At 43.9% G+C, this 57,671-nt stretch carries 32 protein-coding genes, 2 tRNA genes and 3 rRNA genes (2 of these 37 cut by a window edge); 27 read left to right on the forward strand and 10 right to left on the reverse strand.

Annotated features, from left to right (window positions below):
* On the reverse strand, positions 1 to 489 hold the 5' portion of the coding sequence (locus U5K35_RS09270) for a DUF1670 domain-containing protein (RefSeq protein ID WP_322571178.1). Its footprint begins 336 nt before the window's first position; only the first 489 of its 825 coding nucleotides appear in the window; it begins with the start codon at positions 487 to 489; its stop codon lies off the left edge, out of view.
* 628 nt (positions 490 to 1,117) lie between these two features.
* On the opposite strand from U5K35_RS09270, the gene U5K35_RS09275 reads away from it, so the two are divergent.
* Together U5K35_RS09275 and alr are read left to right on the forward strand one after the other, a co-directional pair.
* Positions 1,118 to 1,834: a hypothetical protein gene (locus U5K35_RS09275; protein ID WP_322571179.1), complete on the forward strand. Its 717-nt coding sequence runs from the start codon at positions 1,118 to 1,120 to the stop codon at positions 1,832 to 1,834.
* Positions 1,835 to 2,026: 192 nt separating this feature from the next.
* Positions 2,027 to 3,208, forward strand: coding sequence for an alanine racemase (gene alr, locus U5K35_RS09280; RefSeq protein WP_322571180.1), 1,182 nt, complete (start codon positions 2,027 to 2,029; stop codon positions 3,206 to 3,208).
* A 992-nt stretch (positions 3,209 to 4,200) separates the two neighbouring features.
* Here the strand turns inward: alr and U5K35_RS09285 are convergent.
* On the reverse strand, positions 4,201 to 5,358 hold the full coding sequence (locus U5K35_RS09285; RefSeq protein ID WP_322571181.1) for an IS4 family transposase: 1,158 nt from the start codon (positions 5,356 to 5,358) through the stop codon (positions 4,201 to 4,203).
* A gap of 1,861 nt (positions 5,359 to 7,219) precedes the next feature.
* Here U5K35_RS09285 and U5K35_RS09290 point away from each other — a divergent pair.
* From U5K35_RS09290 to U5K35_RS09320, 7 genes are all read left to right on the forward strand, one after another.
* Positions 7,220 to 10,081 carry a SusC/RagA family TonB-linked outer membrane protein gene (locus U5K35_RS09290; protein WP_322571182.1) on the forward strand — a complete coding sequence of 954 codons (2,862 nt, stop codon included), beginning with the start codon at positions 7,220 to 7,222 and terminating at the stop codon, positions 10,079 to 10,081.
* 129 nt (positions 10,082 to 10,210) lie between these two features.
* On the forward strand, positions 10,211 to 10,528 hold the full coding sequence (locus tag U5K35_RS09295; RefSeq protein WP_322571183.1) for a hypothetical protein: 318 nt from the start codon (positions 10,211 to 10,213) through the stop codon (positions 10,526 to 10,528).
* 18 nt (positions 10,529 to 10,546) lie between these two features.
* The gene (locus tag U5K35_RS09300) at positions 10,547 to 12,040 is read left to right on the forward strand and encodes a SusD/RagB family nutrient-binding outer membrane lipoprotein (protein WP_322571184.1); all 1,494 of its coding nucleotides are present in this window, start codon (positions 10,547 to 10,549) and stop codon (positions 12,038 to 12,040) included.
* Between the two features lie 2,135 nt (positions 12,041 to 14,175).
* Positions 14,176 to 16,326, forward strand: coding sequence for a SusC/RagA family TonB-linked outer membrane protein (locus tag U5K35_RS09305; RefSeq protein ID WP_322571185.1), 2,151 nt, complete (start codon positions 14,176 to 14,178; stop codon positions 16,324 to 16,326).
* Positions 16,298 to 17,146: a hypothetical protein gene (locus U5K35_RS09310; protein WP_322571186.1), complete on the forward strand. Its 849-nt coding sequence runs from the start codon at positions 16,298 to 16,300 to the stop codon at positions 17,144 to 17,146. The genes U5K35_RS09305 and U5K35_RS09310 overlap by 29 nt, the downstream gene beginning before the upstream one ends.
* A gap of 11 nt (positions 17,147 to 17,157) precedes the next feature.
* Complete coding sequence (locus U5K35_RS09315; protein ID WP_322571187.1) at positions 17,158 to 18,579, forward strand: RagB/SusD family nutrient uptake outer membrane protein; 1,422 nt, start codon at positions 17,158 to 17,160, stop codon at positions 18,577 to 18,579.
* Position 18,580: 1 nt separating this feature from the next.
* A complete protein-coding gene (locus tag U5K35_RS09320; protein ID WP_322571188.1) occupies positions 18,581 to 19,390 on the forward strand; it encodes a hypothetical protein in 810 nt (269 codons plus the stop codon).
* A 2,556-nt stretch (positions 19,391 to 21,946) separates the two neighbouring features.
* On the opposite strand, the gene U5K35_RS09325 is transcribed toward U5K35_RS09320, so the two are convergent.
* Both U5K35_RS09325 and U5K35_RS09330 read right to left on the reverse strand, forming a co-directional pair.
* Positions 21,947 to 23,269, reverse strand: a complete 1,323-nt coding sequence (locus U5K35_RS09325) for an AarF/ABC1/UbiB kinase family protein (protein WP_322571189.1) — start codon at positions 23,267 to 23,269, stop codon at positions 21,947 to 21,949.
* The gene (locus U5K35_RS09330; RefSeq protein WP_322571190.1) at positions 23,262 to 23,972 is read right to left on the reverse strand and encodes a hypothetical protein; all 711 of its coding nucleotides are present in this window, start codon (positions 23,970 to 23,972) and stop codon (positions 23,262 to 23,264) included. The genes U5K35_RS09325 and U5K35_RS09330 overlap by 8 nt, the downstream gene beginning before the upstream one ends.
* A gap of 308 nt (positions 23,973 to 24,280) precedes the next feature.
* Here U5K35_RS09330 and U5K35_RS09335 point away from each other — a divergent pair, with 308 nt between their 5' ends.
* The 9 genes from U5K35_RS09335 (at position 24,281) to U5K35_RS09375 (ending at position 34,393) form a co-directional block, all read left to right on the forward strand.
* A complete protein-coding gene (locus U5K35_RS09335) occupies positions 24,281 to 25,057 on the forward strand; it encodes a queuosine precursor transporter (protein ID WP_322571191.1) in 777 nt (258 codons plus the stop codon).
* A 539-nt stretch (positions 25,058 to 25,596) separates the two neighbouring features.
* Positions 25,597 to 27,140, forward strand: a 16S ribosomal RNA gene (locus tag U5K35_RS09340).
* A gap of 155 nt (positions 27,141 to 27,295) precedes the next feature.
* Positions 27,296 to 27,369: transfer RNA gene (locus U5K35_RS09345), tRNA-Ile, on the forward strand.
* 89 nt (positions 27,370 to 27,458) lie between these two features.
* Positions 27,459 to 27,532: transfer RNA gene (locus tag U5K35_RS09350), tRNA-Ala, on the forward strand.
* Positions 27,533 to 27,958: 426 nt separating this feature from the next.
* Positions 27,959 to 30,864, forward strand: a 23S ribosomal RNA gene (locus U5K35_RS09355).
* Positions 30,865 to 30,981: 117 nt separating this feature from the next.
* A 5S ribosomal RNA gene (rrf, locus tag U5K35_RS09360) occupies positions 30,982 to 31,090 on the forward strand.
* Together the 16S, 23S and 5S rRNA genes with 2 tRNA genes alongside form the textbook arrangement of a ribosomal RNA operon.
* 155 nt (positions 31,091 to 31,245) lie before the next feature.
* Positions 31,246 to 32,772, forward strand: coding sequence for an acyl-CoA dehydrogenase family protein (locus tag U5K35_RS09365; protein WP_322571192.1), 1,527 nt, complete (start codon positions 31,246 to 31,248; stop codon positions 32,770 to 32,772).
* 24 nt (positions 32,773 to 32,796) lie between these two features.
* Positions 32,797 to 33,507 (forward strand): NAD-dependent deacylase, encoded by a 711-nt coding sequence (locus U5K35_RS09370; protein ID WP_322571193.1) that lies wholly within the window; start codon positions 32,797 to 32,799, stop codon positions 33,505 to 33,507.
* The gene (locus U5K35_RS09375; RefSeq protein ID WP_322571194.1) at positions 33,500 to 34,393 is read left to right on the forward strand and encodes an SGNH/GDSL hydrolase family protein; all 894 of its coding nucleotides are present in this window, start codon (positions 33,500 to 33,502) and stop codon (positions 34,391 to 34,393) included. Before U5K35_RS09370 ends, U5K35_RS09375 begins: the two co-directional genes overlap by 8 nt.
* Positions 34,394 to 34,558: 165 nt before the next feature.
* On the opposite strand, the gene U5K35_RS09380 is transcribed toward U5K35_RS09375, so the two are convergent.
* Positions 34,559 to 35,218 (reverse strand): hypothetical protein, encoded by a 660-nt coding sequence (locus tag U5K35_RS09380; RefSeq protein WP_322571195.1) that lies wholly within the window; start codon positions 35,216 to 35,218, stop codon positions 34,559 to 34,561.
* Between the two features lie 74 nt (positions 35,219 to 35,292).
* On the reverse strand, positions 35,293 to 35,988 hold the full coding sequence (locus tag U5K35_RS09385; protein WP_322571196.1) for an SDR family oxidoreductase: 696 nt from the start codon (positions 35,986 to 35,988) through the stop codon (positions 35,293 to 35,295).
* Between the two features lie 360 nt (positions 35,989 to 36,348).
* Here U5K35_RS09385 and hisC point away from each other — a divergent pair, with 360 nt between their 5' ends.
* The 4 genes from hisC to U5K35_RS09405 all read left to right on the forward strand — a co-directional run bounded on the left by hisC (position 36,349) and on the right by U5K35_RS09405 (position 42,172).
* Positions 36,349 to 37,452 carry a histidinol-phosphate transaminase gene (hisC, locus tag U5K35_RS09390; protein WP_322571197.1) on the forward strand — a complete coding sequence of 368 codons (1,104 nt, stop codon included), beginning with the start codon at positions 36,349 to 36,351 and terminating at the stop codon, positions 37,450 to 37,452.
* A gap of 14 nt (positions 37,453 to 37,466) precedes the next feature.
* Positions 37,467 to 39,536 (forward strand): alpha-ketoacid dehydrogenase subunit alpha/beta, encoded by a 2,070-nt coding sequence (locus tag U5K35_RS09395; protein ID WP_322571198.1) that lies wholly within the window; start codon positions 37,467 to 37,469, stop codon positions 39,534 to 39,536.
* Between the two features lie 781 nt (positions 39,537 to 40,317).
* On the forward strand, positions 40,318 to 40,707 hold the full coding sequence (locus U5K35_RS09400) for a hypothetical protein (RefSeq protein WP_322571199.1): 390 nt from the start codon (positions 40,318 to 40,320) through the stop codon (positions 40,705 to 40,707).
* Positions 40,685 to 42,172 (forward strand): sensor histidine kinase, encoded by a 1,488-nt coding sequence (locus U5K35_RS09405; protein WP_322571200.1) that lies wholly within the window; start codon positions 40,685 to 40,687, stop codon positions 42,170 to 42,172. Before U5K35_RS09400 ends, U5K35_RS09405 begins: the two co-directional genes overlap by 23 nt.
* Positions 42,173 to 42,515: 343 nt before the next feature.
* On the opposite strand, the gene U5K35_RS09410 is transcribed toward U5K35_RS09405, so the two are convergent.
* Positions 42,516 to 44,075 carry a glycerol-3-phosphate dehydrogenase/oxidase gene (locus tag U5K35_RS09410; protein WP_322571201.1) on the reverse strand — a complete coding sequence of 520 codons (1,560 nt, stop codon included), beginning with the start codon at positions 44,073 to 44,075 and terminating at the stop codon, positions 42,516 to 42,518.
* 268 nt (positions 44,076 to 44,343) lie between these two features.
* On the opposite strand from U5K35_RS09410, the gene U5K35_RS09415 reads away from it, so the two are divergent.
* Both U5K35_RS09415 and U5K35_RS09420 read left to right on the forward strand, forming a co-directional pair.
* Positions 44,344 to 47,295 carry a SusC/RagA family TonB-linked outer membrane protein gene (locus U5K35_RS09415; protein WP_322571202.1) on the forward strand — a complete coding sequence of 984 codons (2,952 nt, stop codon included), beginning with the start codon at positions 44,344 to 44,346 and terminating at the stop codon, positions 47,293 to 47,295.
* Between the two features lie 11 nt (positions 47,296 to 47,306).
* On the forward strand, positions 47,307 to 48,680 hold the full coding sequence (locus U5K35_RS09420) for a RagB/SusD family nutrient uptake outer membrane protein (RefSeq protein ID WP_322571203.1): 1,374 nt from the start codon (positions 47,307 to 47,309) through the stop codon (positions 48,678 to 48,680).
* 84 nt (positions 48,681 to 48,764) lie between these two features.
* On the opposite strand, the gene U5K35_RS09425 is transcribed toward U5K35_RS09420, so the two are convergent.
* Both U5K35_RS09425 and U5K35_RS09430 read right to left on the reverse strand, forming a co-directional pair.
* Complete coding sequence (locus tag U5K35_RS09425; protein WP_322571204.1) at positions 48,765 to 50,654, reverse strand: CocE/NonD family hydrolase; 1,890 nt, start codon at positions 50,652 to 50,654, stop codon at positions 48,765 to 48,767.
* 171 nt (positions 50,655 to 50,825) lie between these two features.
* A complete protein-coding gene (locus tag U5K35_RS09430; protein ID WP_322571205.1) occupies positions 50,826 to 51,095 on the reverse strand; it encodes a hypothetical protein in 270 nt (89 codons plus the stop codon).
* 290 nt (positions 51,096 to 51,385) lie between these two features.
* Between U5K35_RS09430 and U5K35_RS09435 the strand changes: the two genes are divergently transcribed.
* Positions 51,386 to 51,625 carry a hypothetical protein gene (locus U5K35_RS09435; protein ID WP_322571206.1) on the forward strand — a complete coding sequence of 80 codons (240 nt, stop codon included), beginning with the start codon at positions 51,386 to 51,388 and terminating at the stop codon, positions 51,623 to 51,625.
* Between the two features lie 128 nt (positions 51,626 to 51,753).
* Here U5K35_RS09435 and U5K35_RS09440 read toward each other — a convergent pair whose 3' ends face one another.
* Complete coding sequence (locus U5K35_RS09440; RefSeq protein ID WP_322571207.1) at positions 51,754 to 54,999, reverse strand: amidohydrolase family protein; 3,246 nt, start codon at positions 54,997 to 54,999, stop codon at positions 51,754 to 51,756.
* 306 nt (positions 55,000 to 55,305) lie between these two features.
* On the opposite strand from U5K35_RS09440, the gene U5K35_RS09445 reads away from it, so the two are divergent.
* Positions 55,306 to 56,628 carry a tetratricopeptide repeat protein gene (locus U5K35_RS09445; protein WP_322571208.1) on the forward strand — a complete coding sequence of 441 codons (1,323 nt, stop codon included), beginning with the start codon at positions 55,306 to 55,308 and terminating at the stop codon, positions 56,626 to 56,628.
* A 266-nt stretch (positions 56,629 to 56,894) separates the two neighbouring features.
* A protein-coding gene (locus tag U5K35_RS09450; protein ID WP_322571209.1) for a carboxypeptidase-like regulatory domain-containing protein crosses the window boundary here: on the forward strand, positions 56,895 to 57,671 show its 5' portion. The gene runs 279 nt beyond the window's last position; only the first 777 of its 1,056 coding nucleotides appear in the window; the start codon lies at positions 56,895 to 56,897; the stop codon falls past the right edge of the window.

Raw genomic sequence — 57,671 nt, forward strand, 5'->3', positions numbered from 1 at the left:
GGTCGAACGTAGGGGCAAAATCACTCCTTGGGATTTGAGTGTGGCCAGGTCTCGAACCAAGGTGCGTTGCCCACAATTGAGCAACCGATAGGCAATATCTTCCAGGGTAAGCAACCCTCCCTGCTGATAGGCCTGATGTGCCATGCGTTGTAGGCGATGCTGTCGTAGGGCACTTATCCCCATATTTTTACGGATCTGAAGGTCTTCTGTTCCCCCATCAAGGGTCAACCGGACCAATATCATGGAGGAGTCGGCAATGGATGTCTTCGGAGAATTTTCAATGCCCAGGCATAGGAATTTTACCTGTCCCACCCCAATGGATTCGTCTACATCCAAATAGGGATGATAAATTTTATGGACGGTCTCCAGGATGGCTTTTGCTTCAAAGGGTGAGCAATTCAATCCCGCGATTAATGCCTGAGTAAGTTGTTGCTGCAGGTTTTTCTTGGAAAGCCGATCCCACAGATGGGCTGTTGTATTGTTAATCATAATTCCTCCAAAGGTTAGAGACTGAGAAATGGCGCAGCAAAGTCTCCTTCAGTCGGACTCCGCCCTTCTTATGGGGACTATCTGCTGGTAGGTTAAATCTAGGATATAACATTATTATGCCAAATGGCACAACTAAAGGCACGACTCACAATATTGTGGGTTTACATTAATCATCGTGGATAAATTATCCCCGTGCCCCATCCCTACGGCATTCTGGAGTTTATTCGCTTCTCATACACCACAGGTTGAAACCTGTGGCTATAATGTTGGTCACGGCTACGCCGTTTTGGATCTTGCCAAATGTCATAGAGTTTTGAAGCACCGAATTTTACAATGTTAATTTGGACTCAGGTATTAATCTTGGATTATCATACTTGTATTGAAACCGACAAGTGTCGTAGACACGCTATACATCATAGCCTCACAATTCATTGTGAGGATTAAAGACGTCCACCCGCCCAATCCTAAGTACCGTAGGTACGAACCACATAAAGCCCTAATTTAAAAACTCATACGAATAAATGATTTATCAACGTTTCATTTACAGAATTCAAAATTGTTCTTTACTATTACTACCTCTATATAATTCCGGTACGCAAATAAATTCGTCAAAGACAAAAATAGCACTATGAAATCAACATTTACCTCTTTTATCGCACTATTCACTCTCTTGCTGTTATTTATAAGTCCAGAGAGCGCCCTATCTCAGGTACAGGACGAGGCTAATATCTCCTCATCCGAGATGAGAAATCTTTTGAATTCAAATCAGATTCCGCTGCACCGCGCTACAAATGTGGAAGGTTCTCCCTATATGTTCGATGAGTTTTACGAGGGAGTGGTCGCTTTGAACAACGGTCACACCACACAACCGCTGCAAATCCGATACAATACGCACACACAAAGTGTCGATTTTATGAGTGGAAATCTGGCTTTTAATGTAGAAGGAGAGAATATCGAGTCTTTTCATTTTACGGCAAACGGCAGAGAGTATAAATTTATGAAAGGATATGACGCCAGCAGATTATCGGAGGAAGACTTTGTTGAAGTTGTGGTTGATGGCGAAGTGAAATTTTTAGCACGTCATCATACAGCATTTTTTGAAGATGCGGCCAGTTACGGTTCCGCTACAAAAAATAACATCTATCGTTCAGACGTAACTTATTATATAAAGGTGGGGGACAAAAGCCCTGAAAGATTACGAAGCCTGAACAAGCGAAGGGTTATGAATAACCTGGAGCGCTTCGAGGATGAGCTCGAACAATATGCTGACCAAAATAATATCGATTTTTCTGAAAAAGAGGACGTAGCAAAGTTGGTTCGGTACTGCAACTCACTGGTCGAATAGTTTTTTAGAAAAAAATATAGGTCAGGCTTTTCAAAGAATTATTAATTAAACGCCTGACCTCTTCATTTATATTTTCATCTTCTACTTGATATCCTCGAAGGCCTTTCTTATTCATTATAATATCAAGTTTACAGGACCACGTACTCAATACCATCTACTCCATTTGTCAATATCTGATTAGAACCATACTGCATGAAAAAGAAAATTTCTGAATCTCTACAGCCCTCCTACATCGAATTGAGCCGATCTGCTTTAGAAGAAAACTTTAGCTTTTTAAAAGACCGGGCAAAGAATGGAGTCCGGATCTCTTCGGTAATCAAAGGTAACGCCTATGGTCACGGTATATCCGCTTTCATACCATTGGCGGAATCGTGCGGTATTGATCACTTTTCCGTTTTTAGCGCAGATGAAGCCGCCGGGGTACTCAAGTTCAGGTCGAATATGAATACGGATGTGATGATTATGGGGATGATTCGTGACAGCGAACTGGAGTGGGCTGTAAAAAATGGCATCGAGTTTTATCTCTTTGAAATGGAGCGATTAAACAGAGCGATCGAGGTGGGAGGTAAGCTTAAGATGAAAGCGAAGGTCCATCTTCAAATAGAGAGCGGTATGCATCGCACCGGATTTGAACGCAAAGATTGGGATGAAGTTTTCCGGAAAATTAAAAATCACCCCGATGAGATTGAGCTGAAAGGGATTTGTACTCATTATGCCGGTGCCGAAAGTGTAGCCAACTTTTTTCGGATTCAGAATCAGAACAAAACGTTTAAAGAGGCATTGGAATCAGCCGGAGAAGTATTTGAAACGATACCCTCCATTCACGCTTCCAGTTCGGCTGCTTTTTTGACGATGCCCGATAAACAGTACGATATGGTTCGAATTGGTATTGCCCAGTACGGTTTCTGGCCCAGCCGGGAGACTTACATGCATCATGCCAAAGCGAATGAGTTTGATGAAGACCACGATCCGTTGCGCAGGGTAATGACCTGGAAAAGTGAGGTAATGAGTACAAAATGGGTGAAGGCAGGCGATTTTATCGGATATGGAAATGTATATATGGCGGGCCGGGACATGCGAATCGCCACCGTGCCGATTGGTTATACTCATGGGTTTGGAAGAAATCTGACCAATTCCGGCTATGTATTAATAAGAGGAGAGAGAGCAAATGTTTCGGGATTGGTAAACATGAATATGATTACGGTTGATATTACCGATATTCCCGGGGTTGAAAAAGGGGATGAGGTGGTTTTGATTGGTCATCAGGGTGGTGATGAGATCACCGTGGCCTCTTTCGGTGAGATGACCAACAATCTGAACTATGAGATCCTGACGCGACTTCCGGCTTCAATTCCCAGGATTGTTGTTGATTGATGGGTAGTCGCGGGGATAAATCCCGCGCTCGTATGTTCAACCCATGAATGGGTTGTTGTTTTTGGAGAGATTAAGAAAAAGTCCAAAAAGGGGGCTTAATATTTAATATTTGGTGAGACTAAAAGGCCCGTGCCTGACGGCACTTTGAATGGGGTCGTATATTCTTTAATCCTCACAATGAATTGTGAGGTTACAATATGTTGCCGTGTCTCCGACACTTGAATTCGATGAGTAGTTTAGGATATCTATAAATCCTGATACTTAATGATCCGCCAAATTTAAAGTTAAACCTGTTGACAAACCTGAACGGCGTAGCCGTGACTAACATCATAGCCACAGGTTTCAACCTGTGGTGAATGAAATTAAATGTAGTCGAAAATGCCGTAGGCATGGCGCACAGGGATTCATTTGTCTGCGATTTTTAATATAAATCCAGAATAATGTGGTCCGTGTCTAAGACACTCTGCTTATCGGTCAGGCATTGTATACTACCCTACAATGAATTATAGGGTTATGATGTGTTATCGTGTCTACGACACTTGGCTGACTGATGTAAACCTAACCTACTGCAACATTACCAAAAGCTATTTTCAATCTAGGATTTGTGAGACTTAACAATTTTCTGCTGTCAGACCAATGGCGTAGCCATGGCCAAACATTATAGCCACAGGTTTCAACCTGTGGTAGTTGAAAAGTGTCCCACAGTTGAATGCCGTAGGCATGGTGCACAGTTGTGACCGTAAAAAAACATGACGGATTTGAACGCGGCAAGAAATGTGTCGTGCCTACGGCACTTGGAAAAAAGGTCTTATGCTTTAATTCCCACAATGAATTGTGGGGTTACAATATGCATCGTGTCTACGACACTTGATTTTGAATTAGGTCTAAATTCAATTTACTGATTGAAGAGTTTTCGGAATTGAAAATGAGCCGGGAGAATGTCTTTTCAATCATACATATAAAATTGATAAGGGCATATCAGTAGTGTCCGGTTAAAAGTCGAAGAGCCCCAATTGGTTACGATCAAGGGTCTCTAACTGTGTGAGTGATTGTTCGGAAAATAGCTGTTTAAGCGTCATACGCTCCAATATAGCTACACTCAGAACTTGCATCATCGTGTGTAAAGTAACGTTAAAATGGTTGGTTTTATGGCAAATTATCATGATCAAATAGGTACAGATAGCGGTCCATATCTGTGTTTTGACAGCATTGATGCTTTGCCCGTAGAACGCTTTGATTCGCAGGTTCTGTTTGATCCATTTGAAGAACAACTCTATCTGCCAGCGGCTTTTGTAATAGTCGGCAATCTGTTGGGCATCGCATTTGGTTATGTTGGTCAACAGAACTATATCCTGATTGTTCTCCTTGTCAATCAAGCGAACACGTCGCAGGGATTCCGGGTAACGATGCTTGGTCTTATTGCCTGTCAACCGGATGATTTGATCACATTGCAACCCGTCCGAGAAGTCGACCGACGAGGAGGATTTTCGATAATACTGCAGATTCTTTCTGGCCCGGATGACAAAGCGACCGCCCTGGCTGTGAAGGTGATGCAGCCGCTCGAAGTCCAGGTATCCCCGATCCATAATGTAGATGCTTCCTGCGAGAATCGGGATCATATCCAGGATATTTACATCGTGCATTTTGCCATCGGAAATATGGATAAAAGTGGGGATAGCGCCCTGCAGGTCCATCATTGTGTGAAGTTTAATGGCGGCTTTGTGTTCCCTGAACTCTGCCCACTGGAACAGCGACAGGCACAGGTCGATGGTCGAGGAGTCCAGGATTCGAATCGATTCGGTCACTTCATCTTTGCCATACAGTTTTTGTGCATGAGCGATCAATACCATAGCCAATTCCTGATATATTTCCCATGGTCGAGAAGCATTGGCATCCGAGAGTGTACTCAGTGGCACGCTTTGTTTGATGCCCATGTGATAACGACGAGTTCCGAGTGCGTTAAGGGTAGAGGTCAGATCCCGAAGGCTGTTACGAAAAGTGAGTTGCCCAAAGCACATACACAGGAATTGATCCCAGCATTTGAATTGCCGTACACGGTAATCTCCTTTGTGGTAGTTAACGATTTTTTGAAATTCGTATTTGGGAACAATATCCATAAGTTGAGAAAAAATAATCCGGCCAGTGTTCATGAAAATGTATATGATTAAGACAATTGAACTGAGTGAACACTGGCAAACTACAAGTTCAAATCGATAAAAATTTTAACAGTACTTAACTCATTGAACAGTAGATTGGTTAAAAGGATTTATAAATTGCTTAACCGGACACTACTGAGGGCATATAACTCAAATGGCGTAGCCATGATCAAATATTATAACCACAGGTTTCAACCTGTGGTAGATGAAATCAAATGTAGTCCAAAATGCCGTAGGCATGGCGCACAGGGATTCATTCGTCTACGATTTTTAATATAAATCCAAAACAGTGTGGTCCGTGCCATTTGGCTTTATCATCGGGACGACCCACAAAATAAGTCCTGAGAACGACCGCCTCTACTTAATCTGGGCTCCAAACCAATCCCACTAATCGGCGGGTGATGAATGTTGCCTGGCATACCCCAGGTTTCGCTTCGCCTGTCCCGATGTATTTGGTCGGGAGGGCTATTAATATTTTGCCCTTTCAGGGCTGGTTACATTAAATAACTGAATTTCATACACTCCCCCTCTTTGTGAACGGAGAGAACAGAGAGGGGGATTAGGGGGTGAGTTCAGTAAATGGCGTAGCCATGCTCAAATATTATAACTACAGTTGAATGCCGTAGGCATGGCGCACAGGGATTCATTTGTCTGCGATTTTTATATGAATCCTGAACAATGTGGTCCGTGTCTACGACACTGGATTAAAGTCAGATAAAAATCAATTTCCATCTTGAAGAATTTTTTTGGAAACCGAAAACGATCAGGCAGAACATTTCTATAATATGTAGAATTAATTTCGATGAAGAATCCAAACGGCGTAGCCGTGGCCAACATCATAGCCACAGGTTTCAACCTGTGGTATATAGATACGAAAGAAATCAAGAATGCCGTAGGCATGGTCCACGGTTGTGACCGTAAAAAACATAGTGATTAGGGCCGCAGCAAGATATGTGTCGTGCCCTAATGCACTTTATTTTATCTGTCTTTATCCTCTTTTCAATCCTCACAATGAATTGTGAGGCTATGATGTAAAACGTGTCTAACGACACTGGATTGGAGTCAGTTTTAAATTCAATTTACTGCTCGAAGAGATTTTCGAAATCGAAAAACGAGCGAAGAGCATACCTTAATTAGTCTGGTATTAGTTACAACGAAAAACCCATACGGCATAGTCGTGACCAACATTATAGCCACAGGTTTCAACCTGTGGTGTATAGATACGAAAGAAATCCAGAATGCCATAAGCATGGTCCATGGTTGTGACCCTCAACTCGAAAACAAATCACATAGTTACTTCAAACACAATTGTATCAGCCTAAACATTAACCGCAGATTTTAGATATCTGCTTAAATTCGATATGTCGCGGGCAGGATTTACATCATTATCCAGATTGGATCAAAACGAAGAATCAATCAACATGAGAACAATAATTTCGAAGAAAAACCTTCGGTCATTGCATATAAATAAACGATTCCGGTTTTACACTATTTAATACTTGTAAACACACAAGCATCGTAAGAAAACCTCGATTAATTTTAGTCTCTTTTTATCTAAAGCATCTAACCTCTTGATATACAGTATATAAAGGGTAAAATCGTAAGTTATTAAAATTGATATTTTCATTTGATATGTAAAATATCTTTGTTAAAATCCTTATGGTTGTTGGGAAGGCCTATAAAATGGGTCTAAATGGCAGTTTTTGATATAGATAATTTGGCTTAACGTGTAAGCAAGCCTTTTATACATCTTTCTCAAACTTCATTTGATCAAAGCGGTAAGTCTGATCTTACCATAAAAAAGCTCTCCCAATAACCCGGTCAATCAAAACAATAATTAAATATGAGGTCTAGTATGCTTAAAAAGCTACTTCTAAGCTCAATGATGTATCTTGCTGCTGTCTCTTTTGCGTTCGCGCAGTCGAGTACGGTTACAGGTACAGTTACAGATGCAGAATCAGGTGAACCCATTCCACAAGTGAATGTGTTTATCGAGGAACTGCAAACAGGTGATGCAACTGATTTCGACGGTCAGTACAGCATTGATGGCGTACAACACGGTACGTATACATTCCGAATTAGTTCTGTAGGTTACAGAACTCTCGAACGGGAAGTAACCGTGAACGCAAATAACACCAATTTCGACTTTCAGATGAGCCCGGATGTTCGTCTGCTGGAAGACGTTGTGGTAACTGCTTTCGGTGTGAGCCGTGAACAGAGATCACTTGGTTATGCCGTGCAGGATGTGAGCGCTGAAAAACTGGCAGTTGTTCAACAAGATAATATTGTTGGCGCTCTTGCAGGTAAAGTTGCAGGTGTTCAGGTAACCGGAAGTACAAACTTTGGCGGTTCTGAAAGAATTCGAATTCGTGGTGCGAACGGACTTTCTGATGGACAGCCTCTTTTTGTTGTCGACGGAACACCAATTTCTAATCAGTCGTTTGTTGCTAATCAAGGAGGTTCTACTACAGGACGTGACCTTGGTAACCTTGCATCTGACATCAACCTACAGAATGTAGAGAGTGTTTCGGTATTGAAAGGTGCCGCTGCTGCTGCGCTGTACGGTAACCGTGCAGCTGATGGTGTAATTTTGATTACAACCAAGAATGCATCCATGGGTGAGAACGTACCGCTTCAGGTTGATTTTACTCACAATACAACCTTCGAAGACGTTTATATCCTTCCGGATTATCAGAATCAATATGCAGGTGGTTACACTCAAAACTTTATTGAGTACACCGATCCGCGTGACGGACAGACCTACAACGGTTTGAACTACGCTGCGGATGAGAGCTGGGGTCCGAGAATGGATGGACAGATGTATCGCCCATGGTGGTCATGGTACGATCACGACTTTACAGGTGACGGACAGAATGATTACGGAACTCAGGTTCCGCTAACGCCTCAGGAAGGCAATGTTCGTGACTTCTTCGACACCGGTGTGAGAATGTCGAACAGTCTCTCAATTACAGGTGGTTCTTCAAACGCCTCCTTCCGAGCGGGACTGACCAATACAACGAACAGCGGTGTTGTTCCAAATTCACAGCTAAACAGAACTTCATTAAGTTTTAACGGTGCGTTGAGCCACTCTGATAAATTCACTTCCAGAATTGCGTTTAACTATGTGAATACGGCAACGGAAGGACGTCCTGCTACCGGTTATTCTGCCGTTCAGGGGAACTCTATTCAGTCTTTCAACCAGTGGTTCCAGCGTCAGTTGGATATGGATAAGCTTCGACAGTATCGTACAGATGATGGTACATTGATGTCTTGGAATATCCGTTCTGCTACAGATACTCGCCCACTTTACTGGGATAGTCCGTTTTTCAGTATTAACGAAAATATGCAGAATGATGACCGGGATCGTCTCTACGGTAACTACCAGTTATCATATAACGTGAATGAAAACATTGAACTACAGGGTAAACTTCACCTGGATACGTACAGCTTTAATGTAGAAGACCGGATTGCGACAGGCGGACTGGAGCAGGATTGGTACTACACTGCACAGCGTTCTCGCCGTGAAGTGAACTACGAAGCAGGATTACGTTACCAGGAAGACTTCCAGGATATCTCGCTCAGCGGTTATTTTGGCGGTAACATTCTTACCCAGGATTACAGCTCTCTGCAGCAGCAGACTGAAGGTGGACTTTCCGTTCCAAACTTCTTCAATATTGATGCTTCCATTGACCGTCCAACGGTTTCTAACTACAATGAGCAGAAAGAAGTAAGAAGTTTATTCGGAACGGCTACAATCGGTTTCCGAGATCTGGTTTATTTGGATCTTACCGGACGTAACGACTGGTCTTCAGCACTTCCTGCTGATAACAACTCCTTCTTCTACTATGGAGTATCAGGTAGTTTGGTATTTACCGAGTTTGACATGTTCGAAAATCAGAACATCCTGAGCTTCGGTAAACTTCGTGCCTCTGTTGCGCAGGTAGGAAATGACCTGGATCCGTTCCGTGTATTCCAGACATTCGACAGTGCTACTCCTTACGGTAGTCAGCCAGCACAAGAGATTCCGACAACCCTGTCAAATCCTGATCTTGAGCCGGCCATTTCTTCCGACTATGAGTTTGGTGTGGACTTGAGATTCCTGGACGGACGATTGAGAACCGATGTGAACTACTACAACTCGGTTCGTGAAAACGAAATCCTTTCCCTGGAAGTACCGGGATCAAGCGGTTACAACTTCTCTCTCGTAAATGCGGGTGAATTTGAAACAACCGGTTGGGAAGTTACAGTAGGATCTACTCCGGTTCAAACAGCTGACTTCAGTGTTGATGTTGATGTTAACTGGTCAACCAGCAAGTCTGTTGTGAATGAACTTGCTGATGGTATTACAACCCGACTTCTTGAGTCAGCTTCATTTGGTATTCAGCTTTTCGCTGTTGAAGGTGAAGAGTGGGGACAAGCCATCACTACTGCATCTTATGGTGGATATACATTGGACGAGCAGGGTAGACGAGTTGTTAATTCAAACGGTACATATGCTTTAACAACGAATAAGCCTTTGGGTAATATTCTTCCTGACTGGAATGGTGGATTTAACCTGGGAGTAAGTTACAAAGACTTCTCTATGGGTGCATTTATTGATTTCCAGAAGGGCGGTAAATTCTACTCTATTTCACGAATGTTTGGTACCTACTCAGGTCTGACTGAGAATACGGTTGGAAACAACGCTCTTGGAAATCCAATGCGAGATCCACTGTAGTTAAATGGAAATACCACATAATAGGTAACTGCAGGAGATGAACTTTCTTACTCGTCTACCTTTAGATCAGGCAGCTCATCGAACTCAGGTGGTGTACTGGTAGATGGTGTAGACACAAACGGAAATGAAGTGGCTTACTTGCGTAATGCTGCTAACTGGGGTATTGATCAGTTCTTCAACAAGGAAGCGTGGTTAGAAGATGCGAGCTATATCAAGCTTCGTGAACTTCGATTCACTTACAATCTTCCAGTAAGTCTGCTTGAAAGCACTCCTATTAGCAGAGCGGCTGTCTCTCTCGACTTGAGAAATCCGTGGCTTATCTACTCCAACACAAGCGGTGTAGATCCATCTGCCATCCAAAACAACGGAAACGGTTTTGGTTTCTGGGAAGGTGGCGGACTGCCGGGCACACGCTCAATCGGATTTAATGTTAATCTTAACTTTTAATCCGAGGGAGATTCTAATATGAATATTTTAAAATTCAATGTTATGACACCGATTAAGAAAGTATTGTTAGTTTCATTACTAACGGTGTTGCTTGTAAGCTGCGATGATTTTGGAAATCTGAATGATGACCCAAATAATCCATCTCAGGTTCGTACTGAGCTGCTGCTTACAGACGCACAACGAAGCATGAGTGATGTGGTGAGTGCCGTAACCGGAACACTGCTTGTACAGTATATTGGCGAGACCCAGTATACGGATGCGCAGGAGTACCGGAATATGAGCGCCAGCTTTAACGGCTGGTATACCGGTCCGCTGCAAAACCTGCAGACCATCATTGATCTGAACTCTAACGAGGAAACAGCACCTGATGTATTGTCAGGCGGTAGTAATGCCAACCAGATTGCGGTTGCCAGAATCCTGAAAGCATACTTTTATCAGATGATGACAGATCGCTGGGGAATGATTCCTTACAGCGAGGCCCTTCAGGGACGTGCTAATTTCTCGCCTGCTTATGATGAACAGGCAGATATTTATGCAGACATCATTACTGAACTGAATGAAGCAGTTGCTCAAATGGACGGCGGCACACCGGTTCGTGGCGATATCCTGTTTGAAGGAGACATGGGGCAGTGGGCACTCTTTGCAAACAGCCTGAGAGCACGCGCGGCTCTTCGGATAGCAGAACGTGCCGGTGATGTGAGTGTAGATCCTGCAGCTGAATTTGCAGATGCAGTATCAGACGGATTGATCACTGAAGATGTGATGTATCCATACCTGGCTGATGCAAATAACCAGAATCCATGGTACGCTCGTTTCCAAACCCGAACAGACTATGCGATACAGGAAACAATCGCAGAGTACATGAAGGGATTGGAAGATTACCGTATCCTGGTTTATGCACTTCCCGCACCTAACTACTCAAACAATGACGGAACTGTCACGTTTGATGAAATTCGTGGAATGCCGTTCCTAGAGGATGCCGGTAACCTGACGAATGATGAGATCTCATTCCCGGGTTCCGCAATTGGTGCCGGTGGCCCCTCTGTTGGAGAACAGGGTGCACCGCTTCCAATCATCACGGTTGCTGAAATGAACTTCGCCATGGCTGAGGCTGTGGAGAGAAACTGGATCACCGGAGTAGCTGCTGACTTATACTACGACGGAATCGAAGCTTCATGGAATCAGTGGGGTGTGTATGATGATGTGAATTTTGCAGACTACATTGCGCAAGCTGAAGTTGCATATGATCCTTTAGTTTGGGATGAAAAAATCGGTAACCAGAAATGGATTGCACTCTTCCCACTCGGATACGAAGGTTGGTCAGAATGGAGACGTTTGGGATATCCTGAACTGGAGCCGAATCCGTTTGCAGTAGGAACTGATCCAGAAATACCGGTCAGATTCTCATATCCTACATCAGAGGTTACGATTAACGGGGACAATTATGATGCTGCAGTAGCGGCTCAAGGCCCTGATACACCGTACACCAGAGTCTGGTGGGATGTAGACTAAGGATTAGTCTTTTATTCCGGACCTGTCAGGTTTCCAAAACCTGACAGGTCTTGATTTAAGGCCAAAAAATTGAAAAGCCGCCCCGATTAAGTTCGGGGCGGCTTTTTTTATTGTGTTTGTCCGGAGAAGAGAGGGTGGTTTTCTGAGTTTTTTTAGATCAGTTGATGAGATCGAACCCTGTGAGCCGTGCCTACGGCACTTGGGAAAAAGGGTCGTATGCTTTAATCCCCACAATGAATTGTGGGGTTACAATATGCATCGTGTCTACGACACTTGATTTTGAATTAGGTCTAAATTCAATTTACTGCTTGAAGAGTTTTTCGGAATTGAAAACAAGCCGGGAGAATGTCTTTTCAATCATACATATAAAATTGATAAGGGCATATAACTCAAATGGCGTAGCCATGATCAAATATTATAACCACAGGTTTCAACCTGTGGTGTATGAAATACGAAAAAGGTTAGAATGCCGTAGGCATGGTTCATGGGATTATTCGGTCCACGATTTTAATATAAATCCAAAACATGTGGTCCGTGCCTACGGCACTCTGCTGATCGGACAGGCATCGTATCTCACCCTACAATGAATTGTAGGGCTATGATGTGTTATCGTGTCTACGACACTTGGCTGTCTGATATAATCCTAACCCACTGAAACTTTGCAAAAATCTATTTCCAATCTGCAACTTCTGTGACCTAACAATATTCTGCTACCATACCAATGGCGTAGCCATGACCAACATTATAGCCACAGGTTTCAACCTGTGGTATTATAGATATGAAAGAAATCCGGAATGCCGTAGGCATGGTGCACATTTGTGACCATAAAAAACATGATGGATTTGACCGCGGCAAGAAATGTGTCGTGCCTACGGCACTTGGAAAAAAGGGACGTATGCTTTAATCCCCACAATGAATTGTGGGGTTACAATATGCATCGTGTCTAACGACACTTGAATACTCGACAAAATTCAAAATCTTTATGATAGTATTTAAAATCAGTTTATACAGATGGGGATAAGATTCATCCAAATTCTGTAGTAAATCCAAATGGCGTAGCCATGCCCAAATATTATAACCACAGGTTTCAACCTGTGGTGTATGAAATACGAAAAAGGTTAGAATGCCGTAGGCATGGTTCATGGGATTATTCGGTCCACGATTTTAATATAAATTCAAAACATGTGGTCCGATCCATCGGGACGACCCACAAAATAAGTCCTGAGAACGACTGCCTCTACTTAATCTGGGCTCCAAACCAATCCCACTAATCGGCGGGTGATGAATGTTGCCTGGCATACCCCAGGTTTCGCTTCGCCTGTCCCGATGTATTTGGTCGGGAGGGCTATTAATATTTTGCCCCTTCAGGGCTGGTTACATTAAATAACTAAAATTCTTACACTCCCCCTCTTTGTGAACGGAGAGAACAGAGAGGGGGATTAGGGGGTGAGTTCAGCAAATGGCGTAGCCATGACCAACATTATAGCCACAGGTTTCAACCTGTGGTAGATGAAATACGAAAAGTAAACAGAATGCCGTAGGCATGGTACACAGCTTACTCTTTCTCTTCCCCATTTTTTATTTGCCACATAGATCAAAAAAAGAGAAAGGCTTTTAAAATAAAAGGATCAAATTGGAACGGGGCGTGCATAAAATCTTGACTTATCTAATTAATCCATACCAACCCTTATAACTCAATTCCTGTCCTGGAGTCTTAAAAGCGAATAAATATCATATTTAATCCTAGAAATGAAGCTAAACCGTACCATTCATTCGTATAAGATTACATTTTGCAGATAAGTAGATTTTAATTGATCTCTTTTAACATTTTTAAAAAAGGATAAGTTTTACCAGGAATCACCACATATAACTGACTGGCAGCCTTTTTGAATGGATTTCATTATCTGAAATCCATTTCTATGTAAAAAAACTGTTAACAAAATTTTGAAATTGTAATATCTTCGGTTAGATTCATAATGCTAAACAAAACTATTCTATCAGCTCAGAGATCTGTCATTACCATTCATCTTCTATACAATGCATAATGATCCTTTCAAAAGTTGATCGAATAGGTTTTAATTAACTAAAACAAACACTTATAGAGGTCATCTATGATGAAAAGGATACTATTTTCCTTGTCAGCATTCCTTTTTGTGATTAGTGCCGGAGCTTTTACAAGCACTGCATTTGCACAAAACGGGACTTTGACAGGAACAGTCACCGACCAGAGAACAGGTGAAAGCCTGCCCGGTGTAAACATTCTTGTACAGGAACTCGAAAGAGGTGCAGCTACCGATTTAGACGGTAACTATACTATTGAAAACCTTCCGTACGGAACTTATAATCTTCGCGTAACTTTTGTCGGTTACCGGACATTAAATACAGAAGTTGAAATCAACTCTCCCGAACAAACCCTTAATATGCAGCTTCGCGAAGATCTGGTTGGTTTGGAAGAGGTCGTTGTAACAGGTTATACCGATCAAAGTAGAGATCGAATTACCGGTTCAATTACAACAGTTTCTACTCGATCTATCGAAAATATTCCGGTTGCTACCTTCGAGCAGCGCCTGCAAGGTAGAACTCCGGGTGTATTTATCACCAGTGGTTCCGGACAGCCGGGTACCGCATCAACGATTCGTATTCGTGGTACCGGTTCAATTACAGGTGGAAACACTCCACTCTTTGTGATGGACGGTGTGCCGATTAACGCAAACGATTTTGCTTCCATCAACTCGAATGATATTGAGAGCATCTCCATCCTTAAGGATGCAAGTGCTACTGCTCAGTACGGTTCGCGTGGATCAAACGGTGTCATTGTTGTGACTACCAAAAGAGGTAAAGCCGGAGATACACAAGTGCAATATACAGGCCAAATGGGTGCTTCCGTTTCGGGAAATCCACCATTTGCCATGATGAATACTGAGCAAAAGCTTCGTTTTGAAGAGATTCTTCAAACAGGACCGGGTTGGGCTACATCTGAGGACAATCCAAATGGAGACCCTTCAGGTCGTGCAGATCTGCTTTCCAGAGACAGAGATTGGGCGGATACATTTTTCAGAACAGGTACAACCCGGACTCATGACTTGAGCGTTTCCGGCGGTACAGAAAAAGCACGTTACTATGTTTCAGGTAGTATCTTTAACCAAGAGGGTATCGGTCTTAGATCCGAGCTTGAAAGATATTCACTAAGAATTAACACCGATATTAACGCCACAGAGCGGTTTGAGCTCGGCTTTAATGGACAAGGTTCTTACAGTGAGTCTTCATTTATAGAATCGGAAGGCGGAGTTTTTCTATCCAACCCTTTTGCGGCCGCATATCTGGCCAATCCTTATGAAAGACTTTATGATGAAGACGGTAACATAGCGGCTGGAACCGGAAAGACCGGCGCCAATGCTTTCGATCGTCTTGATAAGGATAAGAGCGATAGAAATGAGATTAAGGTAGTCGGTTCTACATACGCTCGTTTCATTCTGGACAAAATTATTTTTACCCAGGAATTTTCTATGGACTTCAGAGAGAGATACTTCAATCGCTGGATTAATCCAAACTCTTTTGCAGGACAGTCTGTAGGTAGTGGTAACTCCGGGCTTCTTTCTCGAGACACAAACCGACTGACTACATCTACGTTTAACACCAACGTACGCTATCGCGATGTCTTTGTAGAAGATCATCAGGTTGATGTTTACGTTGCTAACGAGTATATACACGAATACTTCCAGAGTTTCGGGTATACCGGTTACGGGCTAAATCCTAAATTGGGAGCTACACCGGCAAGTATTACACCCGGTAGTGAAGATAATCCGGAGCTGATTCAGAATACTCGCGGTGGGTTCACTGAAAACAAACTGTGGTCTATCTTCGGTACCGTCGATTACTCCTTTGGCAATAAGTATAACGCCAAAGTTACAGTTCGCCGTGACGGATCATCCCGCTTTGGTTTAGGTAACCAATATGCATGGTTGTGGTCTTTCGGTACATCATGGGTGGCTACCAATGAAGACTTTTTGTCTGACATTGACTACTTATCCAATCTGATTATTCGAGCTAGTTACGGTAAAACGGGTAACCAGGCCGGAATTGGTGACTATCAGCGAGTGGCAACATTTGGGACAGGATCTTTTGCGGGCGAAACCACCATTTTCCCGAACTCACCGGGTAACGACAACCTGCAATGGGAGACTGCCTATAAATTCAATATTGGTGCAGACTTCAGCCTATTTGAAGAGAGATTGAACGGTACCATTGATTTCTATAATGAAACTAACCGAAGATCTGTTCATTGACCAGCAGCTGTCCCGAACATCCGGATTTACAAGTCTTGAAATCAATGCCGGTTCGATGAGAAACCGAGGTATTGAGATCGCCCTGAACGGTGATGTGATCAGAACCCGTGAAATGGTGCTGAACCTGAATGCTAACTACACATTCAATAAGAATGAGATTGTAGATTTAGGTCAGGTTGATGAGTTTGAACTGGGTACATCCATTATACGTGAAGGATTGCCTTTTGGCACCCACTATATTGTGGAATGGGCAGGAGTTGATCCCGCAACAGGGGCACCTCTGTATGTAGATCTAGACGGTAACGTAACACCAGAATATTCAGATGATTTTGCGAAAGCAGATTTTGGAACCTGGCTACCACCTGTAACCGGTGGTTTTGGACTGGATTTCTCTTGGAGAAACCTGTCCGTGCGTTCACAGTTTAACTACTCTTATGGAAACAAGATCTTTAATAATCAGCTCTTCTTCCAGGAAAACCACGGATTTGCAGGATTCAACCAGCGAAGAGTAATGTTGGATATCTGGCAGGAACCTGGGGATATCACGGAAATTCAGTCTAATCAGTTCGCTCGAGAATTTACTTCTAAAGACATTGAAGATGGTTCTTATGTACGGTTTAGAAACCTGATGGTTTCTTACACGTTACCGGGAAGATACTTCAACAATGAAGTGAGAAATGTAAGGCTATTTGTTCAGGGACAGAATCTCTATACATGGACTGCATTTACAGGATTTGATCCTGAAGAGGGTAACAACATTGCGCAGTACTCCTATCCGTTGCCCAGAATATTTACTGCCGGTATAGATATTAACTTTTAATCATTGATAGCATGAAGAAATTAATTTTATTAACCATAGCAGCTTTTGGGTTTGCTCTCCTCTTCACCTCTTGTGATGATGAGCTGGCGACATCGCCTATAGACTCAATTGACGCCAATGCAGCCTTCCAATCGGTAGGCGACTTAGTAGACGGAGCAAACGGAGCGTATGCCGCCGTTTCAGGTGCGAATATTTATTCCATCAACGCACTGATGACGGATGAACTGCGACGAGCTTCAACCAATACCGGACAGGGTATGCAGATATTTAACCACAATATCATACCCAGCGATGGCACCATTGGTGGAGCCTGGGCTAATGCTTACGGTGCAATTGACCGAGCAAACCGAGTACTTGCAGCTGCTGAAAACATTGAAGCTGAAACTGCCGCAGAGGTAGAACTTAAAGACCAGGTAGTAGGTGAAATGCTTGCGCTGAGAGCGTACCAGCACTTCGAGCTCTACCGTATTTTTGTGGACTATCAGGAAGCCGGCAGCGGCCTTGCGGTTCCTTACATGACTGAATCCGTAATTGGCCAGCCTGCACGAGATACCAAAGCTGACTTCTTTACGCAGCTATTGGCAGATATCTCAGAAGCAGAAACTCTGCTTACTCCACTGGGTTATTTTTCAAACCTTCGGTTGAATATTCACGCCGTTCAGGGTTTAAGAGCCAGAGTGGCCCTTTACCAGGAAGACTGGCCAACCGCGATCGATTATGCAACTAGAGTGATTGACGCTGTGCCGCTAACTCCACGAAGTGAATACCAAAATCTCTGGGACGACAGTCTTCAAGGAGAAGTTGTATTTAAACTGAGGAGAACCGGACCAAGCCAGGAACTGACGGAAAGATCAGGAAATGATGACATTTTCTTCTATCTGTCGAACGAATTGTCTCAACTCTATAACGAGACGGATGATATCCGATTCCTGTCTTGGTACGACCGAGAAGCAGCTGATCAGGTTAGAGTGTTTAAGTACAATCAGTTCTCTGAACCGTTCGAAAGTCCGAATGTTAGTCAGAAGAATCAGGCGGATATCAAGATGATACGTACATCTGAAATGTATCTGATCCGTGCTGAAGCGTATGCTCAACCTGGAGCACAGCAAGATTTGGGTGCAGCTGCCGATGATATCAATGATTTGCGGGCAGAGCGGTTTACAACTACTGTTCCTGCGTCATACACAAACTCGCAAGATGCTATTGATGACATATATAGAGAACGTAGATTAGAATTAGCTCTTGAAGGACATAGATTTTATGACCTGAGAAGAGCCGAGCTGCCTATCGATCGGATTCCTGCTGACATTGATGGAGCAACCAATACATCAACTGCGTTTGTTCCAGCCGATGATCGTATGATCATGCATTATCCGATACCTCAGGCAGAGATTTTTGCGAACGATAATATGGTTCAAAACCCAGGGTACTAAAATGAATACACTTAAATCAACTAAACTATTGGTAGCTATCTTTATGATAGCTGCCATCTTTGCAGGGTGTGATACACTCGATTTTGAAGAGCCTGATAAAACATATCAAGGTGATGTTCTTGTAAAATTTAACAGCACCGAAGCAACACTGTTTGCAGAAGAGGATGAGGATGTACAAACCGTAGGTGTTTCGGCACTGCGTCCGGTATCTGAATCCAGAACATACTCTTTTACTGTGGTTGATTCTTTAACAACAGCGGAAGAAGGAGTAGACTATCTTCTTGATAGTAATACATTTACTATTGAAGCAAATGAAGTATTAGGTTCGATTCCAATAACTCTTATAAAGGAGAATCTAAATGATTCACCAACTTTGCATTTGCAGATTACAGCAAATGAAGCTGCATCCTATAATACATCAATGGATGTAACTTTAAGCCCATTTTTCCCTTTTGAAAGAGATAACTTTCTTGGAGATTGGCAGTTGGTTTATCCATGGTTTTATGGTCCGGATCCGGTAGCATTAACAGCAATTGAGGGAAGTGCAGACAACTCCATTATTGTTGTTGGAATGATTGATGGAACGGATATAGAAATCTTTCTGGATGATTCTGATAAGGCTAATTTTACGTCTGAAATACCTACTACAGCCGCAGCATGGCAACATCCTGCTGGGCCGGTATCTGTAGAAGCTTCAGGCTCGTTTTATGCTGAAGTTGGTGCTGAAAGAATACAGATGTCTATGGCACACGTTATTCCAGGTGTTGGAAACTTTGGTGCAGCTACACCTTTTACACTTTCCAGGCCTTAATAATTAAATCACGTAAGTTTCAAAGCCATCCCGGTTCTCCGGGATGGCTTTTTTTATGACTTGTAATATAGGGATGGATATAGTTTATCTTTTAAATGCGTAATCACTCTGTTTGGTACGTGCCTGCTCTTCCTGCAATGAATTTTAGGGCTATGATTTATAGCGTGTCTGACGACACTGGCTTGATTAATCCAGAGTGGCGTGGTCTAAAGTTAATATTGGCATCTATATTAACACAGGAATACTATAGATGCTAAAACACTGTGATCTATCTGGCTACCAACGCAAACGGCGTAGCCGTGACCAAACATCATAGCCACAGGTTTCAACCTGTGGTGTATGAAATACGTACAACATTCAGAATGCCGTAGGCATGATCCACAATTGTGACGATAAAAATTATGACGGTGATGAAAGGGGCAAGATGTGGCGTGCCTACGGCACTTTATCTATACCTATCCTCTCTAAATCCCTCACAATGAATTGTGAGGTTACAATATGAATCGTGTCTAGCGACACTGGATTGGGCTCACAGATACGAATTCACCCTATTACTTGATGAAATTTCAAAGTCGAAAACAGAAGGGAAGTAAGCGTCTATAACACCATCAAATTGATACGATGAATAACCCAAACGGCGTAGCCGTGACCAAATATTATAGCCACAGGTTTCAACCTGTGGTAGTTGAAATACGTAAAAAGTCAGAATGCCGTAGGCATGGCACACAGAAATCGTTCACCCATTTGATAATGTGATTTCATATGTAAATCCAAGAAGTGTGGTTCGTGCCTGACGGCACTTGTGATAGAGCTGCGTGTGCCTATCAACCTCACAATGAATTGTGAGGCTATGATGTATAGCGTGTCTACGACACTTGAATTATCTGCTTAATAAACCTTCTTATCGATTTTTTTATGTACGTCATTTTGTTAAGACTGAGATTTTAACCTGTCTGACTACCAACCCAAATGGCGTAGCCATGCCCAAACATGATAGCCACAGGTTTCAACCTGTGGTGTATGAAATACGTACGAAATTCAGAATGCCGTAGGCATGATCCACAATTGTGACGATAAAAATTATGACGGTCATGAAAGCGGCAAGATGAGTCGTGCCTACGGCACTTTATCTATACCTATCCTCTCTAAATCCCTCACAATGAATTGTGAGGTTACAATATAATTCGTGTCTAGCGACACTGGATTGGGCTCACAGATACGAATTCACCCTATTGCTTGATGAATTTTCAAAGTCGAAAACAGAAGGGAAGTAAGCGTCTATAACACCATCAAATTGATACGATGAATAACCCAAACGGCGTAGCCGTGGCTAAACATTATAGCCACAGGTTTCAACCTGTGGTAGTTGAAATGCATAAAAAGTCAGAATGCCGTAGGCATGGCACACATGTATGGTTTATCTGAGATTTTAATGTAAATCAATAGCCGTTGGGCCGTGCCTGACGGCACTTGTGATAGAACTGAGTGTGGTTATTATCCTCACAATGAATTGTGAGGCTATGATGTATAGCGTGTCTAACGACACTTGAAAATTATTGACTTAGTAAACCTGTAGATCGTTTTTCTGAAACTATTTCGGGTTGTTTAGACTGAGATTTAATTCCAGCCGGCTACCAACCTCAATGGCGTAGCCATGTCCAAATATGGTAACCACAGGTTTCAACCTGTGTTAGTTGAAAGGCATAAAAAGATAGAATGCAATATGCATGATCTAAAATTGTGACCGTAAAGAAAACATGATGGAGTTGACCGCGGCAAGATGTGCCGTGCCTAGGGCACTTTATCTATACCTATCCTCTCTAAATTCCTCACAATGAATTGTGAGGTTACAATATGAATCGTGTCTAGCGACACTGGGTTGGTCACAGATACGAATTCACCCTATTACTTGATGAAATTTCAAAGTTGAAAACAGAAGGGAAGTAAGCGTCTATAACACCATCAAATTGATACGATGAATAACCCAAACGGCGTAGCCGTGACCAAATATTATAACCACAGGTTTCAACCTGTGGAGTATGAAATACATATGAAAATAAGAATGCCGTAGGCATGGCACACGTGTAAAGATTATCTGTGTTTTTTAATGTAAATCAAGACCCGTTGGGCCGTGCCTGACGGCACTTTGATAGAGCTGCGTATGCCTCTCAAATCCTCACAATGAATTGTGAGGCTATGATGTAATATCGTGTCTAGCGACACTTGGACATTATTCGATCTAGAGATAGCGTGTGTCTATAAGTTTTATCTGACATCTATTTCAGACAGTAATACTGTAGATGCTAAAACACTGTGATCTATAGCATCATCAAAAACGGCGTAGCCGTGACCAACATAATAGCCACAGGTTTCAACCTGTGGTGTTTGAAATACGTGCGTAATTCAAGAATGCCGTAGGCATGGCACATGTTAAACACTCACCCATTTGATAATGTGATTTTAACAAGTAGATTGACATATTACTGGCATGAACCTCATGACATTTAGAGATGTGCAGTGGTGTAGCCCAATCAACTCATCTCTTCATATTTACATTTACCTCTCTTCGATTTGAGCTAATACACTCTCCACAATTTCCCTCGATTCTTTCGTCTCAATTTTTGCACCCAGCTTCATCAAAAAGTGATACAGTCCAAGATGCACGCGCGTACTGTAGATGAAATGCTTGTTGCCTCTCGGTTCATTGGTGATCGGTGCATTTTTCGTGTACTGCCTGATCAGATTGCGATACTCCGGATCTCCAAAATCAAAGGAATCCTCGAGGTAGGGCAGGGCGAAGGTAAATCCGTAATTAAGGGCAAAATCATAGAACTGTTTTTCTCGGGGCTGAGTCTTTGGGTCTCCTTTTAAAACTCCGAGCTTGTTATACAGATCTAAGATGGCCTCTTCATCACGGTTGAGATGTGTGGGAAGAAGCATCAGATATTTGTAGAAAAAATCCTCGGGAAATGTTTTCACACAGCCGTAATCAATCACTCCGAGCTTGCCGTCGGTGGTTAAAAGAAAATTACCCGGGTGTGTATCGGCATGAAACTCAAGAACCCCATCCAAAACATCCTCTATCTGATTGTGAAAGAAATCCCACATCAACTGGCCATATCTGTTCTTCTCTTCATCTGATGGATCAGATTTTAAAAACTCATTCAGATGCTGGCCTTCCAGGTAGGTCATAGTCAAAACCCGTTCGGTTGAGTACTCCTCAATCCAGCGGGGAGTGACTACCGATTCAGATTCAAACCGCTCATGAAACCGCTCCATCGATTCTCCTTCATGGATATAATCTGTCTCCATAATCAGCGTCTGCTTCACCTCGTCGATATACTCTTCAATGGTGGCGCTATCAGAAGCAATTCGCTTGAGCAGCGTTTTTGCCAGTGCAATATCGGATGAGATGGTATCCCGCACTCCCGGATACTGAATTTTAACGGCCACTTCTGTGCCATCCTTCAGTGTTGCTCGATGAACCTGACCTATTGAGGCTGCTGCCATCGCTTGAGAATCAAACGATTTAAACAGCTGTTCCGGATAGCTGCCCAGCTCTTTTTTGATAATGCTTCGGACCAGAGAGCGGTTGATGGGAGGGACGCTGTATTGGGCTTTTGTCATCACCTCGGCAAACTCATCCGGAAGAAACCCCTGATCAATGCTAAACGACTGTGCAATTTTAAGAGCCGTTCCTCTCAGCTTTGAAAACTCACTGAATACCTCTTCCGCGGTCTGCTTGTGCAGTGCTTTTTTATCACCGTTGCCTGATGCAATCGACTTGAGGTAGTGCTTGGCGTAGTTTGTGCCAACTTTAAAACCCGTTTTTGCAAATATTTTACCACGGTCAAACTTCGAAGATGGAAAATCATTCATGTTTCTTTTCCTCTCTGGTTTGATCTGATTTGCAAAGAGAAGGAAATTTGAAATCATCATCAGTGATGCACTTGTTAAGCGATGAATTCATCCATAGAAATTTTCCAAGATCAAATCCCTTGTCGATAATTCTGGTATAAAATATCTCCTCAATGAGTGAGCTCCATTTATCGGCCAGGGCCATGCTGTTCTCTCGCATCCGGCTTGAATCGTTTGACCAGAAAGCAATGAGACCGTGGAACTGCAACAAAATGGATTTCCAAAGCAGCTCATTTTGAATGATGAAAGCGGATCGGGTTATCTTAGGATCGTTGCTGAAAATCGTTTTCAACTCCTCTTTGAACAATCTTCTGAACGCATTTCTTCGTTTATCCCAAACCACTTTCTCCTTGTAGGTATTGAGAATAAATTCCCGATGCTCCTCGAACGAATCGAGCAGTGTAAGAAAAAGGTGATTGAGTCTTTCACTCAGCGTGAATTCACTGTAGTCCTCAAGGCTCTTTACAGACTCCTTATATAGAATAATTCTGGACTCATAAAAATAGTCCAGAATGGATCTGCGATTTGGGAAGAGTTCAAAAATATCCTTGGCACTCATATCCAGAGTTTCCGCAAGTGACTGTATTGTAAACCTGGAATTGCTGAGATACCGGCCGGTAGCGGCTTCGGATATCTTAATTTTTAAAAGCGTCTCTTTATCCATTATGATAAAATCTTATTTAACGTATTTTTGATGTAAAGTTTTTTATGCTCGAATCTCTATTGTCATAGATTGTAGGGCTGTGAATATTGCCACGGCACATCTTTTGACGCGAAGCGAAACACGGAATAAAAGCTCCGATTTTTCCGTGTTTCCGTGGCAAAAAAACACAATAGCTTGATGTGTAGTATTGTGGGTTTAGAGTAATTTCACACTCTTTTGTTGGAGATCGTAATGTCTTTCATATTGAACGCACATGATCTATTTAAAGTTTTACCCTCATAACATCTACACTGCTCATAAAGGTTCAGATGAAGATTAAATCTTTACGAAAATCAAATGGACACCGGCGGGACGCGCTGTTTCTTTCTCTTGTAGCCATATTTCTCACTTCTCTGGTGCTGGGAAATATCGTTGGAACCACAAAATTTGTAACACTATTCACACTGGATATGCCCGGTTGGCTTCAGTCAATTACGCCGTCATTGGTGAGAGATGGGAGCATCTATGTGATGAGTGTTCCTGTTGGGTTGCTGGCTTATCCGTTCACATTTTTGGCAACCGATTTGATATCCGAGCTGTTTGGAAGAAAGAGGGCACAGACGGTGGTTTGGATCGGGTTCTTTATGAATCTGTTTATGCTGTTGATTATGAGTGTCGGCCACTGGTTTCCCGATACCTATGGTGTGAGTGGCGGATTGAATCTCTTTGAAGGCGTGTACGATTTTGTCATCGCCAACACCGTTTCGAGCATGATTGCCTACCTGATTGCGCAGAGCGTGGATGTACGTATCTTTCACTACTTGAAGCGATTAACGAACGGTAAATATCTATGGCTCCGGAATAATGGATCCACAATGTTCAGTCAACTCATAGACAGCACCACGATATTGACAATACTTTTCCTGTCCGGTAATCTCGGCGAAAATGTGACAACCATAGGCGCTCTCTTTATTCTCATAATAAACTCATATCTATTCAAGTTCTTCTTCGCTCTGTTTGATACCCCGCTGGCATATCTGGGAGTTTGGTTATTTCAGGATTACGAAGAAGACCCCGAAGGAAGTCGGCTGTATAGTACACAGTAAATAAATGATTCAGATTGGATTTGGGGTTCATCTAACAATTTAATCACCTTTAACTGCGAACTGCGAACTGCGAACTGCGAACTGCGAACTGCGAACTGCGAACTGCGAACTGCGAACTGCGAACTGCGAACTGCGAACTGCGAACTGCGAACTGCGACAAAAGCGCTTTTTCAGGAACCCCATTAGATGTGGAAAAATTGATGAAAAAACTTCAAGAAAAGAGTTGACTTGGATACGTTTTACCTCCTATATTGGTAGTCCTTTCGAGAAAACGAAATGCTCAAAAAAACGCAGCCAATCTGCAATTAATTGCGTGTTTAACTCGGGAGGATGTTCCTTAAAAACTTTCTGAAATTTTCTGATATTCTCCTTGACTTTAGGAGGCAGAAACTCGTAAGTTTGGAATCTGTCGCAAAAGCGAAATGCCTGGTAGGGTTTGCGGATGTGGCGGTGAAACATTGTTCTTTGAAGGTAGTGAAGTATAGACAGATTATTGAGTGAGCCTTGGAGCAGAACTTGAAGAATGTAGTTTAATTATTACAATGGAGAGTTTGATCCTGGCTCAGGACGAACGCTGGCGGCGGGCCTAACACATGCAAGTCGAAGGAGAAGGGAGGTGCTTGCACTTCCTGGAGACTGGCGCACGGGTGAGTAACGCGTAGACAACCTGCCTATAACAGGGGGATAACCACTCGAAAGGGTGGCTAAGACCGCATAATGCAGCGGGGCCGCATGGCCACAGTTGTTAAATCCCGACTTTGTCGGGAGGTTATAGATGGGTCTGCGTGCCATTAGCTAGTTGGTAGGGTAAAAGCCTACCAAGGCGATGATGGCTAGGGGGTCTGAGAGGATGATCCCCCACACTGGAACTGAGACACGGTCCAGACTCCTACGGGAGGCAGCAGTGAGGAATCTTGCGCAATGGGGGAAACCCTGACGCAGCCACGCCGCGTGCCGGAAGACGGCCCTATGGGTTGTAAACGGCTTTTGTTTGGGAAGAAAGTACAGGTTTCGACCAGTATTGACGGTACCAATTGAATCAGCACCGGCTAACTCCGTGCCAGCAGCCGCGGTAATACGGAGGGTGCAAGCGTTGTCCGGAATCATTGGGTGTAAAGGGTGCGTAGGCTGGCGCCTAAGTCTGAGGTGAAATCTTGCCGCTTAACGGTAAAATGGCCTTGGATACTGGGTGTCTTGAATCTGACAGAGGTCGGTGGAATTCGTAGTGTAGCGGTGAAATGCATAGATATTACGAAGAACACCAGTGGCGAAGGCGGCCGGCTGGGTCAGTATTGACGCTGAGGCACGAGAGCGTGGGGAGCGAACAGGATTAGATACCCTGGTAGTCCACGCTGTAAACGATGTATGCTAGTTGTTGGGCCGTTAGGTTCAGTGACGCAGTTAACGCAGTAAGCATACCACCTGGGGAGTACGTTCGCAAGAATGAAACTCAAAGGAATTGACGGGGGCCCGCACAAGCGGTGGAGCATGTGGCTTAATTCGATGCAACGCGAAGAACCTTACCCGGGCTAAATCCACGATGACCGGTCCCGAAACGGACCTTCCCTTCGGGGCATCATGGAAGGTGCTGCATGGCTGTCGTCAGCTCGTGCCGTGAGGTGTTGCCTTAAGTGGCGCAACGAGCGCAACCCCTGTGGTTAGTTACCAGCACGTCAAGGTGGGGACTCTAGCCAGACTGCCTACGCAAGTAGTGAGGAAGGTGGGGACGACGTCAAGTCATCATGGCCCTTATGTCCGGGGCTGCACACGTGCTACAATGGATGGTACAGAGGGAAGCTACCCAGCGATGGGCTGCAGATCTCAAAAGCCATTCCCAGTTCGGATTGGAGTCTGCAACTCGACTCCATGAAGGTGGAATCGCTAGTAATCGCGTATCAGCAATGACGCGGTGAATACGTTCCCGGGCCTTGTACACACCGCCCGTCAAGCGATGGAAGTCAGGAGTACCTGATGTCGGCGTGCTAACTCTTCGGAGGGGCAGCTGCCTAGGGTAAGCCTGGTAACTGGCGCTAAGTCGTAACAAGGTAGCCGTACCGGAAGGTGCGGCTGGATCACCTCCTAGGAATAAGTTCTCCCGGGGCTTACCAATAATCTGTCTATACTTTGATGCCTTCCGGGGCAGAAGGGCAGGCGGCGCCGCTCTGCCGAGGGTCCCGAAAGCGTTCGGGATCAGGTGGTTGGCGCGAGCTGGCCACAGGAGTCAGGTCCCTGAAACATGGGCTTGTAGCTCAGGTGGTTAGAGCGCACGCCTGATAAGCGTGAGGTCGCAGGTTCAACTCCTGCCAAGCCCACCGTCGCTAAAGCTTTGGTGGGCAGGCCCACTGAGGATTTAGCCAGGCCGGTGATGTTGGGCGGTGCCCGACGAAGCCTTGGCATAGTCGGGGCTATAGCTCAGCTGGCTAGAGCACCTGCTTTGCAAGCAGGGGGTCCGGGGTTCGAATCCCCGTAGCTCCACGGACAGTTTGTTGAGATATTGAATGGTTGAATGGGTCTTTTGCCGGAATGGCAAAGGCCCAGAGCATCCCGATGCAGTACAATCGGGAGGGTCCGGGGTTCCCCCGAGGAGTCGGGGCCGTAGCTCCACGGATGGTTTTTTTTATTGTGGTAATGAACACTAAGATGTACGGTGTCCCGAAGTTATTCGGGATGGACCGGATATGGGGATCGACGCCCCGGCAGTCTTCTTGCTTTCTTCCGGCAACTGGCGGGAGGGAGAGTTCTTTGACGTATTGAGGTAAGATGAAAATACTGGCTGTTCTCGCAGGGATGCGGGGGGAGCCGGTGAGTAAAGATTCTTTAAGATTTAAAGTATCAAACGAGGTAACATAATCGAGCTCATGTTTTGTGTGGATTGTGCAGATATTGTGCAAGCCATGCAAGGAAAAAGTAGAAAAGAGCGTACGGTGGATGCCTAGGCATACAGAGGCGATGAAGGACGTGCCAAGCTGCGAAAAGCTGCGGGGAGCTGCAAAGAAGCGTTGATCCGCGGATGTCCGAATGGGGCAACCCACTCCGGTTTACCGGAGTATCCCGACCTAGTCGGGAGGCATACGAGGGGAACTGAAACATCTAAGTACCCTTAGGAAGAGAAAACAATAGTGATTTCCCAAGTAGTGGCGAGCGAACGGGAGTGAGCCCAAACCAGGGGATGCTTGCATCCTTTGGGGTTGTAGGACTTACCATAAGACCAAGGAAGGTGAATCGAGGCTGTCTGGAAAGCAGCGCCACAGAAGGTGAAAGCCCTGTAGGTGAAGCCCGAATTGGTTGGTGAGTATCCTGAGTAGTGCGGGACCGGAGAAATCCTGCATGAATCTGGCGGCACCATCCGCCAAGGCTAAATACGTCTGTATGACCGATAGTGGACTAGTACCGTGAGGGAAAGGTGAAAAGAACGCCGAGAAGGCGAGTGAAATAGTACCTGAAACCGTGCGCTTACAAGCGGTCGGAGTCTTGGATTTATCCGGGATGACGGCGTGCCTTTTGTATAATGAGCCTACGAGTTGCGCCTGTCGTGCGAGGTTAATCCGCTCAGCGGAGAAGCCGAAGCGAAAGCGAGTCTGATAAGGGCGAGCAGTACGGCGGGGCAGACGCGAAACCGAGTGATCTATCCATGGTCAGGGTGAAGCTGGGGTAACACCTGGTGGAGGCCCGAACCGCCTGGCGTTGAAAAGCCATCGGATGAATTGTGGATAGGGGTGAAAGGCCAATCAAACTCGGAAATAGCTCGTACTCCCCGAAATATATTTAGGTATAGCGTCTGCCGTGTAGCTACATGGAGGTAGAGCACTGATTAGGCTAGGGCCCTTCACCGGGTACCAAACCTAGACAAACTCCGAATGCCGTGTAGTGTTGGCAGGCAGTCAGTGGCAGGGTGATAACGTCCTGTCGCGAGAGGGAAACAACCCAGACCATCCGTTAAGGTCCCAAAATACCAGCTAAGTTGAATAAAGAAAGTTGGATTGCCCAGACAACCAGGAGGTTGGCTTAGAAGCAGCCATTCCTTAAAAGAGTGCGTAATAGCTCACTGGTCGAGCGATCCGGCGTCGATAATTTGCGGGCATAAGCTGGTTACCGAAACGATGGATTCTATCACTTGTGATAGAGTGGTAGGGGAGCATTCCAGCGGCGTCGAAGTCGCACCGTGAGGTGTGGTGGAGCCTCTGGAAGAGAAACTGTAGGCATGAGTAACGATAAGAGGGGTGAGAAACCCCTCCACCGAAAACCCAAGGGTTCCTGATCAACGCTAATCGGATCAGGGTTAGTCGAGACCTAAGGTGTAGCCGAAAGGCGAAGCCGATGGAAAACCGGTTCAATATTCCGGTACCGACATCAATGTAAAGGCAAAGGCGTGACGCAGAAGTGACACTTCCGCCCCGTGACGAACGTCGGGGTTGAAGGGAGTAGGCCGGGGTGCAGGCAAATCCGCACCCCATCAGGCTGAACCCCAACAGTACCGGGAGGCTTCGGCCAAACGGATAGTGAAGGTAATCTGGCTGCCAAGAAAAGCGTCGTTGTTTGTTGATGTTGCTCGTACCTTAAACCGACACAGGTGGGTGAGGAGAGAATCCTCAGGTGCTCGAGAGAATCGTGGCTAAGGAACTAGGCAAATTCGATCCGTAACTTCGGGAGAAGGATCCCCCCTTGCGGGAGCAAGGGGGCGCAGTGAAAAGGTTCAAGCGACTGTTTACCAAAAACACATGTCTCTGCTAAGCCGCAAGGCGACGTATAGGGACTGACACCTGCCCGGTGCTGGAAGGTTAAAGAAGGGAGTTAGCTTCGGCGAAGCTCTTGACTGAAGCCCCAGTAAACGGCGGCCGTAACTATAACGGTCCTAAGGTAGCGAAATTCCTTGTCGGGTAAGTTCCGACCTGCACGAATGGTGTAACGACTTGAACACTGTCTCGGCCACGAGCTCGGTGAAATTGTGGTATCGGTGATGACGCCGATTACCCGCAGCGGGACGGAAAGACCCCGTGAACCTTTACTACAACTTTACATTGGCTTCGGCAACTGCATGTGCAGGATAGGCGGGAGACGGTGAAGCGGGCGCGCCAGCGTCTGTGGAGTCGCCCTTGAAATACCGCCCTTGAAGTTGCTGGATTCTAATCCGCCTAAGGCGGAGACATTGTATGGTGGGTAGTTTGACTGGGGCGGTCGCCTCCTAAACAGTAACGGAGGCTCCCAAAGGTACCCTCAGCATGGTTGGCAATCATGCGCAGAGTGTAAAAGCATAAGGGTGCTTGACTGTAAGGCATACAGGCCGAGCAGGAACGAAAGTTGGGTTTAGTGATCCGGTGGCACCGCATGGAAGGGCCATCGCTCAAAGGATAAAAGGTACTCCGGGGATAACAGGCTTATCTCCCCCAAGAGTTCATATCGACGGGGAGGTTTGGCACCTCGATGTCGGCTCATCGCATCCTGGGGCTGGAGAAGGTCCCAAGGGTTTGGCTGTTCGCCAATTAAAGCGGTACGCGAGCTGGGTTCAGAACGTCGTGAGACAGTTCGGTCCCTATCTGCTGTGGGCGTAGGAATATTGAGGAGAGCTGCTCCTAGTACGAGAGGACCGGAGTGGACGCACCGCTAGTGTACCTGTTGTGACGTCAGTTGCATCGCAGGGTAGCTATGTGCGCATGTGATAAGCCGCTGAATGCATCTAAGCGCGAAGCACACTCCAAGATAAGTATTCCCCAAAGAGTCCTGGAAGACGACCAGGTTGATAGGCGGCAGGTGTACGCACAGTAATGTGTTTAGCCGAGCCGTACTAAGTACTCTTCAGTCTTTGCCTTGCATGGTTTGCACAAGATTTGCACCCCATCAGGCATGAGTCAGCAAAAACGATTGGGTTACCCCAAACTCTTCATCTTACCCCAACAACGTCAACAGACATTTACAAACAGTTTTGATGTGGTGATTATAGCGCGGAGGTTCCACCCGTTCCCATTCCGAACACGGAAGTTAAGCTCCGCAGCGCCGATGGTACTCCCTATGGGGTAGAGTAGGTCGTCGCCTCATCTCTTCTTACAAGCCCTGAACGCTCCGCGTTCCGGGCTTTTTTTATTCCCCCAACTCCTCTCCCCACATCCCCCAACCACCACGAATGGTTTTTGTTTGGGTATTGTTTATATTTGAACATCAAAACCCCATCTTTTAACAAAAGCAGTGAAACAGTGGAATATAATTTAGCTCAACCCGTGAATATCAAAAAAGATATCTCATCATTCTTGTCAGACTATAAAGAAAAACTTTCCGAATTATTTAACGAAAGAAATGATGAGGATGAAATGCTGGCCACTCGCGGAATACCACCTTATGTATTACGTGAAGTGCTGGAACACAACCCATTATCAACATTTATACCTAAAGAGTATAATGGTAGAGGCGCAATAACCAGTGAGGCATTGTCTATGCTGGAAACTACATCTTATCAATCATTGCCACTCTCGCTTATGATGGGAATTAACGGTGCGCTATTTCTCCAACCGGTAGCAAATTACGGAGAGCAAGAAGCTCAAAAATCTGTCTTTCAAAGATTTCTTCAAAAGAAGAATATGGGTGGATTAATGATTACTGAACCTGATTACGGGTCGGATGCATTAAGGATGCAGACAAGTTTCGATTACAATGAAGAGAAGGATTCTTACTCTATAGACGGTCTAAAGCATTGGGCCGGTTTAACAGGTTGGGCTGATTACTGGCTAATCACTGCTCGAGGTATGGACAAGGATGGCAATCTTGGTAGAGACGTAGGATTCTTTATTCACGACAGCTCCAATGGTGGTATTGAAGTTCTTGAATATTATAAGAATCTCGGCCTTTATATGCTTCCATACGGTAAAAATAAGGTGAACATCGAAGTACCTGCTTCTCATCGATTGCAGCCAAATACGACCGGTGTTACCATGATGCTTGATATCTTACATCGAAGTCGATTACAATTTCCGGGTATGGGTACCGGCCATTTAAAAAGAATGTTGGACGAAGCATTGGATCACTGTAAAACCCGATTGGTTGGAGGTAAAAGCCTGTTTAATTATGATCAGGTAAAAGAACGGCTGGCACAGTTGCAGTCTTATTTCACGGTAAGTTCAGCAATGAGTTATTTTACCAGTACCAATGTGCCACTGGAAAAGAATACGTCCAGAATGGATGTCGCAGCCAATTCAATCAAGTCTGTCGCGACGGATTATATGCATGAGGCTTCACAGTCTTTAATGCAGCTTGTAGGTGCAAAAGGGTATCGGTTAGATCATATTGCGGGTAGATCTATTGTAGACAGCAGACCTTTCCAGATTTTTGAAGGTTCAAATGATATTCTCTATCAACAGATCACAGAGTCTGTGCTTAAAATGATGAGAAAAAGTAAAGAGACCAATCTTTACAAATTTTTGAACAGCTATTCACTTACTGAGAACGCAGCCGAGTACTTTAAAGATGTGCTAAACTTCGATATTGATAACCAGTTGCCTCAACGAAAATTGGTACAACTGGGAAGAGCTATCGGACGAATTGTTTCTATGGAAATGACTCTGAAACTGGGTGATACCGGTTTTAATTCGAGCATGATTTCAAACAGCCTGAAGGTTTTGAGCTCAGAGGTTCATTCTTTAGTAAGCACGTTCAATAATAATCAAGAACCATCAGTGCTTGAAGATTACAGCGATGACAGCAGCTGGCTGAAGTTTGTTAATGCGTAATTATCGATCAAGAACTTTCAATCATTGCCAAATAAGCCTATTGAACATATAGTTGTACTTTCGGGCGCAGGCATAAGTGCTGAAAGCGGGCTGTCCACGTTTAGAGATTCGGGTGGCCTGTGGGAAGGCTTTGATATCAATGAGGTGGCTTCTATTGAAGGTTGGTACAGAAACAGGGAGAAAGTTCTTGATTTCTATAATATCCGAAGGAAACAGGCTGCGGATGTAGAACCCAATCCCGCCCACAAAGCTTTAGCTGATCTTGAAAAAGAGTATCAGGTTACAGTTATCACACAAAATGTGGATGATTTGCACGAGCGTGGCGGGTCAAGTGAGGTTATCCATCTTCACGGAAAACTAAGGGAAGCCCGAAGTGAAGACGACCCTGATGTAATTGTAGATATTGGTGATAAACCCATTTCAATAGGTGACGAAGCACCCGATGGCACACAGTTAAGGCCGAATGTGGTTTGGTTTGGCGAACCGGTTCCCATGATTTCAATTGCAGCAGAGAGGGTATCTTCAGCCGACCTTTTTATGGTAGTTGGTACTTCACTTGCCGTTTATCCGGCTGCCGGACTTACAGATTACACCAAGCCTGATATCAAAAAATATTTAATAGACCCCGGTACTCCTGAGTTATTTTCGTTTGATGGATGGAATCACATGAAAGAGAGCGCCGCGAGCGGAGTGCCAAAATTAACTAAAAAACTTTTGAACAGAGATTATGAGTAACAAAGCAACAGATAAGGAAAAAGAAGCACTGGAAAAGTATCTTCTTCAGTTTTTGAATATTGAGAAACATTTTCCGCTTCTTCCGGGCATCACTGACAACAAAGCAGTAGCCGGATTGATGGGAATTGATGAGGAAGAATTAAATAAGCTCAGAACTCATTTCTCTGAGAGTGCCAAGGAAGCGGCTTTGGAGTTGTTAAAGGAAGATGACGTTGCCGACTGGCTGGATGAACTTCCATTCAATAAAGACGATACGGTTGTAGCTTTTGGTGACTCTGCAACTGATGACCTGCAGGGCTGGTTCGAGATATTTAAGAATATTCTGAATATTTATGTTGAGGGAGCCGATTTCACATTTATTAACGCGGGGATTGCGAATAACACATCATCTGAGGCACTTAGAAGAATGCATCGCGATGTGCTCTCTCACGAACCGAACTGGGTAATTGTGAGCTTAGGAACATTTGATACGATTCGTCCATCATTTATGCCGAATCGAACATTACATCCACTCTCAGAAACGTGGGAAAATCTGGCAACTATTGGGGACGCGATTAAAACGGTAACAGAGAATCCTCCGATTTGGATATCACCACAGCCCGTTATTCCCGGCCTTTTGGATGAAATGGAGCTTTTTGATTTTGAAATTAATGAGAAAGATCTGTCTCAAATCCGCCAAATACTGCTGGGAAAAGCCGGATACATCGTAGATCCACTGGGTAAAAGAATGGGAAGCCCTCCGGAAGCGTGGTACTACTTGAGTGATGGAATTAATCCATCTCTTTCAGGACATGTGAACACCGTTCGGGAACTTATCAAAACACTTGCTACGGCAGAAGAGAGAGATGGAACAATGGCTTCGGTAGATTTTGATGCCGAAGAATAAAAGCTGCCTTAAATGATTTAATCACACCTATTTCGAGATTTGAAAGATTCTCCCCAAAAAAGGGGAGAAAAGGTGTCCCGAGGAGTTATCATCTTTTCTGATGAACATCAACCTAGTCTGTGATCAGGATCCCTTAATAAGCAGGGGCTTTCATCAAAGTTCAGATTAAAACTGTGCCCGAAACGAAATCATATTCAGTACGGGCGCAAAATCATATTTGAGTTGGTCTGTATCCAATGATTTTTTAGTGATGATATCCGGACTGATCATGCCAACAGTAAACTGTTCACGGTCAATTTCTATCAGTGAGTTTCTGTTTAAAAGATTTGAAGAGACAAAATCTGAATTTCGTTCTGCATAGAATAACGAATCAAAAAGGCCAAGACCGAATCCTGCCCAGGTACCGATTGATGAGCCGTACTGAAGGCCGTCTACAATCGGTTTATTACCAATAAGCATCACAGCCGATCCCAATATTGCTCCACCGGCAGCACCGTAAAAGGTATCAAGTAAAATAATGACGGTTGAGTTGTTGCCATCATTAAACATGCCCGATATAAAGAATTCCTGTCCCTGAGGCAGGGTTACGATATCATAAACTGCAACTCCGGCTCCGGCTAAAATTCCGGATCCAAGCCCGACACGCAACGGTGCAAAATCGCTGCTGTTTTGAAGACCCATTGTAGCTGCACCCAATGCAGTACCTGTCAGTGCGCCATTTAAGACATTCCCTCCAAGAAGCTGTCCGGTTTGGGCAGATGATTTTTCAGAAATGGTGACCGATAAGAGAAGTAGAAAAAGTGTCAGCAGGGTAAATTGCTTCATGAAATATCTTCGGTTTGTTGTGATAATAGCTTGGCTGAATTTACCAATATTCGATCTTTAAAACAGTTTAAATTCTAACCGGGATCGCCGAGTGTAACCGGTAAAATTTGACCGTTATAGAATTTATGGCCGTTTAATATAAATTCAGAAATGTATTCTGCAATCTCTTCCGGTTCAACAGGTGCTTCTATGCCCGGAAAAGCCTGCTCAAGCATTTCGGTTTGCACGGCGCCAAGACAAAGGGAGTTGCATGAAATGTTTTTATCAGAAAACTCGGTAGCTATACATTCAGTTAAGATGGACAGCCCGCCTTTTGTAGCGCTGTATACCGACAGCCCCGGAAATTTACTGCTTCCCTGATAGCCTCCCATACTGCTGATGGTAATAATGTGGGAACCGCTATTGAAAAATTCATGGAGATCTTTTGTTAAAAGAGCCGGTGCCATTAGATTCACTTCAAACTGTTTTTGCCAGTCAGATCGGGTTTGTTCAGAAAATGGCTTATTGATTAAAACTCCGGCGTTGTGGATCAATCCATCAATTTTCACGCTGTTATCACTTAGATATTGTGAAATTGTTTCTCCGGCTGAGCTATCCGTTATATCCAGAGCGAGGGGTTCAATGTTGCTTGGATATTCATCCTTAAGTTGGTTCAGCAAATCCTTTGAACGGGAAATGGCAATAACCTGATGTCCCAGTTCAGCCAGTCTTTTTGACGTTTCATTTCCAATTCCCCTGCTGGCTCCCGTAATTACTATTCGTTTAGACATTTTTTTGAATAACTTGAGTTGATGATAATGTTTGTAACTGCCTAGGCTAGATTCATAATATGTCAATTAAGATGTTTGAAAATCATCACTTTAAAAAGAGGAGATTTTCTTATTAAAAGCATAGAATCGAACCCGGGTTAACAACTTTCGTAATTGAGTTATACACTTGCAAAAAATAGTTTATCTCTTCTGTTTTAAAAAGTTGTCATTGCAAGCGCTTTTTTTGTTTCTTTACGTGGCTTTAACAAAATTGCATTAGATTGAATTCGGTGTATATGAAGAAATAAGACTGTTTAACGCTGATAGAGACGCACAGTATCTAAAAATCAATTTGAATAAGAATCACCTGGATTGATCGCCATGAACATTGATGAACTACTACCGGACAACATCAAAAAGCTAAAACCGTACGTTGCCGGGAAAACCATAGCCGAAGTAAAGAAGGAGTATGGGCCGGAAAGAATATCCAAGCTGGCTTCGAATGAAAACCGTTTGGGCTGCAGCCCTAAAGTAAAAGATGCAGTTCTACAGGCAATCAAAGAGATTCAGGACTATCCTGATCCTATTGCCGGAAAACTGAGGAGAGCAATTGCCGACCGGAATGGAGTGAAAGAGTCGGAAGTGATTATTGCGGCAGGTTCAGAAAGTATCATATCCATTCTGTGCAGAACCTTTTTCAAACACGATGAAAATGCAGTTACTGCCAACGCAACTTTTGTAGGTTTCTTCGTTCAGGCCGGTGTTCGGGGAATCGAGTTAAAGAAGGTTCCGGTAACCGGGGACTATCGTTTTGATGTGGATGGAATTCTTAACGCCATCGATGAGAAAACAAAAATGGTCTACCTGGCCAATCCAAATAATCCGACCGGTACATACTTAAATGCAGACGAGTATAAAAAACTGGTCGATTCAATTCCTGATCATGTTCTTCTGATTGCTGATGAGGCCTACTACGAATATGCCGCCGAGGTTGAAGACTATCTCCCCGCGAAAGAGTATCGAAAAGAGAATGTGATTATTCTTCGAACTTTTTCCAAGGCATACGGGCTGGCCGGATTCAGAATCGGCTATGCGATTGCCGATGAGAAACTCATTACAGAGATGTTAAAAACTAAACTCACTTTTGAACCCACTGCGCCTGCTCAGGCCGCGGCACTTGCAGCATACAGTGATGAGGATTTTTTGGCCCAAAGCATTGAGGTTGTTAAAGAGGGCCGGCAGAGGCTCTATGACTTTTTTGATAAACACAAAGTTTCTTACAAAAGATCTATCTCTAACTCGGTAATGATGATTCTGAAATCCGAAGAGGAAGCGATCGGTTTTACTCAAAAAATGCTGGAACAAGGCGTTATTTTGAGACGCATAAACGCTTTTGGACTTCCAAAGTGTGTGCGTATTACAATTGGAACACTTTCAGAAATGGATCATTTTGAGGAAAGTTTTGAACAAATTTTTAAGCAGTAGAACAGAACGTAAATATGGCTAAAAAGAAAGACGCGAAAAACGAGTTTGACTGGCTTAAAGTGGCCGATACACTACTTCTTTCAAGGGCAATCGATGACCTTGAAGAAACTGAACTGGTTCCCGATAAAAAGATTTTATACCAGTTTTCAGCCAGGGGACACGAATTGGGGCAGATTCTATTGGGAATGCAGCTGAATAAACCCAACGACGCGGCGTCTGCTTACTACCGTTCACGTCCGTTAATGCTCACGCTCGGGCTCGAAGCCGAAGATGCCATAGCATCGGGAATGGCCAAATCAGGTGGGTATAGCGATGGACGGGATATAGGTGTTGTCTGTAACAAGCCGGGTAACGACGGTGTTACGGTTCTGCCGATGGCGGGTGATGTGGGATCACAATATACCCCGGCTGCCGGTTGGGCTCAGGCAATTGAGTATCGGAAAAATGTATTAAAAGAGGATGAGTACTCGGATGCAATTTCTGTGATTTTAGGCGGTGACGGATCAGTTGCTACAAATGGATTTTGGTCGTGCCTAACCATGGCCACCACTCTGAATCTGCCCGTGTTATTTTACATCGAAGACAACGGTTATGGGATTTCAGTAACCAGTGACATGCAAACGCCGGGTGCTAATATCGCCAACAATCTCTACTCTTTTAAAAACCTCAGGATTTTTGACGGCAGCGGCACGGATCCAGAAGAAGCACTTTCTTTAATTAAAGAAGCGACCGGTTACACTCGGGAGCGAAAAGGCCCGGCTCTTCTTAGGCTGACTGTTCCGAGATTGAACGGGCACTCCTATCAGGATAATCAAGCTTATAAAGATGATGAGCTGCTGAAAGAGGAGAAGGAGAAAGATCCACTGAAGACGTTAAAGGAATTTATGGTTCCAAAAATGATCAGTGAGAAGAAGTGGAAGGAGCTGGAAGAGAAAAACCGTGAGATAGCCAAAAAAGCCGCGGAGGATGCATGGAATCGTCCCGATCCGGACAAAGATAGTATTAAAAAACATGCATTTTTTGAAGACGGGGATGAGATCCAGCAGGTTGGCGGTTTATATAAGGAGGGATTTGAGTTTCCGGATTCCTCTGAGGAACCATCACCGGAAAAGCAGAGAATCAACATTGTTGAAGGGGTTCGAAGAACGCTGGAACACGAGCTTGATATCAACGAGAAGGTTGTGGTTTTTGGTGAAGATGTTGGAGCCAAAGGAGGAGTACATGCCGCAACAATGGGATTGCAAACCAAGTTCGGCGAGGATCGCGTATTTGACACGAGCCTGTCAGAAGAAGGAATTATCGGTCGAGCAGTGGGTCTGGCTTATGCGGGATTGATGCCGGTGGCGGAGATTCAATTCAGAAAATATGCCGATCCGGCTACAGAGCAGCTTAAAAATACCGGGACAATACGATGGAGAACGGCGAATAAATTTGCAGCCCCGATGGTGGTTCGTATGCCGGGCGGATTTGCAAAATGCGGAGATCCTTGGCACAGTGAGTCGAATGAAGTCTTTTTTGCACACATGATTGGCTGGCAAGTTGCCTACCCGAGTAATGCTCAGGATGCCGTAGGGCTGCTTCGTTCGGCAATGAGAAGCAACAACCCGACTATTTTCTTCGAACACCGAAACCTGCTGGACTCTAAATATGCGCGAAAACCATACCCCGGAGATGATTTTGTTGTCCCGTTTGGAAAAGCGAACAAACTACGTGAGGGTGAGGATATCACCGTTGTAACCTGGGGAGCAATGTGCGAAAGGTGTGAGGCTGCTGCAGAAAATTCTGATATATCCATGGACATTATCGACTTGCGAACCATATCGCCGTGGGATAAGGAAACGGTCTTTGAATCCGTGAAAAAAACCAACAGATGTCTGATTGTTCACGAAGACAGTCAAACTGCCGGTTTTGGAGCGGAAATAGGTGCGGCCATATCAAATGAATTGTTCAGATACCTGGATGCCCCTGTTCAGCGATTGACGATGCCGGATATCCCGATGCCGTACAATGTTGAACTGATGAATTCAGTGCTTCCTTCAGAGGAAAAAATTCTAGAGAAAATAGAGGAAATTACACGGTATTAATCTAAAGTGGTTCAATTCCCCGACCCTTTGGGGTGAAAAAAGATTGAAATCCCCCTTTGTTAAGCTACCGAGTGTACACAAATTTATTTTAGATCATGACCTAAGTAAATTTTAGATAGTTTTCCGGAGATTCCTCCACTTCAATCCGAAAAACACGGATTTACGGTCGGAATGACAGGCTTCACATGGGAAAAGGCAGCGGGCAGCTCTCAACCTTTTATCCATATACAGCTTTCTGCCCGCTGCTGCTTTACCCAGTGCCATGTCGTCCCGACTAAGAGAGCCTGTCTGCCGAAGCTTTAGCACAGGCAGGCGTAGCGAACGCATGGAGGGATCTCATTGAAAAAGGCTATAATCGCTTTAATACTTTACTTAGCTGTTGAAGCCTTCATCAATATTATTAAGGATGTGTACACACGGTAGCTTTCGAAGGGGGGACGCTCACCAAAAAGCCCATACTTTTGAAAAAAGAATGGATCTCAAGTTGATACCTTGTGGGCTAGGATCTAAGGTAGTTCATTCAAACTCAGGTTGTTAGTACAAAAATGCTGATTTGACAGTTGAAGTGGTTAATGAACCATTTCAAGTATTTCCAAAGCACGGTTTGATTCTTTATAAAAAACCGGTCTCTGTTAAGATATAGAGTCATTTATTTGATAACTTGGTTAAAGTATCTTTACAACTAAAGTGAAATATTTTCTGAATCTTCTGTCTAAAATGTATTACATTCAGCACAGAGTGACTTTTAGGCTGACCAAGATGATAATTAAATGATCTCTCAATGCGTCTTGGCACAAAATTATTAGCGGGCTTTTTCTCGATAGCTCTCCTTGTTTTAATCACAGGGAGCTTTTCGTACTATCTGGGTAATGCAGTCAAAAATGAGCTGATAGAAACCAGTGTTCTTACGTCTAGTCAGCTTCAAACCCTGTCTGATTTAACATCGGATCTGCAGAACTCCCTTCTCTACACCAGAAACTATCTCACAGAAGTAGACAAGCGCGAACGTGGTGATAACTCTATCTCCGTAACAGCTCAAATCAGGGAATCGAGGCGTGTTGTTGAGAGAAGTCTGAACAATTTCGAAACGGACTTTCAGAAATTCCTGGAACGTTCAAAAAGCAATATTGCCGAAGAGGAAGATTTCGATGAATTATGTAGTTCAGATTGAGCAACTGGCCGATTCCCTGCAAACCTCCTTCAGCTATTACAACTCCCTCACCAGGCAAATTATCAACCCGGAGGAGGGAAATTTTGGGAATGAGATATTTACCGTAACCGTAGAACCATATTTTAGAAATACGGTTTTGCCTTCGTTAATGGAGTTGAGATCTCTTTTTAACGAACGGGTAAATAATCAGCTCGCTGAACTGGAAAGCAGGGCAAACACTACGGTTCGTCAGGTTATCTTTGTTACCATTCTCGCATTTCTGATTGCTCTTGTGTTTACGTTTATCGTGTACCGGTCGATTGCCAAACCCATTCAAAAATTACAGCGTACGGCAGATGATCTGGGTTCAGGTGATCTTTCAAAACGAATTCAGATCAACACAAAGGATGAACTTGCTGATCTTGCGTCTTCATTCAATTCAATGGCTGAGAATTTGAGCAAGAGTATGGTGTCTCGAAGCTATATGAATAATGTTATACAGTCGATGGGAGATATGTTGATTGTTACGGATCAGGACAACCGTATTGAGCTGATCAATCACGCCGTTACCTCCACGCTTGAATTTCAAGCCGATAAGCTGCAGGGAAAGTTCTTCTTTGATCTGTTTCAATCCGATAAAAGAGAAGAGCTGGATCAAACATATTCTCAAAACGAAATGGATGAACCGGTTGTGGATGAATGGATGATGAAAACAGAGTCTCAACAAGAGATTCCGGTTGTGGTTACACATACTGAAATTTTTGATCAGGATGGAAAACGCAAGCATATTTATGTGGCCAGAGATGTAACCGATCAGAAAGAGGCAGAGCGACAAATCAGCGAATCATTGAAGGAAAAAGATGTAATGCTTTCTGAAATTCATCACAGAGTGAAAAATAATCTGGCCGTTATTTCAGGATTGCTCGAAATGCAGGTTTGGAATACGGAAGATGAAAGCACGGCTGAAATTTTGAGGGATAGCCAGCTGAAGATCAAGTCGATGTCTCTGGTTCATGAAAAGCTGTATCAAAATGAGAATTTTGTTGATATAGATATTGCGAACTACACGGAGGAGCTGGTAGGAGAAATTCAGAAAACCTATCATTCAAAGAGAAAGAAAATTGAAACGCAGTTTGATTGTGAATCTATTCTGGTGACACTGAATCAAGCAATTCCAATTTCACTGCTGCTCAACGAAAGTATTGTAAATATCTACAAGCACGCCTTTAAAGATAAGGATAAAGGTGAGATCACAATCAGAATGAAGCTGACTGACGGTGATATTCATATCAAAATAGCCGATAACGGTGTTGGACTGCCGGATGGGTTCGACAAAGAGGCAGACGGTTCGATGGGACTCATTTTAATAGAGACCTTAACCAAACAGCTGAATGGAAACTACATACTCCAGAATGGAGATGAGTTTGGTACGGAACTGCTTATCTCCTTTCCGATAAATGACCAAAGTGGCGGCGGCTTTGTTTAAAACCTGAGTTCGAATATTAGTTAGATAATTGAGGTATTGGAAAGTCCCCTCCTTTTCCAAGGAGGGGATTTAGGGGAGGTTGAAAAAGGTTAAAAATCAAATTATTAATTCTGTTTCCATACGAATAGTGCAGTGAACCACATCGACAGAAGCTGTCCAAAAAGGTACATTAGTTCAAATAGCGCTTAAATAATTTAGTTTTTTCCTTCAGACTCACCCTATATCCCTCTCTAACTAATAGAGAGGGATATAAAGTCTAAATTATTTAATCTTGGATCTGAGTTGATTCACTTTTTGGACAACCTCGGAGCAAAATGTTTAAGTTTCAAAATTGAACTCAGGTTTAAAGGATATATGCTGAAGCTACATGTTCGTATTCAGAAACCTGAGTTTTTTGCCACTCTCTGTCTTTGTTCATCTCATTAGCCATAAGTTTTGCAACTTCGGGTGCCATCTCCACACTGGCTTTTGCATCGAGCAGTAAAGCGCGGGTTCGACGGGCCAGAACGTCTTCTACCGTCATAGCCATCTCGTTTCGCACTCCCCAAACGACCTCAGCTTTTAGGTAAGGAAGCCGCTCATGAAGTTTTTTACCGAGCTCCGGATTTTCTTTGATAAGCTTTTCAATTTCTACCCGGTCTGAACCATAATGATGAAGAGGATCGGAGTGGTCGGTGTTTTTGAGCCAGCCGTGAATTCGCATATTCTCAGTTACACACTCATTGAAGTTGAGTCCGGCGATAGTAGCGGCCTGATCTACCGTATCCTGAGCCATCTTCCGGTAGGTAGTCCATTTACCGCCTGTAATAGTAACCAAGCCACTGTTTGAAACAATCAGTGTGTGATCTCGGGAAAGAGATGCGGTATCGCTGCCATCCCCGCCGGCTTTAACCAGGGGACGCAAACCGGCAAATACGCTGCGGACATCATCCCGTGTGGGATCGCCTGTCAGATATTGCGCCGCATGTTTTAGGATAAATTCGATCTCTTCTTCCTTCGCTTTGGGTTCAAGCTCCGGGTTGTCAACGGGAGTATCTGTGGTTCCCAACACAAGTTTACCATTCCATGGAACGGCAAATAGAACGCGCCCGTCATCCGTATGAGGTACCATGATGGCCGATTCGCCGGGTGAGAATTCACTGTCGATAACGATGTGTACACCCTGGCTTGGGGCAATCATCGGTTTACTGTCGGGGTTATCCATTTTTACAATGTTGTCCGTAAAAACACCGGTCGCATTTACAACTACCCGTCCATTCACCTTAAACTCTTCTCCGGTTAACTGATCCGTAAAAACAACACCGTCAACCATATTGTTGGTTTTCAGCAGCTCCGTTACTTTTGCGTAGTTAATCATCGTAGCCTCATGCTCCACTGCGGTTTGAGCCAGGTTAATGGCAAGACGTGAATCATCAAACTGACCATCGTAGTAGATCACACCGCCCCGGAGGCCTTCCTGTTCAAGTGTTGGAAGCAGTTCAATCGTCTTTTCTAGCGATAGATTTTTTGACGGTCCAAGACCGAGTTTTCCGGCTAACATGTCGTAGACTTTCATCCCAATTCCGTAAAACGGTCCTTCCCACCAATCGTAATTGGGAACAATAAAAGACTGATTGCGCACTAAGTGTGAAGCATTTTGAATGAGCAGTCCGCGTTCCCGCAGTGCTTCAAGCACCAATGAAACATTTCCCTGTTGGAGGTATCGTACACCGCCATGAACCAGTTTTGTAGAACGGCTGGAGGTACCTTTTGCAAAATCGTGCTGCTCAAGAAGCAGCGTACTGTACCCTCTGGATGCTGCATCGACGGCAGTTCCCAGACCGGTTGCTCCCCCGCCGATAATGATCATATCGAAGTAACCTTGCTTTTCATTTACTGCTTGTAGCATTTCGGATCTGTTCATGGCAAAAAAGAGTTTTTTTGGATTAAGGCTCATTGAAATGATTTAAACGCTAAATAATTATATAAAAAATTCATGAGAAAAGGATTAAAAGTAAATCCCGAAATCATGGATTTGGTCTTGTTTACAGTATATGGTGGTGAGTCGGAAATTAGTTTTAAATCACCATTGATGTTCTAAATTGATTTAGCTAAATAGTGTAAGGTTGAAAAAAAGGTGTGTAAGTCTTTTCTCATCCTGCTCAAAACAGCAATCAAACAAATAATAATCTATGGAAAATCTATACAAACGAGGAATCTGTATCGTTCTGTTTTCTCTTTTTACGGTTAGTAGTGCATTCGCACAATTCACTGTAAATGGGACAGTTATCGATGCCGAAAGCGGTGAGCCTTTATTCGGTGTTACTGTGGTAGAAACAGAAACCGGAAATGGTGCAGCAACAGATATTAATGGACAATTCACATTAAATGTGGCAGGTGAGTCAGCTACATTGCGAGTTACCTACATTGGATATATAGTCCAAAATGTAGAAGTAAATAGAAATGGAAATTCGATAGTGGAGATTGAGATCGAACTCGAGCCGGATATTTCCAGGCTGGACGAGATCGTTGTAACAGGTCTTGCCTCTAATGTGAAACGAAGTAACCTGGCTAATGCTGTAAGTACAGTATCTGCTGAGGAACTTGCAGGAACAACCGTAAATGAATCCATTGACGGTGCCTTATCGGGTAAACTTCCCGGCGTTAATATTGTATCCAGTGGCGGAGCTCCCGGTGGTGGTAGCAATGTTCAGCTTCGTGGTATTTCAACACTCGGTGCTGGTTCATCTCAGCCACTTTATGTTATTGACGGGATCTATGTTGATAACTCTGTTATATCTACAGGAAGGTCTTCTGTAAGTGGTGCAGGTGGAGCAAGTCAGGATGGTGTTGCCAGCCGTGTATCTGATCTTAACCCGGAAGACATTGAATCCATTGAGGTTCTTAAAGGTCCTTCTGCAGCTGCTATATACGGTAGCCGTGCGAATGCCGGTGTAATTATCATTACAACCAAAAAAGGTAAAGCCGGAGACACCAGGGTTAGTATTAAGCAAGATGTTGGTTTTGCAACTGCTTTGAATCTGCTTGGATTTGATAAGTGGAGCGAAGACAAGATCAACCTGCTTTACAGTGGTGCCAGTCTTTCAGAAGAATTGGCAAAATTTCAGCAGAATGGAAATCTTCTGGATTATGAGGAAGAGATGTATGGTGAGACCGGTTTACTTACCAACACTCAGATCAGTGCCTCCGGCGGTAGCGATAAAACGCAGTTTTATTTAAGTGCCGGTATTCAGGATGAAGAAGGTATTATTAAGAATACAGGATTTAACAGAAATAACATTCGGTTGAATGTAGATCATTCGATCAATAATAATATTTCTTTTTCATCTACCTCTAACTTTATCAGAACAGACTCAGATCGTGGATTTACCGGAAACCAGAATGGAACCGGTGGTAGTATTGGATATAATATTGCATACGTTCCCAGTTATGCTGATCTAAGACCGGATGAAAATGGTGTATATCCAAATAACCCATATTTTGCTGAAAATCCTTATGCACTGCGCGATCATGCTGTTAACAATCAGATCGTAAATCGATTCCTGCAAAGTTTAAGACTGGAAGCTCAGCTTTATTCAGATGATAACAGCTTCCTGAGTTTCAACACACAGGTGGGTTTTGATTACCTGAATGCAAACTCTGAAGTGTATTTTCCTGAGTGGTTTCAATCACAGCAGGCAAGTGCTACGCCGGGTGATGTGATCCATGGTAAGCAGGATAATTTTAACCTGAACATGCAGGCATTCCTTGTTCATAATATTGATGTTGAAGGATTCAACTTTAGTACGCAGTTGGGTTATACCCGTATCTATGAAGAATCCAATCGTCTGTTGAACCGAGGTAGAGGTTTGGCTCCGGGACAAACAAACCTGAATCAAGCTCAGGTTCAGTCTGTGTTTGGACAAACCTTTCAGGAAGTTTCTGAAATTGGATTGGTTGCCCAGGAAGAGATCAACTGGGAAGATAAATTGATCGGTACGGTAGGTGTTCGTTTTGATAAATCAACACTGAATGCCAACCAAAACGAGTTCTATGCCTTTCCAAAGGCTTCTCTTGCTGCTAACCTGACTAATTTTGGTTTCTGGAATATCGATCAGATCGATCAGTTTAAACTGAGAACCGCTTACGGTGAAACCGGTGGTAAAGCATCATTCGGCTCAACCTTTGAAGCACTTGGTGGCGTTAATATTGGTGGAGGTCTTGGATCTGTTATCTCAACAAGAGCTATCGATCCAAACCTGAAACCTGAGACAGCCAGTGAGATCGAATTTGGTGCTGATATCAGTGCATTTCAGGGCAAGGTCGGGTTGGAAGCGACTTATTACATCAAAGAAGTTCGTGACCTGATCCTTGATCAAAATCCTCCTGCTTCAACAGGTATTAGTGCCATTGCAACGAATGCTGCTGATCTGGAAAATAAAGGTATTGAACTTACTTTAACTACCTCTCCGGTTCGAACGGCCAACTTATCATGGGTCACAAAATTATTGTACTGGAAAAATGATTCAGAGATCACAAGACTGGATATCCCATCCGATGAAACAGGTGGATTCGGGCTATCACTTGGCCAGTATCTGATCCGTGAAGGATATTCACCCACAACTATTGTAGGAAATCCTCAGGATCCGGGCCTTACATTCTACGGTGATGCTCAGCCTGATTATCAAATGTCTTGGTATAACGAATTAAACTTTCTTGCTAATTTTGAGTTTAGTTTTCTTTTCCAATACAGCAAAGGAGCTGACAACATTGACCTGACAAGATTCTTGCTTGATGGTGGTGGTAATACACCGGATTGGAGTGAAGATTCTGATGGTGATGGTACACCAAACGGCCTCGACCGTGGTCCTTTTAATCCCAGCCGTTTTGTGGATGATGCAACGTATCTGAAACTAAGAGAAGTTGGTTTCTACTATACGGTACCAACAAACCTGGTTGAAAGTTTAAACGTTGAAAGAATCAGATTAGGCGTTTCAGGTAAGAATCTCCTCCTATTCTCCGATTACAACAGCTATGACCCTGAAGTATCAAACTTTGGTGCTCAGCCGGTAGCTCAATCGGTAGAGGTTACTCCTTATCCGAGTTCAAGAAGAGTATTCTTTCACATAAACCTCGACTTTTAAGAATGATTATCATGAAAAACATTAAACATTACATATTTAGTACGACTATTGTACTGTTATCAGTCTTTATGATGGCAGGTTGTAATTTGACGGAGGTTGACGAGGTTTTAGATCCAAACAACCCATCTGTTGCCGGTGTGCTGCAAGATGCATCCCGGGGTGAACTTCAGAATATGGTTACAGGCCTTGAGGCTCGTCACCGTAATTATGTAGATAATGCTACTGAACTTTATGGCTCATTTGGGCGTGAGGTATGGGCATTTTTTGAATCCGATCCACGATTTACCATTGACTGGTTGGGACAGGAGGGAATAACTCCTTATCCAAATTTCTTTGGGTCAGGTGGTGTGTATAACACTCCATATCAAACAATTAAGCAGGCAAACCTTCTTATTGGAGCCGCTTTAAACACAACCAGTGTTACTGAAGCTGAAGCCAATGCAATATTAGGTTTTGCTAAAACGATCAAAGCGTTTCAGTATTTGATACCGCTTCATGGACAGTATCAAAACGGTATTCGTATTGATGTTGATGAACCGCTTAATCCGGGGCCGTTTCTCAGTTATGATGACGCTCTGACAGAGATCCTGAATCTTCTGGATGAAGCCAACACTGATCTGAATAATGCTTCTGCCACACTGCCATTTAATTTAACAGAAGGCTTTGGCGAGTATGGTTTTGATTCGGTAGCCGGTTTACAACAGGTTAACCGTGCTATAAAAGCCCGTGCTTCTATTTATGCGGAAGACTGGACCGGAGCATTGGCTGCATTGGATGATTCTTTCATGGATCTTACTGCGGGTGAAGCCAGCATGAACGTTGGTGTATACCATGTATATGGCAATCCGCCGGATGCATTCAATCCATTATTCTACCCATTGGATGCCAATACAAACCAGATCATGGTGGTTCATCCATCAATGATCGATGATGCAGAAGCCGGTGACCAACGTGTTGCCAATAAATTCTATCAGCGAACTGACCCTGTATCGAATGCTAATATTCCGGAAGATGCGGAATACCAGGATGCAAGGTGGGCAAGCAATACATCACCGATTCCATACCTGAGAAATGAGGAATTGATCCTTATTTATGCGGAAGCATTAGCTCAGAGAAATCAGGGAACGGATATTGCAGATGCCGAAGCGGCTGTCAATTTGATCCGTGGTACCTGGGGACTGACACCGGTTGCCTTGGCAAACACGGCGGAAGTCATTGATCAGGTGTTATTTGAACGACGTTACTCTCTTTGGGCAGAAGGTGGTCACCGCTGGATAGATGCCAGAAGATATAATCGTCTGAATGAGATCGATGCTCGTTACGGAACTGTGTTTACTCAATTAGAACGACCAACCAGTGAAACAAACTGGGAAAACAATAACTAAGGAAATTTAAATTTCCACATTATTAAAAAGGCTGTGTTTTTTAACACAGCCTTTTTTATTACCTATATTTTTTGGTTTAGCTTATCAGTTCTTAACGATAGGAAGCCGGATTTGACTTGGATACTCCTTCGAATGATGAATGTTATTGGTTGCAGTAACTCCTTCCGATTCATCGTAGTTATTGCCACCGGTATTTAAGTTTCGATCAAAACGCGGGAAGTTGGAACTGGAGACCTCAATTCGAATCCGGTGACCTTCCTTGAAGTAGTTGCTCGTCGACATCGGCGTCATATTGACCTCATAAATACTGCCCTCTTCCATAAACACCTCTTTGTCGTAACCTTCACGGTATCTGACACGCTGTATCGTCTCATCCAGGTTATACGCAGTTCCATCCGGATAGACATCAATCACCTTGATGGTTACATCCGTATCCTTCACATCTGACGACAGATACAGTCTGCTTTCAATAAAACCGCTCACTTCAATTCCTTCTTCAAGCGGCTCAGATGTGTAGACGAGGATGTCATCCCGCAATTCCATCTCCTGCTGATCAAACGCTCCGCCTTGAACCGCATTTCCGGTACAGCAAACATTTCCGCCATAGGAGGGAACAGGTTCCATCGGATCATAGGTGAACGTATCCGGGTTATCCTGATCCGGTGCTTCATTCTGAAGAGATCCGTCTCCGTTTCTAGTATTTGCGCTGCCTCCGCTGTTTAGATAGAAAGTCGTCATCTCCGCATTAGCAGGTGGCCATTGATCGGCTGTCTGCCACTCATTCGATCCCATGGTGTAGTAGCGAACTCTTGGCAGTTCCTCTGTGATGTTGTTATCTACTCCCTTCATCCAGAAATCGAACCAGTCGTAGATCATCTCCTCATATGGAAGGGTGGCATCCCCTACATTTCGTTCACCCACAACGGTGTTTTCAGTTGCCCGGGTATAAGAGCAGTGAAGGGTGGGAGCAATGACCAGATATTGGTTGTCTCGAATTTCAGGATCTGAGGCATTTTCCCGGACATGATTATACAGAGCCAGGTTTGGACTTACGCCCACATCATACCAGGAGACGAACCAGAAACTTGGCACGCCAAAATCCATGTCATCATGGTAAAGTCCGCTTTCATACCATTGGGGATCATCAGGTTTACGGGTAATCATCTCCTCGTAAATCCCCTCCGGTCCGTTTACATTTTTGATGATATCCTGAATGGGCAGATGGCGAAGTCCTTCAGACCAGTCAACGCGCGGGTAGGTGGGAGCCATATCATAAAAACGCTGCAATCTGAGAAGATCTTCCTGCGAAATTCCCCGCGGCAGTTTTGGGGCCATCGGGTCGTGCTGAGTAGAGTAGAGCCACGCGGTAAAGAGCATCTGACCGGCTCCGCCTCTGTACCAGTTACCTTGCTCATGAAATTCACCGACTCGGCCTACACCGGCTCCATATCCCTGCGGAACCATTGCGGCGTGTGCGGGGTGATCCATAGCGGCAACGGCCATCTGCCACTCTGCGGTAGAAGAACAACCAAGTGTTCCGATATTGCCGTTACTCCACTCCTGATCAGCCATCCAGGTAAAGGCGTCGTAACCGTCCGTAAGAGGCGTGCCGAGGATATCCCAGTCACCCTCAGAGAAAAAACGTCCGCGTTCGTTTTGAACCACATAGGCATAACCCCGCTCAACGGCACGCAGTGCTGAGTTTAGTGTACGGGTATTTAACTGGCCGTTTCGATAGGTGTTAAAATTGTAGGGTGTTCTGGAAAAGATGATGGGGACCGGTTCATCGGTTTTTGGCCGATAGATATCGGTAGCTAGTCGAACGCCGTCAGACATCGGCATCATCACTTTCTGATCGATGATGGCTATTTCTTCGAGCTGTTCTAATACATTTACGTCTTGAGCTTGCCCGTTTACAAAACTGATGCATACAATCAGAAGTGAGATGAGCAGAATTGAAATTTTATATTTCATATTGAAAAGTTTGATTGAAGGATAATACAATCAATGTAGCCGATTCACTGTTGAGAATGAATCTGAATTAAATAAAAAGGTGTAAAACAAAAAAAACGCCGGACAGCTTTTACCGCCCGGCGTTTTTAGTTTGAATGTGTTTTACTTCAACCCTTCAAGGTTTTTCGAAGATTAGTCCGAATTCGCTTTCAAATCACCCTTATTGTATTTATGAATGATACTTGAAATAAGCGTCTGATATGGAATGCCTTCTTCCATAGCTTTGACCTGAATATCTTTAAAATCTTTTTCGGTGAGGCGAATATTTATTCTTTTATTTTTTAGTGTGCTGTTTTTGGCAGCTTTTCTGATTTCTTCTTTTATTCCCTCACCGGAAGAAACCCACTCTCCATTTTCATAGGATTCAATGATCTTCTTTTCTTCTTGATCTAAATAATCCATTATGTATCCTCCTTATGGATATATGATCTTGGTTAAACAAAAACTGTTGGCGTTGGAAGCAATTCGGAGAGAGTACATGAAAATGAAAGGAATGGATCCTGATCAACCCATCCAAAAAGTTGTTAAAATTATAAATCGTTTTGAAAGTTGATTATCTGCTTATAGGTGGATATGCCGTAGTTTTTTACGGGTGAGTAAGATATACCGGTGATATTAATTTCTGGGTAAACCCAACCGAGGAAAATGCAATTCGGCTAGTTGAGGTTCTCGATCGGTTCGGATTTGGACGCTTGAATCTTACTATCACAGATTTCACCAAAAATGATCAGATCATCCAATTGGGATACCCGCCTAACCGAATTGATATAATTACTTCCGTAACCGGTTTAAAATTCACTGATTGTTATCCCAAAAGAAATTCATTTTCAATTGAGGATATTGAAATTCAAACTATTTCACTTGTAGATTTGAAGAAAAACAAAAAGGCATCGGGCCGTTACAAAGATCTTGATGATCTTGAAAATCTTTAGATTTTTTTTGCAGAGATATCTGAATAAAAAACGCCGGACAGCTTTCACTGCTCGGCGTTTTTAGTTTGAATACGTTTTACCTCAAACCTCCAAGGTTTCGAAAACCTTGGAGGTTTAGATAAAGTTAATTAATGCCCGTGCCCGTTACTGTTCCCACCGGTGATGGCGTGCCAGTCGAACTGCTCGCTGTAGCCTTCGCGCTCCCACCAGAATGGCAGTCTCTCACGCTCACGGTTTCCAATTTCGTTCATGGTTTTGGAATCGTACAGACGGCCGTTAATCATAGTATTCACAACAAACTCGGTGTCGTAAATGTCTTCCAGCGGATTTCCGTCAATTACAATCAGATCGGCCAGTTTGCCGGGCTCAAGTGATCCAACGTGGTCTCCAATCCCAATATAGTTGGCAGGATTTATCGTTGCTGTACGGAGTGCATCGTGATTACTCATGTCGCCCTGAGTAAACATCCAGGTCTCCCAGTGTGCGGCAAGTCCCTGCAGTTGTCCGTGCGCTCCCATGTTCACAGTAACGCCAAGATCGTGCAATTCTTTAGCCGCTGCAGCAACCTGCATGTGGCCAATTTCATACTCCTCTTCAGGTACCATGGTTCGGTGGCGAGACCTGGAGTCCACAATTCCTCTTGGTGTGAATGTAAGCAGATGATCTTTCTCCCATACATTTGTGTGCTGGTACCAATAATACTCACCGTTCATACCGCCGTAGTTTACAACCATAGTTGGCGTATATCCTACATCCGAAGCACTCCATACCGTTAGTACATCATTGTAGAGTGGAGCAATTGGCACGTTATGCTCGATTCCGGTGTGTCCGTCCAGAATCATGCTCATGTTGTGTGTGAAGGTTGATCCGCCTTCAGGCACAACATTTACTCCCAGTTCCCGGGCAGCTTCCAATACCTGCTGACGCTGATCGCGACGAGGCTGGTTGTAGCTTTTTACAGAAGTGGCTCCGAAAGCCTGCGTTCTGCGAATGGCAGAACGGGCATCTTCCAAATTATTAATCACGGTTTTCTGTACGTTTTCAGCACCGTACAGAATCCGGCCTGTGGAGAAGATTCTCGGACCGATCATATTTCCGGATCGAACCATTTCAGCCTGCGAAAAGATCATTTCCGTATTGGATGATGGATCGTGGGCTGTGGTCACACCGTATGCCAGGTTAGCAAAATATTCCCACTGTTGATTCGGGCTCAGTCCGCTGCGGAAGTTCCCAATATGTGCGTGTGCGTCGACAAGTCCCGGCATGATGGTTTTGCCTTCCACATCCATTACGTAAGCGCCACTTGGAATAGAAACGTCATCAGCCGCTCCAACAGATTCAATCCTGTTTTCTCGAACCACAATGGTTCCATTTTCAATCACTTCATCTCCATTCATGGTAATGATATGTGCATTGGTGAGTGCAATTACACCGGAGGGCTTATCTGTTTCAAGTTCCAGGCCGATACGGATCGCATCATTTTCACCCAGAGGAAGCTCTTCACTGGTATCACCGCTTAAGAAATCAAATGCTTCATCAAGTTCAACTGAGTAGTACTGTTCGCCGAGCGTCCATCTAAGCTCATCGGAGTTTGCAGACCAGTGCAGATTATATCCTGCATCCCGTGCAACGTGGGTGACCGGAATGGCGCTTGTGTTTGAGCTTAATGTGATGTCTGAACCAACTTGCGGCATTGGTGCGATGTACACTTTATACAGTTCCGTAAAAGCAATCCATTTGTTATCGGGGCTAGGTGTGTAATCAATTGCATATTCAGAACTGAAGTGCTGGCGATCATCCTGACCGTTCAGATCCATGCTGCGAAAGCTTGTGTATGCCTGGTAAAAAATGCGATCACCGGCTGCGTTGAAGATCGGATTACTGCCACGCTCTGAAATCAGTTTCTTCTCTCCGCCACTTACCGGCATCGTGTAAATTCCCGGATTTTGCGTGTATGCGTGACCCTGATGATTGTTTCCACTTTCTCTTCTAAACAACAAAGTCTGTCCATCAGGTGAAAAAGATGGAGTACGATAAATCCCCTTCTCTGTGGTGATGGTTTGAGGACGTGCATTTCTGCGATCCAGACGAAGAGTCTTGATTTTTCCGAGTTCTTCATCGGTCCAGGTTACATAAGCCAGCAAGTTACCATCCGGAGAGAAAGCGGGTTCAAACTCCAGGTTTTCTTCATTTGTCAGTCTTTCAGGTGTTCCGTTTGGAAGATCTTTTTTCCAAAGATATCCGGCGGCATTGAAAACCAGGGTATTGCCATCAGGCGAAGTTACCGTGTGGCGAACGGCCTTTACCCGGAAAGTATTGGGTGCGGGATCAAACTCAAAGTGGACAACATCGGCTAACCGGTGATTCTGTTCAGCTGTGAATGGAATTTCCTCAGCTTCAAGTGAATTTGTGTCCAGTTTGTGGATTTTTCCTTTTGCCCAGAATACCAGATGATTTCCATCGGGTGTCCAGCTGATGTTTGTATAAGGTCCGAAAATGGCCCAGGCCTGTTGCTGATCAAAACTCAGATCATCATAAACGGGCTTTTCAATTCCGGTCTCCAGATCACGAATATAAAGAACGGATTTTGTTCGAACCCGCTTTACGAATGCAAGCTTGTTTCCATCAGGTGAAACCGTAGGAGAGATGGCTCCGCCGGGGCCGCCGGTAATCCGGTCAATATCTCCGGTCTCGCGATCGTACCGGTTTATCACATAAATCTGGCTGTTGGCATCCCGGTTATATTGAAAACCTCCACCCGGGTAGACATCCTGGCTGTAATAAACATATCGGCCATCGGGAGATACAAACGGTTGACCTAAATCCTGTTGGTCATTCATTCGTTCAACCAGCTGAATACCGGAACCTCCCGTAATGTGATACAACCAAAGTTCACCGGCTCCCAGTGATCGGCCTGAAGTGAAATGTTTTCGGGCAACAATATAATCTCCATCGGGTGACCAGGATGCATTGTTCAGCAGACGAAAACTTTCATCCGTGATCTGTTTCGCATCCGATCCATCGCGATTCATTACCCAGATGTTGTCGCCTCCTCCGGCATCACTGGTGAAAGAGATTTTTGACCCGTCGGGGCTGAATCTTGGCTGAATTTCGTAGGCCAGACCTTCGCGCAGTATTGTGGCTTCACCGCCTTCAATCGGCATGATGTAGATATCGCCCATAAGGTCGAAGACGATTTCGGTTCCGTCGGGACTCACATCCAGATTCATCCAAGTCCCTTCATCGGTTTCAAAACTGATTTCTGTGAAATCGGCACGGTGTTGGTTTACGTCCCATTTATCTTCACCGTTATCCTGAGCTGTCGCAGTGAAAGCAAGCAGCATCGAAAAAACAAGTAATAGCAATCTTTTCATGTTGGTAGTATTTAGTTAGAAAAAGTCTGTTTGATGTTAATAAAAGTTGGGGAGAATAGCGGGTTTGAATTGTAATTACTTATAAAATGCATTTCGATTAATGAACCGGAACAAGTTTTTTAAAAACGACTTTAAAAAAGTAAATCAATGCTTTAGGCCGTTTAAAGCCGGCTAAAAGAAATTTTAATTTGAATTTGGCTCTTCGTTGGGTCATATTCACGGTTTAGAAAATTATCAGGCAATGAACGTTTACACAGTTCGTTTTTTGTTTTGGCTTAAGAGCATCATTAACCAACAAGTAACACTATGAGATCATTAATTATCACATTCGCACTTTTAATAGCTGGTTCAACAGCTGTATTTGCCCAGCAGGAGCCCCCAAACGGTATGGGTGAACTAGAAGCCTACGCTGTATTCATGGATGCATACAAAGCAGATAACCACGAGATGGCGATCAACTTTGGTGCATGGATGATTGAAGCGAAGCCTAAAACAATTGAAGGTTACGATAATTTTGATCTACTGCGTCAGTTCGAACGGATGGTCAAAGTGTATGAAGGTGCTGCAGAAAAAGAGAGTGATCCTTCTACAAAAACCGAGTATCTGGAAAAATCTCTGAGTGTTTTTGATGAAGTACATAATACCTTTTCTGAAGATGAATTGGATGTGTATGAATGGAAACTGAGAGAGGGTCGTTTTTATCACGAAAATTATTCCGGTCTGAATGTAGGCACGCAAGAGATTGCGGCAAAATATGAAGAGGCATACCTGGAAGATCCCAAAAGATTTACAGAAGCCAGTAACGGATATTTTGCTGATTTCCTGTTAGGCAACTATGCTTCACAAGGACAGCGCGATAAAGCTTTTGCGATGATTGACGAGATTGAAGGTTATGCTTCTCCGGACCTTCAGAACAAAATCAGTGATATCAGGGAATCTTTGTTTACCAGTCCCGAAGAACGAATTGAATTTTATGAGTCAGAGCTGGCTGATGCGGACGACAATAAAAAAATTGAACTCTATTCCAGTCTGATTGATCTTTATGATGAGACAGAGATGGTCGATAAGGCGGCTGATGCTGCACTGAGTTTGTATGAACTGGATTCTTCTTTTGCCAACTCTAGAAAAGTTGCAAACCTCTATTTGGACAAGGGAGAATATGGTGAAGCTGTTCAATACCTGGAAACGGCACTCGATAAAGCTGAATCTAATAAACAGAAGAAAGAAGTAACATTACAACTGGCTGAAACACATCAGCAGCTTGAGGATTTCAAACAGGCTCGTAACTATGCACGTCAGGCAATCGATCTGGACGCAGAATATGGCGAAGCTTATGTGAGAATGTCATCTATTTATGCAGCCACTATTTCAGACTGTACAGGCGGAAGCAAGCTTGAGCGAGAAGATCGAACTGTATATTGGCTGGTCGTAGACTATCTTAATAAAGCCAAGAATGTTGATTCCTCACTCACTTCCAATGTAAATAATAGAATAGAATCTTACGAAGGAGCCATGCCCTCATCTGAGGATAAGTTCTTCCAAGGTTGGGAATCGGGCGACAGTTTTAGAATTAACGGCGAAGTTCGTGAATGTTATGCCTGGATTGATGAGACTACCACTGTAAAATAATTGATCGACATCATTTCAAGATCAGGCACTCCGGAGAAATTCGGAGTGCCTTTTTTATTGCATGTAAACTCCATATTTACATAGGATTCTAAGATTTGATTATGCGCTAAACAACTGTTCGGAGCTCTTAAAATAATCACGGGAAACTATTGCTCATTATTTGGCATTATATATTGCACATCCCACGATTTGATAAGTGAAAACTTATGAACCTTCCTGAACATACATTTGGAAAATATTTATTGAGTTTATGCACAGTTTGCTCAATGCTATTATTATTTGCTTTTCCGGCAATTAGCCAGCCTCAAGATATCCAAAGTGTAATATCCGGAATGGTCTCAGATAAAGATTCGGGTGAACCACTTGAGGATGTGCATGTTTATATCTCATATACCACTTCTGGTATTTCAACAGACGAGAATGGAGTGTACTCTTTTAGAACCGGTTTATCGGGTCAGTTTGAATTGGTTTTTAGCAGAATAGGGTACGAAACAGAGAAGAGAACGATTTCTCTGGGCAATGATGAGGAATCTTTAGTCTTTAACATACAGCTAGTTTCCAAGTCGGTAGTCTTATCGCAGTTAGAGGTAAAAGCTGATAACTCAGCCTGGCTTAGAGATTACGAAGAGTTTAAGCGGGAGTTTTTAGGTACTACGATTTACGCTGCAGATACTGAAATTACAAATCGTTGGGTACTCAATTTTAACAGAAACGATTCTGGTCAGTTGCTCGCTTCTGCCAGCGAACCGCTAAGGATTGAGAATTTGTCGCTGGGATATGAACTGCTCGTGGAGTTAGATGACTTCCGATGGAATTTGAGAGATAACACCGGTTATTATCGTGTGCAGGTACGATTTGAAGAATTAGAACCCGAATCAGATCGTCAGTACCGTAGTTGGACTCAAAACAGAGAACGTGCATACGAAGGATCCTTGAGGCATTTTTTAAAAAGCTTATATGAAGATAATCTCTCAAGAAATCGATTTGAGGTGGTTTGGATGAACTCTACTCAAAGAGCCACTATTCAACCGATAGAACAAAAT

This window comes from Rhodohalobacter sp., assembly GCF_034521535.1.
Lineage (GTDB): Bacteria > Bacteroidota > Rhodothermia > Balneolales > Balneolaceae > Rhodohalobacter.

Coding starts and splice junctions, on each gene's coding strand:
- U5K35_RS09335 (WP_322571191.1), top strand. CDS start 24,281: ATGAAGATTAAATCTTTACGAAAATCAAATGGACACCGGCGGGACGCG.
- U5K35_RS09285 (WP_322571181.1), bottom strand. CDS start 5,358: ATGAACACTGGCCGGATTATTTTTTCTCAACTTATGGATATTGTTCCC.
- U5K35_RS09300 (WP_322571184.1), top strand. CDS start 10,547: ATGAATATTTTAAAATTCAATGTTATGACACCGATTAAGAAAGTATTG.
- U5K35_RS09310 (WP_322571186.1), top strand. CDS start 16,298: ATGAAACTAACCGAAGATCTGTTCATTGACCAGCAGCTGTCCCGAACA.
- U5K35_RS09420 (WP_322571203.1), top strand. CDS start 47,307: ATGAAAAACATTAAACATTACATATTTAGTACGACTATTGTACTGTTA.
- U5K35_RS09410 (WP_322571201.1), bottom strand. CDS start 44,075: ATGAACAGATCCGAAATGCTACAAGCAGTAAATGAAAAGCAAGGTTAC.
- U5K35_RS09430 (WP_322571205.1), bottom strand. CDS start 51,095: ATGGATTATTTAGATCAAGAAGAAAAGAAGATCATTGAATCCTATGAA.
- hisC (WP_322571197.1), top strand. CDS start 36,349: ATGAACATTGATGAACTACTACCGGACAACATCAAAAAGCTAAAACCG.
- U5K35_RS09325 (WP_322571189.1), bottom strand. CDS start 23,269: ATGAATGATTTTCCATCTTCGAAGTTTGACCGTGGTAAAATATTTGCA.
- U5K35_RS09375 (WP_322571194.1), top strand. CDS start 33,500: ATGAGTAACAAAGCAACAGATAAGGAAAAAGAAGCACTGGAAAAGTAT.
- U5K35_RS09320 (WP_322571188.1), top strand. CDS start 18,581: ATGAATACACTTAAATCAACTAAACTATTGGTAGCTATCTTTATGATA.
- U5K35_RS09315 (WP_322571187.1), top strand. CDS start 17,158: ATGAAGAAATTAATTTTATTAACCATAGCAGCTTTTGGGTTTGCTCTC.
- U5K35_RS09415 (WP_322571202.1), top strand. CDS start 44,344: ATGGAAAATCTATACAAACGAGGAATCTGTATCGTTCTGTTTTCTCTT.
- U5K35_RS09330 (WP_322571190.1), bottom strand. CDS start 23,972: ATGGATAAAGAGACGCTTTTAAAAATTAAGATATCCGAAGCCGCTACC.
- U5K35_RS09275 (WP_322571179.1), top strand. CDS start 1,118: ATGAAATCAACATTTACCTCTTTTATCGCACTATTCACTCTCTTGCTG.
- U5K35_RS09445 (WP_322571208.1), top strand. CDS start 55,306: ATGAGATCATTAATTATCACATTCGCACTTTTAATAGCTGGTTCAACA.
- U5K35_RS09440 (WP_322571207.1), bottom strand. CDS start 54,999: ATGAAAAGATTGCTATTACTTGTTTTTTCGATGCTGCTTGCTTTCACT.
- U5K35_RS09380 (WP_322571195.1), bottom strand. CDS start 35,218: ATGAAGCAATTTACCCTGCTGACACTTTTTCTACTTCTCTTATCGGTC.
- alr (WP_322571180.1), top strand. CDS start 2,027: ATGAAAAAGAAAATTTCTGAATCTCTACAGCCCTCCTACATCGAATTG.
- U5K35_RS09425 (WP_322571204.1), bottom strand. CDS start 50,654: ATGAAATATAAAATTTCAATTCTGCTCATCTCACTTCTGATTGTATGC.
- U5K35_RS09405 (WP_322571200.1), top strand. CDS start 40,685: ATGAATTATGTAGTTCAGATTGAGCAACTGGCCGATTCCCTGCAAACC.
- U5K35_RS09385 (WP_322571196.1), bottom strand. CDS start 35,988: ATGTCTAAACGAATAGTAATTACGGGAGCCAGCAGGGGAATTGGAAAT.
- U5K35_RS09395 (WP_322571198.1), top strand. CDS start 37,467: ATGGCTAAAAAGAAAGACGCGAAAAACGAGTTTGACTGGCTTAAAGTG.
- U5K35_RS09290 (WP_322571182.1), top strand. CDS start 7,220: ATGCTTAAAAAGCTACTTCTAAGCTCAATGATGTATCTTGCTGCTGTC.
- U5K35_RS09400 (WP_322571199.1), top strand. CDS start 40,318: ATGCGTCTTGGCACAAAATTATTAGCGGGCTTTTTCTCGATAGCTCTC.